The 57,671-nt window shown below is 73.3% G+C and carries 45 protein-coding genes, 1 tRNA gene and 1 pseudogene (1 of these 47 cut by a window edge); 20 read left to right on the forward strand and 27 right to left on the reverse strand.

What is annotated here, in order from left to right; translation table 11 throughout:
- From IE096_RS03975 to IE096_RS03985, 3 genes are all read left to right on the forward strand, one after another.
- Positions 1–350, forward strand: the 3' end of a protein-coding gene (locus IE096_RS03975; protein WP_189448413.1) for an acyl-CoA dehydrogenase family protein. The gene continues 793 nt to the left of window position 1, outside the view; the window shows 350 of its 1,143 coding nt (coding positions 794–1,143); its start codon lies beyond the left edge, outside the window; it ends in the stop codon at positions 348–350.
- Between the two features lie 48 nt (positions 351–398).
- Positions 399–1,613, forward strand: coding sequence for an acetyl-CoA C-acetyltransferase (locus tag IE096_RS03980; RefSeq protein WP_189448415.1), 1,215 nt, complete (start codon positions 399–401; stop codon positions 1,611–1,613).
- A 184-nt stretch (positions 1,614–1,797) separates the two neighbouring features.
- A complete protein-coding gene (locus tag IE096_RS03985) occupies positions 1,798–3,966 on the forward strand; it encodes a 3-hydroxyacyl-CoA dehydrogenase NAD-binding domain-containing protein (RefSeq protein WP_189448416.1) in 2,169 nt (722 codons plus the stop codon).
- A 36-nt stretch (positions 3,967–4,002) separates the two neighbouring features.
- On the opposite strand, the gene IE096_RS03990 is transcribed toward IE096_RS03985, so the two are convergent.
- Both IE096_RS03990 and IE096_RS03995 read right to left on the reverse strand, forming a co-directional pair.
- A complete protein-coding gene (locus IE096_RS03990; protein WP_189448419.1) occupies positions 4,003–4,728 on the reverse strand; it encodes a MerR family transcriptional regulator in 726 nt (241 codons plus the stop codon).
- 155 nt (positions 4,729–4,883) lie between these two features.
- Positions 4,884–6,428 carry a M1 family metallopeptidase gene (locus IE096_RS03995; protein ID WP_189448421.1) on the reverse strand — a complete coding sequence of 515 codons (1,545 nt, stop codon included), beginning with the start codon at positions 6,426–6,428 and terminating at the stop codon, positions 4,884–4,886.
- A gap of 168 nt (positions 6,429–6,596) precedes the next feature.
- Between IE096_RS03995 and IE096_RS04000 the strand changes: the two genes are divergently transcribed.
- Positions 6,597–8,588: a Xaa-Pro dipeptidyl-peptidase gene (locus IE096_RS04000; RefSeq protein WP_189448423.1), complete on the forward strand. Its 1,992-nt coding sequence runs from the start codon at positions 6,597–6,599 to the stop codon at positions 8,586–8,588.
- Positions 8,589–8,710: 122 nt separating this feature from the next.
- Complete coding sequence (locus IE096_RS04005) at positions 8,711–10,258, forward strand: carboxylesterase/lipase family protein (RefSeq protein ID WP_189448425.1); 1,548 nt, start codon at positions 8,711–8,713, stop codon at positions 10,256–10,258.
- Between the two features lie 10 nt (positions 10,259–10,268).
- Here IE096_RS04005 and IE096_RS04010 read toward each other — a convergent pair whose 3' ends face one another.
- Both IE096_RS04010 and IE096_RS04015 read right to left on the reverse strand, forming a co-directional pair.
- Positions 10,269–11,162, reverse strand: coding sequence for a dihydrodipicolinate synthase family protein (locus tag IE096_RS04010; RefSeq protein ID WP_189448427.1), 894 nt, complete (start codon positions 11,160–11,162; stop codon positions 10,269–10,271).
- A complete protein-coding gene (locus tag IE096_RS04015) occupies positions 11,162–11,962 on the reverse strand; it encodes an aldolase (protein ID WP_189448429.1) in 801 nt (266 codons plus the stop codon). Before IE096_RS04015 ends, IE096_RS04010 begins: the two co-directional genes overlap by 1 nt.
- Before the next feature lie 98 nt (positions 11,963–12,060).
- Here IE096_RS04015 and IE096_RS04020 point away from each other — a divergent pair, with 98 nt between their 5' ends.
- Positions 12,061–12,642 carry a helix-turn-helix domain-containing protein gene (locus IE096_RS04020; protein WP_189448431.1) on the forward strand — a complete coding sequence of 194 codons (582 nt, stop codon included), beginning with the start codon at positions 12,061–12,063 and terminating at the stop codon, positions 12,640–12,642.
- A 42-nt stretch (positions 12,643–12,684) separates the two neighbouring features.
- Here the strand turns inward: IE096_RS04020 and IE096_RS31955 are convergent.
- A pseudogene (locus IE096_RS31955) lies at positions 12,685–12,804 on the reverse strand (DUF397 domain-containing protein); the annotation flags it as partial.
- Entirely contained in the window at positions 12,767–13,705 is a 939-nt protein-coding gene (locus tag IE096_RS04025; RefSeq protein WP_308430312.1) for a helix-turn-helix domain-containing protein, read from the reverse strand. The pseudogene IE096_RS31955 and the gene IE096_RS04025, both read right to left, overlap by 38 nt.
- Before the next feature lie 119 nt (positions 13,706–13,824).
- Between IE096_RS04025 and IE096_RS04030 the strand changes: the two genes are divergently transcribed.
- The 3 genes from IE096_RS04030 (at position 13,825) to IE096_RS04040 (ending at position 16,388) form a co-directional block, all read left to right on the forward strand.
- Positions 13,825–14,031, forward strand: a complete 207-nt coding sequence (locus IE096_RS04030) for a hypothetical protein (protein ID WP_229819898.1) — start codon at positions 13,825–13,827, stop codon at positions 14,029–14,031.
- A 59-nt stretch (positions 14,032–14,090) separates the two neighbouring features.
- Positions 14,091–14,219, forward strand: coding sequence for a hypothetical protein (locus IE096_RS31760; RefSeq protein WP_268248276.1), 129 nt, complete (start codon positions 14,091–14,093; stop codon positions 14,217–14,219).
- 114 nt (positions 14,220–14,333) lie between these two features.
- Positions 14,334–16,388 carry an alkyl/aryl-sulfatase gene (locus tag IE096_RS04040; protein ID WP_189448435.1) on the forward strand — a complete coding sequence of 685 codons (2,055 nt, stop codon included), beginning with the start codon at positions 14,334–14,336 and terminating at the stop codon, positions 16,386–16,388.
- Between the two features lie 7 nt (positions 16,389–16,395).
- Here IE096_RS04040 and IE096_RS04045 read toward each other — a convergent pair whose 3' ends face one another.
- A complete protein-coding gene (locus IE096_RS04045; protein ID WP_189448437.1) occupies positions 16,396–17,094 on the reverse strand; it encodes an endonuclease V in 699 nt (232 codons plus the stop codon).
- Between the two features lie 80 nt (positions 17,095–17,174).
- Between IE096_RS04045 and IE096_RS04050 the strand changes: the two genes are divergently transcribed.
- A complete protein-coding gene (locus IE096_RS04050) occupies positions 17,175–17,474 on the forward strand; it encodes a YciI family protein (RefSeq protein ID WP_189448439.1) in 300 nt (99 codons plus the stop codon).
- 160 nt (positions 17,475–17,634) lie between these two features.
- On the opposite strand, the gene IE096_RS04055 is transcribed toward IE096_RS04050, so the two are convergent.
- The gene (locus tag IE096_RS04055; RefSeq protein WP_189449572.1) at positions 17,635–18,732 is read right to left on the reverse strand and encodes a beta propeller repeat protein; all 1,098 of its coding nucleotides are present in this window, start codon (positions 18,730–18,732) and stop codon (positions 17,635–17,637) included.
- A 153-nt stretch (positions 18,733–18,885) separates the two neighbouring features.
- On the opposite strand from IE096_RS04055, the gene IE096_RS04060 reads away from it, so the two are divergent.
- Positions 18,886–19,665: a sensor histidine kinase gene (locus IE096_RS04060; RefSeq protein WP_189448441.1), complete on the forward strand. Its 780-nt coding sequence runs from the start codon at positions 18,886–18,888 to the stop codon at positions 19,663–19,665.
- Between the two features lie 215 nt (positions 19,666–19,880).
- On the forward strand, positions 19,881–20,288 hold the full coding sequence (gene ssgD / locus IE096_RS04065) for a spore wall synthesis regulator SsgD (protein ID WP_189448443.1): 408 nt from the start codon (positions 19,881–19,883) through the stop codon (positions 20,286–20,288).
- A gap of 30 nt (positions 20,289–20,318) precedes the next feature.
- On the opposite strand, the gene IE096_RS04070 is transcribed toward ssgD, so the two are convergent.
- The gene (locus IE096_RS04070) at positions 20,319–21,881 is read right to left on the reverse strand and encodes a hypothetical protein (protein WP_229819899.1); all 1,563 of its coding nucleotides are present in this window, start codon (positions 21,879–21,881) and stop codon (positions 20,319–20,321) included.
- Positions 21,882–21,946: 65 nt separating this feature from the next.
- Positions 21,947–22,447 (reverse strand): inorganic diphosphatase, encoded by a 501-nt coding sequence (locus IE096_RS04075; RefSeq protein ID WP_189448445.1) that lies wholly within the window; start codon positions 22,445–22,447, stop codon positions 21,947–21,949.
- Between the two features lie 302 nt (positions 22,448–22,749).
- Here IE096_RS04075 and IE096_RS04080 point away from each other — a divergent pair, with 302 nt between their 5' ends.
- Positions 22,750–23,289: a hypothetical protein gene (locus IE096_RS04080; RefSeq protein ID WP_189448447.1), complete on the forward strand. Its 540-nt coding sequence runs from the start codon at positions 22,750–22,752 to the stop codon at positions 23,287–23,289.
- Positions 23,290–23,301: 12 nt separating this feature from the next.
- Here IE096_RS04080 and IE096_RS04085 read toward each other — a convergent pair whose 3' ends face one another.
- On the reverse strand, positions 23,302–24,231 hold the full coding sequence (locus IE096_RS04085) for a DMT family transporter (protein WP_189448449.1): 930 nt from the start codon (positions 24,229–24,231) through the stop codon (positions 23,302–23,304).
- A 391-nt stretch (positions 24,232–24,622) separates the two neighbouring features.
- On the opposite strand from IE096_RS04085, the gene IE096_RS04090 reads away from it, so the two are divergent.
- The 3 genes from IE096_RS04090 to IE096_RS04100 are packed head-to-tail and all read left to right on the forward strand — an operon-like array spanning position 24,623 to position 30,668.
- Entirely contained in the window at positions 24,623–26,146 is a 1,524-nt protein-coding gene (locus IE096_RS04090; protein ID WP_189448451.1) for a flavin monoamine oxidase family protein, read from the forward strand.
- Positions 26,146–29,475: a ferritin-like domain-containing protein gene (locus tag IE096_RS04095; RefSeq protein WP_189448453.1), complete on the forward strand. Its 3,330-nt coding sequence runs from the start codon at positions 26,146–26,148 to the stop codon at positions 29,473–29,475. The genes IE096_RS04090 and IE096_RS04095 overlap by 1 nt, the downstream gene beginning before the upstream one ends.
- Complete coding sequence (locus IE096_RS04100) at positions 29,472–30,668, forward strand: cytochrome P450 (RefSeq protein WP_189448455.1); 1,197 nt, start codon at positions 29,472–29,474, stop codon at positions 30,666–30,668. The genes IE096_RS04095 and IE096_RS04100 overlap by 4 nt, the downstream gene beginning before the upstream one ends.
- A 56-nt stretch (positions 30,669–30,724) precedes the next feature.
- Here IE096_RS04100 and IE096_RS04105 read toward each other — a convergent pair whose 3' ends face one another.
- Complete coding sequence (locus tag IE096_RS04105; protein ID WP_189448457.1) at positions 30,725–32,311, reverse strand: FAD-dependent oxidoreductase; 1,587 nt, start codon at positions 32,309–32,311, stop codon at positions 30,725–30,727.
- Positions 32,312–32,451: 140 nt separating this feature from the next.
- Positions 32,452–33,900, reverse strand: coding sequence for a uridine transporter UriT (uriT, locus tag IE096_RS04110; protein WP_189448458.1), 1,449 nt, complete (start codon positions 33,898–33,900; stop codon positions 32,452–32,454).
- 290 nt (positions 33,901–34,190) lie between these two features.
- Here uriT and IE096_RS04115 point away from each other — a divergent pair, with 290 nt between their 5' ends.
- Both IE096_RS04115 and IE096_RS04120 read left to right on the forward strand, forming a co-directional pair.
- Positions 34,191–35,645 (forward strand): AbeC-like domain-containing protein, encoded by a 1,455-nt coding sequence (locus IE096_RS04115; protein WP_189448460.1) that lies wholly within the window; start codon positions 34,191–34,193, stop codon positions 35,643–35,645.
- Between the two features lie 11 nt (positions 35,646–35,656).
- Positions 35,657–35,980 (forward strand): hypothetical protein, encoded by a 324-nt coding sequence (locus IE096_RS04120; protein ID WP_189448462.1) that lies wholly within the window; start codon positions 35,657–35,659, stop codon positions 35,978–35,980.
- Positions 35,981–36,031: 51 nt separating this feature from the next.
- Here IE096_RS04120 and IE096_RS04125 read toward each other — a convergent pair whose 3' ends face one another.
- The 12 genes from IE096_RS04125 to IE096_RS04180 all read right to left on the reverse strand — a co-directional run bounded on the left by IE096_RS04125 (position 36,032) and on the right by IE096_RS04180 (position 51,992).
- The gene (locus IE096_RS04125) at positions 36,032–37,363 is read right to left on the reverse strand and encodes a protein kinase domain-containing protein (protein ID WP_189448464.1); all 1,332 of its coding nucleotides are present in this window, start codon (positions 37,361–37,363) and stop codon (positions 36,032–36,034) included.
- Positions 37,363–38,247 (reverse strand): PP2C family serine/threonine-protein phosphatase, encoded by an 885-nt coding sequence (locus IE096_RS04130; protein WP_189448466.1) that lies wholly within the window; start codon positions 38,245–38,247, stop codon positions 37,363–37,365. Before IE096_RS04130 ends, IE096_RS04125 begins: the two co-directional genes overlap by 1 nt.
- Positions 38,244–38,909, reverse strand: a complete 666-nt coding sequence (locus IE096_RS04135) for a vWA domain-containing protein (protein WP_189449576.1) — start codon at positions 38,907–38,909, stop codon at positions 38,244–38,246. Before IE096_RS04135 ends, IE096_RS04130 begins: the two co-directional genes overlap by 4 nt.
- Positions 38,910–38,940: 31 nt before the next feature.
- Positions 38,941–39,096 (reverse strand): hypothetical protein, encoded by a 156-nt coding sequence (locus IE096_RS04140; protein WP_189448468.1) that lies wholly within the window; start codon positions 39,094–39,096, stop codon positions 38,941–38,943.
- Between the two features lie 77 nt (positions 39,097–39,173).
- Positions 39,174–40,778, reverse strand: coding sequence for a TRAFAC clade GTPase domain-containing protein (locus IE096_RS04145; RefSeq protein WP_189448470.1), 1,605 nt, complete (start codon positions 40,776–40,778; stop codon positions 39,174–39,176).
- The gene (locus tag IE096_RS04150) at positions 40,775–43,144 is read right to left on the reverse strand and encodes a GTPase-associated protein 1-related protein (RefSeq protein WP_189448472.1); all 2,370 of its coding nucleotides are present in this window, start codon (positions 43,142–43,144) and stop codon (positions 40,775–40,777) included. Before IE096_RS04150 ends, IE096_RS04145 begins: the two co-directional genes overlap by 4 nt.
- Positions 43,141–44,484 carry a hypothetical protein gene (locus IE096_RS04155; RefSeq protein WP_229819901.1) on the reverse strand — a complete coding sequence of 448 codons (1,344 nt, stop codon included), beginning with the start codon at positions 44,482–44,484 and terminating at the stop codon, positions 43,141–43,143. Before IE096_RS04155 ends, IE096_RS04150 begins: the two co-directional genes overlap by 4 nt.
- 1 nt (position 44,485) lies before the next feature.
- Entirely contained in the window at positions 44,486–46,717 is a 2,232-nt protein-coding gene (locus tag IE096_RS04160) for a hypothetical protein (protein ID WP_189448475.1), read from the reverse strand.
- 162 nt (positions 46,718–46,879) lie between these two features.
- The gene (locus IE096_RS04165; RefSeq protein WP_229819902.1) at positions 46,880–48,502 is read right to left on the reverse strand and encodes an FAD-dependent monooxygenase; all 1,623 of its coding nucleotides are present in this window, start codon (positions 48,500–48,502) and stop codon (positions 46,880–46,882) included.
- 72 nt (positions 48,503–48,574) lie between these two features.
- Entirely contained in the window at positions 48,575–50,941 is a 2,367-nt protein-coding gene (locus IE096_RS04170; RefSeq protein ID WP_189448477.1) for an ATP-binding cassette domain-containing protein, read from the reverse strand.
- A 59-nt stretch (positions 50,942–51,000) separates the two neighbouring features.
- Positions 51,001–51,819, reverse strand: coding sequence for a maleylpyruvate isomerase family mycothiol-dependent enzyme (locus IE096_RS04175; protein ID WP_189448479.1), 819 nt, complete (start codon positions 51,817–51,819; stop codon positions 51,001–51,003).
- Between the two features lie 88 nt (positions 51,820–51,907).
- A tRNA-Leu gene (locus IE096_RS04180) sits at positions 51,908–51,992 on the reverse strand.
- 106 nt (positions 51,993–52,098) lie between these two features.
- On the opposite strand from IE096_RS04180, the gene IE096_RS04185 reads away from it, so the two are divergent.
- Both IE096_RS04185 and fdhD read left to right on the forward strand, forming a co-directional pair.
- Positions 52,099–53,460, forward strand: coding sequence for a DUF2254 domain-containing protein (locus IE096_RS04185; RefSeq protein ID WP_189448480.1), 1,362 nt, complete (start codon positions 52,099–52,101; stop codon positions 53,458–53,460).
- A 64-nt stretch (positions 53,461–53,524) separates the two neighbouring features.
- Positions 53,525–54,355 (forward strand): formate dehydrogenase accessory sulfurtransferase FdhD, encoded by an 831-nt coding sequence (gene fdhD, locus IE096_RS04190; RefSeq protein ID WP_189448482.1) that lies wholly within the window; start codon positions 53,525–53,527, stop codon positions 54,353–54,355.
- A 72-nt stretch (positions 54,356–54,427) separates the two neighbouring features.
- Here the strand turns inward: fdhD and IE096_RS04195 are convergent, their stop codons facing one another.
- Together IE096_RS04195 and IE096_RS04200 are read right to left on the reverse strand one after the other, a co-directional pair.
- On the reverse strand, positions 54,428–56,929 hold the full coding sequence (locus IE096_RS04195; RefSeq protein WP_189448484.1) for a GTPase-associated protein 1-related protein: 2,502 nt from the start codon (positions 56,927–56,929) through the stop codon (positions 54,428–54,430).
- 180 nt (positions 56,930–57,109) lie between these two features.
- Positions 57,110–57,613 carry a MarR family winged helix-turn-helix transcriptional regulator gene (locus tag IE096_RS04200; RefSeq protein WP_189448486.1) on the reverse strand — a complete coding sequence of 168 codons (504 nt, stop codon included), beginning with the start codon at positions 57,611–57,613 and terminating at the stop codon, positions 57,110–57,112.
- Between the last annotated feature and the right edge of the window lie 58 nt (positions 57,614–57,671).

Here is a 57,671-nt window from a genome sequence, read left to right on the forward strand (position 1 = left end):
ATGTCAAGGAGCGCGAGGCGTTCGGCCGGCCGCTGGCCAGGCTCCAGCACATCCGCTTCGAGATCGCCGAGATGGCCACCGAGTGCGCGGTCACCCGCGCCTTCCTCGACCGCTGCGTCACCGACCACGACCGGGGCGAGCTCGACGCCGTCCACGCCTCCATGGCCAAGTGGTGGGCGACCGAGCTCCAGAAGCGCGTCGCCGACCGGTGCCTGCAGCTCCACGGCGGGTACGGCTACATGGCCGAGTTCCCGGTGGCGAAGGCGTTCACCGACGGACGGATCCAGACGATCTACGGGGGTACGACCGAGATCATGAAGGAGATCATCGGCCGCTCCCTGCTCTCCTGACCCCTCTCCCTCTGCCTCCTCCTGCCGACTTCCGAAAGGCCCACGCCCTTGAGCACCGAAGCGTACGTATACGAGGCGATCCGCACCCCGCGCGGCCGTGGCAAGGCCAACGGCGCCCTCCACGGCACCAAGCCCATCGACCTGGTCGTCGGGCTGATCCACGAGCTCCGGCGGCGCCTGCCGGACCTCGACCCCGCCGCGATCGACGACATCGTGCTCGGCGTCGTCAGCCCCATCGGCGACCAGGGCTCCGACATCGCCCGCATCGCCGCCATCGCCGCCGGGCTGCCCGATACCGTGGCGGGCGTCCAGGAGAACCGCTTCTGTGCGTCGGGCCTGGAGGCCGTCAACCTCGCCGCCGCCAAGGTCCGCTCCGGCTGGGAGGACCTGGTCCTCGCGGGCGGCGTGGAGTCCATGTCGCGGGTGCCCATCGCCTCCGACGGCGGCGCGTGGTTCGCGGACCCGATGACGAACATGGACGTCAACTTCGTGCCCCAGGGCATCGGCGCCGACCTGATCGCCACGCTCGGCGGCTTCTCCCGCCGCGACGTGGACGCCTTCGCGGCGCGGTCGCAGGAGCTGGCCGCCGCCGCGTGGAAGGACGGCCGCTTCGACCGCTCGGTGGTGCCCGTGCTCGACCGCAACGGCCTCGTCGTCCTCGACCGCGACGAGCACCTGCGCCCCGGGACCACGGTCGACACCCTCGCCGCCCTCAAGCCCTCCTTCGCGGCCCTGGGCGAGCAGGGCGGCTTCGACGCGGTGGCGCTGCAGAAGTACCACTGGGTGGAGAAGATCGACCACGTCCACCACGCGGGCAACTCCTCGGGCATCGTCGACGGCGCGTCGCTCGTGGCCATCGGCAGCCGCGAGGTCGGCGAGCGCTACGGGCTGCGGCCCCGGGCCCGTATCGTCTCGGCCGCCGTCTCCGGCTCCGAGCCGACCATCATGCTCACCGGCCCGGCCCCGGCCACGCGCAAGGCGCTGGCCAAGGCGGGGCTGACCATCGACGACATGGACCTGATCGAGGTCAACGAGGCGTTCGCGGCGGTCGTGCTGCGGTTCGTCGAGGAAATGGGCGCGGACCTGGAGAAGGTCAACGTCAACGGCGGCGCCATCGCCCTGGGACACCCCCTGGGCGCGACGGGCGCGATGCTGCTGGGCACGGTCGTGGACGAACTGGAACGGCGCGACGGCCGCTACGGGCTGATCACGCTCTGCGTCGGGGGCGGGATGGGCATCGCGACGGTGGTGGAACGGGTGTGAACGCGCGCGGTTGGTAATCCCCGGTCCCGCCCCTTCCCGTAACCGGGGCTCCGCCCCGGCCCCCGGTCGCGCGGAGCGCGGCACGGGGGTGCGAGGGGGCGGAGCCCCTTCGGAAACGGTGAAAGGGCGGGACCGGGGCCTCAAACCCGTCGGCCACCCACAGACTCGCAGGAGACTTCGAACAATGACCGCATCCACCATCCGCTACGACCGCGACGCGACCGGCATCGTCACCCTCACCCTCGACGACCCCGCCCAGTCCGCCAACACCATGAACGACGCCTTCAAGTCCTCCCTCGCGGCGGTCGCCGACCGCCTGGAGGCCGAGAAGGAACAGATCCGCGGCGTGATCGTCACCTCCGCGAAGAAGACCTTCTTCGCGGGCGGCGACCTCCGCGAGCTCATCAAGGCCACCCCCGCCGACGCCCGGCGCGTCTTCGACGCCGGCATGGCCGTCAAGCGCGACCTGCGCCGCATCGAGACCCTCGGCGTCCCCGTCGTCGCCGCGATCAACGGCGCCGCGCTCGGCGGCGGTTACGAGATCGCGCTCGCCTGCCACCACCGCGTCGCCCTCGACGCGCCCGGCTCGAAGATCGGCCTGCCCGAGGTCACCCTCGGCCTGCTGCCGGGAGGCGGCGGCGTCACCCGCGCCGTACGCCTCCTCGGCATCACCGACGCCCTCCTCAAGCTCCTGCTCCAGGGCACCCAGTACAGCCCCCGCCGCGCTCTGGAGGCGGGCCTCGTCCACGAGCTCGCCGCCGACCCCGAGGACCTCCTCGCCAAGGCCCGCGCCTTCGTCGACGCCCACCCCGACTCCCGCCAGCCCTGGGACGAGAAGGGCTACAAGATCCCCGGCGGCACCCCCGCCAGCCCCCGCTTCGCCGCGAACCTCCCCGCCTTCCCCGCCACCCTGCGCAAGCAGACCGGCGGCGCCCCCTACCCCGCGCCCCGCAACATCCTCGCGGCGGCCGTGGAGGGCTCGCAGGTGGACTTCGAGACCGCGCAGGTCATCGAGGCCCGCTACTTCACCGAGCTGGTCACCGGGCAGACCGCCAAGAACATGATCCAGGCGTTCTTCTTCGACCTCCAGGCCGTCAACTCCGGCCGCAGCCGCCCCCGGGACATCGCCCCGCGCACCGTCTCGAAGGTCGCCGTCCTCGGCGCGGGCATGATGGGCGCGGGCATCGCCTACGCCTGCGCCAGGGCCGGGCTGGAGGTCGTCCTCAAGGACGTCTCCGCCGAGAACGCCGCCAAGGGCAAGGCGTACTCGGAGCGCCTCCTCGACAAGGCCGTGGCCAGGGGCCGCACCACCGAGGCCGAGCGGGACGCGCTGCTCGCCCGGATCACCCCCACCGCCGGCGTCGCCGACCTCGCGGGCTGCGACGTCGTCATCGAGGCCGTCTTCGAGGACCCGGCGCTCAAGCACAAGGTCTTCCAGGAGGTCCAGCAGGTCGTCGCCCCCGACGCGCTGCTGTGCTCCAACACCTCCACGCTGCCCATCACGCTCCTCGCCGAGGGCGTCGAGCGGCCCGCCGACTTCGTCGGGCTGCACTTCTTCTCGCCCGTCGACAAGATGCCGCTGGTGGAGATCATCAAGGGCGAGCGCACCGGCGACGAGGCCCTGGCCCGCGCCTTCGATCTCGTCCGGCGGATCCGCAAGACGCCCATCGTCGTCAACGACTCGCGGGGCTTCTTCACCTCGCGCGTCATCGGCCGGTTCATCAACGAGGGCGTGGCGATGATCGGCGAGGGCCTCCCCGCCGCCTCCGTCGAGCAGGCGGCGGCCCAGGCGGGCTACCCGGCGAAGGTCCTCTCCCTGATGGACGAGCTGACCCTCACTCTGCCCCGCAAAATCCGCGAGGAGACCCGGCGCGCCATCGAGGAAACCGGTGGCACGTGGGCGCCGCACCCGGCCGACGCGGTCATCGACCGGATGGTGGACGAGTTCGGGCGCACGGGCCGGAGCGGTGGCGCCGGGTTCTACGACTACGTGGACGGCCGGCGCGCCGGCCTGTGGCCGGGGCTGGCGGAGCACTTCGGCCGGCCGGACGCCGCCCCGGTCCCCTTCACCGACATGATGGAGCGCATGCTCTTCTCCGAGGCGCTGGACACCGTCCGCTGCCTGGAGGAGGGCGTGCTGACGTCGGTCGCCGACGCCAACATCGGCTCGGTGATGGGCATCGGCTTCCCCGGCTGGACCGGTGGGGCGCTGCAGTACGTCAACGGCTACGAGGGCGGGCTGCCCGGCTTCCTGGCCCGCGCCCGCGAGCTCCAGGAGGCGTACGGCGAGCGGTTCGCGCCGCCCGCGCTGCTGGTGGAAAAGGCGGAGAAGGGCGAGACGTTCACGGACTGACGCTCCCCGGGAAGGTACGGGGGCGGGGCCGCGCGCTCAGCCCCCGTACGTCTCCCGCAGCTCCTGCTTGAGCGACCGCTGGAAGGCGGTCACCAGCGCCTGCACCACCATCGGCTGCATGTGCGCCGACAGCGACTTCATCGCCTCGACCTGCTCCGGGTCGTCCTCCCGCTCCCGGTAGGGGCCCCAGACCTCCTCGTGGAAGAGCCGGGTGAGCTCGCGCGCCGTCGCCCGGGCGTGCTCCAGCAGGACCGTGCGGGCCGCGAGGATCGTCTCCAGCGCGATGGGCACGTCCAGGAGCGCCAGGCCCAGCCCCAGCAGCCCGGGGTCGACGCGCAGGGCGTCGCCGGATTCGGGGCGTTCCAGGACGTTCATGGCGGCGAGCCGGTCGAGATCGGTGTCGGTGAGGGGGCGCCCCGCGCGCCGCTCCAGCGCCTCGCGCGTGGTCTCCTCGGCCTTGTCCGGGGTCCAGGAGGCCACCAGGGCTCGGTGGATGGCCAGGTCGTGGGCGCTCAGGTCGGCCGGGAGGCCGCCCAGATAGCGTTCGATGGCGGCCAGGGTGAGGCCCTGGTGCTGCAGCTCCTCGATCAGCGCGAGCCGGGAGAGGTGGGCGGAGCCGTAGCGACCGACGCGGCGGGGGCCTATCTCGGGCGGCGGCAGCAGCCCCCGCGTGCTGTAGAAGCGCACGGTACGGACGGTGACGCCGGCGCGGGCCGCCAACTCGTCGACGGTGAGGGAGGGTTCCTCGGTCCCCGTGGTCATCTGCGAATCGCCTCGCTCTCCTGTCGCGCCCTGCGTGTTCAACAGTATTGCTGTGTCACCAGCGCTGTGAAACCCGGAAACGGAAAGGGGCCCGTCGCCGTGGCGACGGGCCCCTTCGAGCAGGACCGGTTCGAGCGGGACCGGAGGGAACCGGGTCAGTGCTGGTGGCCGTGGCCGTCCTGCGCGGCCTGGATCTTCTTCCAGGACTTGGGCTCGACGGGCTTGGCCGGCGCCGCGAGCGCCTTGCCGGACGTGGCGGCCTTGGGGGCGGCCTTGGCGGCCTTGCCGATGCCGTCCTTCGCGGCGACGGCGGCGCTCGGCTTGGTGTCCGTGAAGAGCCAGGTGTCGAAGAGGCTCTTCAGCTGCTTGCCGGAGACCTTCTCGGCGTACGCCACGAAGTCCTGCACGGAGCCGTTGCCGAACTTGTTGTCCGTCTGCCAGCCCTTGAGGATGGCGAAGAAGGTCTTGTCGCCGACCCGGTTGCGGAGCGCCTGGAGGGCGACCGCGCCGCGCTGGTACACGGCGCCGTGGAACTGGTTCTCGGCGCCCGGGTCGCCCGGCTTGACCTTCCAGAAGGCGTTGTCGGCCGGGATGCCGTCGTAGACGTAGTCGGCGAGCTCCTGCGTGGTGCCCTCGCCCTCCTTGTCCGACCACAGCCACTGGGCGTAGGTGGCGAAGCCCTCGTTGACCCAGATGTCGCGCCAGTTCTTCACCGAGACGTTGTCGCCGAACCACTGGTGGGCGAGCTCGTGCACGACGAGGGAGGTGTTGGCGCCGTTCGCGAAGCCGGAGGGGCTGTAGTACGGGCGGGTCTGGGTCTCCAGCGCGTAGCCCGTCTTGACGTTCGGGACGTAGCCCCCGATCGCGTTGAACGGGTACGGGCCGAAGATCTTGCTCTCCCACTCGATGATCTCGGCGGAGCGCTCGACGCTCGCCTTGGCCGAGTCGAGGTTGTCGCCCAGGTCCTTGCTGTAGGCGTTGAGGACCGGCAGGCCGTCCGACGTCTTGTCGGTGGTGATGTCGAACTTGCCGATGGCCAGCGTCGTCAGGTACGACGCCTGCGGCTTGGTGGACCGCCAGTTGTAGCGCGTCCAGCCCAGCTTGGAGGTCTGGGACTTGAGCTCGCCGTTGCTGACGGTCTGCAGGCCGTCCGGCACCGCGATGGAGATGTCGTAGGTGGCCTTGTCGCGCGGGTGGTCGTTGCTCGGGAACCACCAGGCCGCCGACTCCGGCTCGTTGGCCACGACCGCGCCGTCCGGGGTGCGCTGCCAGGCCGAGTACCCGCCGATCTTCACCTGCGAGGGGGTACCGCTGTAGCGGACCACGACGGTGATCTGCTTGCCCTCGGGCAGGGGCGCGGAGGGCGTGATCTCCAGCTCGTGGTCGCCCGACTTGGCGAAGAAGGTCGGCTTGCCGTTGACCGTCACCTCGCTGACGTCCAGGGCGAAGTCGAGGTTGAACCGCGACAGCGCCTGCGTGGTGGTGGCGGTGAGGGTCGCCGTGCCCTCCAGCTTGTCCGTCTGCGGCTGGTACTTCAGCCGGAGGTCGTAATGGGATACGTGATAACCGCCGTTCCCGGCCGTCGGGTAGTACGAGTCGCCGACGCCCGGAGCGCCCGGCGTGGGCTCGGCCGCCGACGCCGGGATCGCCAGCAGCAGGGAGGCGGCGGCCGCGGCCGGAACGATCAGTCTGTGACGCACGAGGCACTCCAACTCGTAGGGGGCGAGTGATCAATCGCAGCCTATGTACTCATTGGGGGACCGGGTATGTCCATGGTGGTTTCTGTCATGTGATCGACACACCGGTGACACCGCGGCCCCCGCCAACCCCCTTCTGCACAGGGGTTTTCCCGCGCTACCGTCCGCCCCATGCCCATATCCTCGCGGAGATCCCGCATACCCTGGACGAAATCCCTCCCCACGGCGCTGACGGCCCTGACGGCCCTGCTGGCCGTCCTCCTGCCGACCCCCGCGCTCGCCGCTCCGACGGCGAACGGCGGGAAACCACCGGGCGAGAGCAGACCCGTCTACTCCTACGACCGGGCCGTCCGCGAGTCCGTGTGGGTCGACACCCGCGTCGACGGCGACCGCGACGGCCGCGCCGACCGCGTGGCCGTCGACATCATCCGCCCCCGCGAGGCCGCCGAGCAGGGCCGCAAGGTGCCCGTCATCATGGACGCCAGCCCGTACTACTCCTGCTGCGGGCGCGGCAACGAGAGCCAGAAGAAGACCTACGACGGGCAGGGCCGCCCGGTCCAGTTCCCCCTCTACTACGACAACTACTTCGTCCCGCGCGGCTACGCCGTCGTCCTGGTCGACCTCACCGGAACCAACCGTTCCGACGGCTGCGTCGACATCGGCGGCCGCTCCGACGTCCAGTCCGCCAAGGCCGTCGTCGACTGGCTGAACGGCCGCGCCCGCGGCTACTCCTCCCGCACCGGGACCACCGCCGTCGCGGCCGACTGGACCACCGGCTCGGTCGGCATGATCGGCAAGAGCTACGACGGCACGATCGCCAACGCCGTCGCCGCCACCGGCGTCGAGGGCCTGAGGACGATCGTCCCCATCGGCGCCATCAGCTCCTGGTACGACTACTACTTCGCCAAGGGCGCCGCCCTCTACAACGGCGGCCCCGACGGCCTGGCCAACGGCATCGAGAGCCCGGAGGCGCGCGGCCGCTGCCAGGCCGTCCAGCGCGAACTGGTCGAGGGCGCGCCCCGCACCGGCGACTGGACGCGGCTGTGGAGCGAGCGCGACTACGTCAAGGACGCCGGCAAGGTGCGTGCCAGCGTCTTCGCCGTCCACGGCATGCAGGACCTCAACGTCCGCACCAAGCACTTCGGCCAGTGGTGGGACGCGCTCGCCGCGCACGGCGTCGAGCGCAAGGTCTGGCTGTCCTCGGCGGGCCACGTCGACCCGTTCGACTTCCGGCGCGACGCGTGGGTGTCCACGCTCCACCGCTGGTTCGACCACTACCTCCTCGGCTACGACAACGGCGTCGAGCGCGAGCCGATGGCCGACGTCGAGCGGGCCCCCGACCAGTGGTCCACCGACCGCGTCTGGCCGCCGACCGGCACGCGCACGGCCGTCCTGCGGCCGGACACCGGCGAGGTGCCCGGCGTCGGCACGCTCGGCACGGAGCCGGCGCCGCGCGGGGCGACGGCGGAGTTCACGGACGACCCGAGCCTCGGCGAGGCCGACTGGGCGACGCGCATCGACGAACCGACGGAGAGCAAGGCGGGCTTCGTCACCGGTCCTCTCAGCGAGGACCTGCGTCTCGCGGGCTCGTCGACGGTGCGATTGGCTGTCACGCCGTCGACGACCTCGGCGCATCTCTCGGCCGTCCTCGTCGACCTCGGCCCCGCCACGATCCGCAACTACGCGGGGGACGGCGAGGGCATCCTCACCCTCGCGGACAGGGACTGCCTCGGCGCCGGCACGGCGGGCGACACCGGCTGCTTCAAGCGCACGGCGGCCGACCGTGCCGACGTCGACCACACGGTCTTCAGCCGCGGCTGGGCCGACCTCGGCCACTACGCCGGGCTCGCCCACGGCGTCCCCCTGACGCCCGGCAAGCCGTACACCATCACGCTGGACCTGGCCGCGACCGACCACGTCGTCCCGGCGGGCCACCGCCTGGCCCTCATCGTGGCGGGGACGGACTCGGGCCTGATCGTCCCGGCGAGCACGACGCCGCGCGTGACGGTGGACCTCCACGGGACGTCCGCCCGGCTGCCGCTGGTCGGCGGCGTGGCGGCGTTCGCGAGGGCGACGCGGGGTGCGGCCCTGTCCGGGGGCGTCACCACCCCCGTCGCGCCCCCGCGCGGGCTGCGGCTGCCGGAGCTGACGCACCGGCCGTAGCGGTCCGGTCGCCGACGCCCGGTCCGTAATCCGCTGGCCCTCGTCCCGGCCCGGGCGGGATGATGACGTGCTGCCGACACGGTATTCGTGACAGCGTTCTCCCTGCCCGGGAAGGGGCTGCGATGACGATTCCCGCTTCCGGAACGCCGACGGGCTCCGAGCCCGGGCCCGAGGTCCGCACGACGGCCGGGGTGCTGCGCGGCCGTACGGAAGGGGGCGTGGCGGTCTTCCGTGGCGTCCCTTTCGCCGAACCGCCGGTGGAGGCGCTCCGGTTCGCCGCGCCACGGCCGGTGAAGGGCTGGGACGGGGTGCGCCCGGCCGTGTCGTACGGGCCGCCGCCTCCACAGGCCGGTTTCTTCGGCATGGACGCGCTGGCGCGCGACGCGTCCGGCACCGATTGGCTGACGGCCGACGTCTGGTCGCCCGAGCCGTACCCGGGAGCGGGACTCCCGGTGATGGTGTGGATCCACGGCGGCGGCTACAGCTTCGGCACCGCCGCCCTCCCCGAGTACGACGGGGCCCGCCTCGCCCGCGACGGCGGCGTCGTCGTGGTGACGTTCAACTACCGGGTGGGCATCGAGGGTTTCGCGTCGATCGAGGGCGCCCCCGCCAACCGGGGCCTGCTCGATCAGGTCGCCGCGCTGGAGTGGGTGCGCGACGGCATCCGGGCGTTCGGCGGCGACCCGGACCGCGTCACGGTCTTCGGCCAGTCGGCGGGGGCGGGATCGGTCGCCGCGCTCCTGGCGATGCCGAGTGCGGCCGGGCTCTTCGGCCGGGCGGTCGCGCAGAGCGCCCAGGGGACGTTCTTCTCCCCGGCGCTCGCCGCCGACATCGCCGCCGCCTGCGCCGCCGGGCTGGGGCTGCGGCCCACGGCGGCCGACCTGGCGGCCGTGGCCCCGGACCGCCTGGCCGCCGCCGGTGACGCGGTCGCCGCCAAGTCCACCTCGTTCGCCGGACGCTGGGGCCGGGCCGCGCTGAGGACGATCCCGTTCTCGCCCGTCGTCGACGGCGACGTCCTGCCCGTCACTCCCTGGCAGGCCCTCGCCAACGGCGCGGGCCGGGACGTCGACGTCCTCACCGGCCACACCCGCGACGAGCACCGGCTGTTCAGCGCGCTCGACGGCACGCTCGGCCGGGTGACGGACGAGCTGGCGGCGACCGTCCTCCGGGACTTCGCCCCCGGCCCGGACGGCCCGCGCCGGTACGCCGACGGTTTCCCGGCCGCGGGCCCGGAGGAGCTGTACGAACTGGTCCACTCCGACTGGCTGTTCCGCATGCCGAGCCTCCGCCTCGCCGAGGCGCAGATCACCGGCGGCGGACGCGCCCATGTGTACGAGCTGACCTGGCCCGCGCCGGGAATGGGCGGCGCCCTCGGGGCGTGCCACGGCCTCGACGTCCCTCTCGTCTTCGGCAATCTGGCCGCCGGTCAGCCCGCCGCGCTCTTCGGCGAGAGCCCCTCCCCCGCCGGGGAGGAGCTCTCCGCGTCCATGCGCACCGCGTGGACGGCCTTCGCCACCCACGGCGACCCCGGCTGGCCCGCGTACGACGCCGGGCGGCGCCTCACCCGGATCTTCGACACGCGACCGGCTGTCACGGCCTACCCGGAGGAGGCGTCCCGCCTCATCTGGCAGGACCACGCCTTTGCGGCACTGCCGCTGCTCGGCGAGTAGCCGTCTCCGCTCAGGCGGCCGGCGCGTCCAGCAGCGCGCGCAGCTCCTCCCGGTCCCCGGCGGGCAGCGGCAGCAGGGGCGGTCGGGGCGGGCCCGCCGGACGGCCCTGGAGGTCCAGGCCGGCCTTGACCGCGCGGGGCAGACCGTGACCGACGATGAACTTCAGCAGGGGCAGCAGCTCGGCCAGCAGCGCGTCCGCCCGCGACGCCTCGCCGGCCCGGAACGCCTCGTAGAGTTCCAGGCACCGGCGGGGCACCAGGCAGGGCGCCGCCGTGCACCAGCCGACGGCTCCGGAGCGGAACGCGTCGAGGGCGACGGGATTGCTGCCGTTGTAGACGGACAGGGTGCCCTCGGAGCGCTCCAGGAGCTCGCGGAAGCGTGCGACCTGGCCCGAACTCTCCTTCACCATCGTCAGATTCGGAATCTTCCCGGCAAGCGAGACGATCACCTCGGGCGACAGGTCGACACCGCTGGTGCCCGGGTTGTTGTAGAGCATCACGGGAAGGTCCGTGGCCGCCGCGACGGTGGTGAAGTGGTGGTGGAGCTCGTCCGGGGTCAGCTTCCAGTACGTCTGGGCCAGCACCATGATCGCGCTCGCACCATGGCGAGCAGCCGTCCGGGCCCGGCGCACGGTCGTCTCCGTGCTCCAGTGCGAGACCCCGACCAGCGTCGGGACCCGGGCGGCCACGGTCTCCAGGGTGGTCGCGCAGACGGCCTCCCACTCGGCGTCCGTCAGGTAGGCGCTCTCTCCGGTGCTGCCCAGCGGCGCGACCGCGTGGCTGCCCGCGTCCACCAGGTCGGCGACCAGCCGGCGCAGGGCGTCGAGGTCCAGCTCCCCGGTGTCCGGGGAGAACGGGGTGACGGGGTACGCGACGATCCCGGCGAGCGGCGGCGGTACGGACATCACAGGGCCGTCCCTTCAGTCGTGAGGCAGTCGGGGTGGTTGCGCAGGGCGCGGCGCGCGTAGTACGCGAAGTTGGCCTGGCTGCGCCGGTCGGTGGAGGTCCAGTCGTGCGCCTCCTTGGCGAGGTCGTGCGGCAGGGGCCGGATCGTGCCGGCGGCCATGGCCAGCAGCTGGAGCCGGGCGGCGCGCTCGATGAGCATCCCGAGGTTGCACGCCTCCTCCACGGTGGCGCCCGTGACGAGCTGCCCGTGGTGGGCGAGGAGGACGGCCCGCTTCTCCCCGAGCGCGGCAGTGATGATCTCGCCCTCCTCGTTGCCGACGGGCACCCCCGGCCAGTCCTTCAGGAAGGCGCAGTCGTCGTAGAGGGGCGTGGTGTCCATCTGGGAGATGACGAGCGGGACCTCGAGCATGGCGAGGGCCGAGGTGTGCAGGGAGTGGGTGTGGACGATGCAGTTCACGTCCTCACGGGCCCGGTAGATCCAGGAGTGGAAACGGTTGGCCGGGTTGGCCATGCCGTCGCCCTCCAGGACGTTGAGGTCCTCGTCCACCAGCAGGAGGTTGTCCTCGGTGATCTCGTCGAATCCGAGCCCGAGCCGCTGGGTGTAGTACGTGCCCGGGGCCTCGGCGCGGGCGGTGATCTGCCCGGCGAGCCCCGAATCGTGGCCGCCGTCGAACAGGATGCGGCAGGTGAGGGCCAGTTTCTGGCGGGTGGTCAGCGCGGATTCGCCGAAGTGCTCGCGCATCTGCCGCTGGGCGCGGTCGACGAGGGATCCCTTCGCCTCACGCAGGGTCGTTGCCATGTGCGGTGCTCCAATCTCAGGAAACCTCGACCACGATATGACACAAGGTGTCATGGAGGAAGGGGGCCGTACTAGGATTCCCCCCGATCGAGAGGGAGATGAGCACGGTGATCAATCGGGTGCGGCAACTGCGGAAGGAACGGCTGATGACCCTGGAGGTCCTCGCCGAGCGCGCCGGTGTCACCAAGAGCTACCTGTCCAAGGTCGAACGCGGCCAGAGCACACCCTCCATCGCCGTCGCCGCCGCCCTCGCCCGCGCCCTGGACGTCCACCTCGACAGCCTCTTCACGGAGGCCGAGCAGCTCACCGACGTCACGGTGACCCGGGCCGGGGAACGCAGCCCCCTGACCCCCGAGCAGGAGCCCGGCTCCCGCTACGAGGGCATCGCGCTCCAGGCCAGCACGAAGCGGATGACACCGTTCATGCTGTACCCGCCGCACGACGCCGACGGGGTGCCCTTCCGGGACCACCCGGGCGAGGAGTTCCTCTTCGTCCACACGGGCCGGGCGGAGCTTCTCTTCCCCTCACGCTCCGTCGAACTCGGCCCGGGCGACTCCGTCTACTTCAAGGCCACGGTCCCGCACAAGGCACGCTCGCTGAGCCCGGAGCGGGCAGCGCTCCTGCTGATGGTCTGCGACGACCACGACGCGCCGGACACGGCGCATCCGCACCTGCCCTGACGCGGCCCTCGGCCCCGCCAGGGCGGTGCGGTACGGCTACGGCTACGCCGTCGCCTTGACGCCCGCCACGAAGGCGGACCAGGAGGTGGTGGTTACGGCGAGGACGGGCCCGTCAGGGCCCCGCTTACTGTCCCGGACGGGGACGACGCCGGTAGGGGCGTGTTCGGGGGCCCATTCGACGCACGTCCCGCCGTTCGCGTCGCTGTAGCTGGATTTCACCCATATCGAGTGGGTGAGGTCGGGGGTGGCGCTCATGAACGTATGCCTCCATTACGTGCCGGATGAGACGGAGAGAATCCGGCAGGGACAGAGCGTTGGCGCGTAGCCGCTCATAGGTCGCCCGCGCTTCGCCGACAACTCCCGGCGCGTCATGCACTTGCCCCTGCACATAGCTCTCCGCGTACAGGACTTCGGTCCCGTCCTTCTGCCTGAGCAAGATAAACGGTGCGCCTCGCACTGGCGTGCCCCCGAAGGGGAGCACCTGAACCGTGATGTGCGGGTGCTCGGACACCGCTGCCAGGTGCTGGAGTTGTCCCCGCATGACGTCGGCGCCGCCCAGGCCGGACCACAGCACAGCCTCGTGCAAGATGACCCAGAACGACGGGGGATTAGGTCCGTCGAAGACTTCCCGGCGTCGCATGCGGTCGTCCACACGTTGCTTGATGCGCGGTCGGGAATCATCGGCCGGGGACGCCCGATAGACGGCTTCGGCGTACTCGGGCGTCTGCAAGATCCCCGCCACCAACACGGGCGAGTAATCGCAGACGGCAGCCGCCTGGCGCTCCAGTTGGAGATATGGCAGCAGCCATACTGGATTCCCGGCATCCGCCGCCCTCTGCCGCATCCGGGCGTAAACACCCGGCGTGCCGAACACCCGGTCGCACATCTCCGCGAACTGCGGCGACGCGAGTTGCTGACCGCTCTCGACCTTGCTGACGTACGGTTGGCGGCACCACAGCTTGTCGGCCAGCTGGGCCTGCGTCCACCCGCGCGCTTCGCGGGCGAGCTTGATCTCCTTGCCGAACATCTCTGCGGGCGTCTCGACTGCCGCGTCCTCGCTCACGTGCTCAACTCCCTGCATTCCAGAGGTTTCTGGAATGACAAACCGTCTGGTCAGCCACATGTCACGGGTGGAGTCTTGATTCCCGTTCAGACAGCGCGGAACACACGGAGTTCGAACAAATGACGAAGCAAACCGCTGCCACAATGACCTACCGCCCCGGCGCATGGCTCGTGGACACCCACCTCAACCGCCTCGGCTGCCTCATGGCCACCGAAGGCGGCAGGGCGCAGCTCCGGCCACCGGGTGGCGGGCGGGAGTGGGACGCGCGGCCCGAGGCCCTCCGGCTGGCGACCGCCGTCGAGAAGCGCGCGGCAGGCGTCCGGTGACGATCCCACTCCCCCACACCAGCGGCGGAACGCCGACCACGCCGCCCTGCTCACAGTGCGTGCTCTTCGCCCGAGCGAAGGCCGGGGCCGTCGAGCGGTCGGACCCGATGGCCCTCTCCCAGTACCAGGCGGCCGAGAAGGTCCACTGGGCCCGGGCCCACCCGGACCACCCGGTGAATGACCTGTGACGTGATCCCGCCCCCGTACCGGGGGCGGGCCTCTGTCCGGTTCCGTTCCTTGCGGGGCATTTTCCGCTGCGAATAGCGTCGATGGCGTTCCCGTGTGCCCGAGGAGGCGTTCGCATGCCCGAGTTCGCTGAGCAGATCGAGGTCGACCCGGCCGTCGCCGAGGCCAACCGGCAGATCGTCAATACCATCCCGCCGAACTCCGAGGACTTCGAGGACGCCCGGCGCGGGCTCATCGCACTCCCCGGGATCCCGGCGATCCCGGACCGCCACAAGGGCGACCGGATCGTGTGGAACTTCGTCAGCTACGACTTCCTGAGCCAGGACTCAGGGAGCGACGCCCCGCCCTCCGTCAACGCGAGCCTGTGGCGTCAGGGCCTGCTCACCGCCCAGGCCGGCCTCTTCATGGTCGCGTCCTACGAACGCGGTGCGATCTACCAGGTCCGTGGTTACGACCTGTCCAACATGACCATCATCGAGGGTGATTCGGGCATCCTCATCATCGACCCGCTCGCCTCTTACGAGACAGCCCAGTGGGCGCTGAAGCTCTACCGGGACGCGACCGAGAGCAAGCGGCCGATCGTCGGCATCATCTACACCCACAGCCACGTGGACCACTTCGGCGGCGTCCGGGGTCTCTTCCACGAGAAGAACGGTGAGGTCGACGCCAACATCCCGGTCATCGCCCCCGACGGCTTCCTGGAACACGCCGTCAGCGAGAACGTCTACGCGGGTCCGGCCATGTCCCGCCGCTCGGAGTACATGTACGCGGCCAAGCTGGACAAGGGCCCGCACGGGCAGGTCGGGGCCGGGCTCGGGCTGACCGTCTCCACGGGTGAGGTCACGCTCGTCCCGCCGAACGTGAACATCGGCGGCAGCGGTACCGCTCCCGTCCCGCGCGACCAGTGGTCGTCGAAGGACGTCATCCCCTGGCGGCCCGGTCTCTACCGGGAGCTCGTCGACGGGATCCGGATGGTCTTCCAGCTCACGCCGGGCACCGAGGCCCCGGCGGAGATGAACATCTACTTCCCGCAGGCCCGTGCCCTGTGCGCGGCGGAGAACGCGACCCACACCCTCCACAACATCCTGACCCTGCGCGGCGCCCAGGTCCGGGACGCCCACGCGTGGTCGAAGTACCTCACCGAGACGATCCAGACCTTCGGCGAGCACACGGAGGTCGAGTTCGCCTCCCACCACTGGCCCCGCTGGGGCAAGGAGAAGATCGTCGAGTACCTGAGCAACCAGCGGGACGTCTACGGCTTCCTCAACGACCAGACGCTGCGGCTGATCAACACCGGCAAGACGGGCATCGAGATCGCCGAAGAACTGGAACTGCCCGAGTCCCTCGCCTCCCACTGGTACGCCCGTGGCTACTACGGCTCCCTCAGCCACGACCTGAAGGCCGTCTACCAGCGCTACATGGGCTGGTTCGACGGCAACCCGGCGCATCTGTGGAACCTCCCGCCGGCCAAGGCGGGCGCCCACTACGTGAACGCGATGGGCGGCGTCGAGGCCGTCGTGGCGACGGCGCAGGCGGCCTACGACCGCCAGGAGTACCGCTGGGTCGTCGAGCTCCTCAACCACGTCATCTTCGGCCACCCCGAGGACAGCGCGGCGGCCAAGGAGTTGCAGCGCAAGGCCATGACCCAGCTCGGCTACGGCTCCGAGAACGGCACCTGGCGCAACTTCTACCTCACCGGTGCCCACGAGCTGGCCCACGGCGTCGAGAGGCCGTACAACCAGGAACCCGGCGACATCATCGTCAGCACGAGCCTGGAGCAGTACTTCTCCACGCTCGCCCGTGCCGTCGACGGCCCCAGGGCCGCCCGCGAGCAGCGCGACCCGATCGTCCTGCAGTGGGTGATCAGCAACGGCGACGAGCAGACCTGCACGACGACGCTGCGCAACGGCGTCCTCGTCTACGTCGCCGGCAAGGACCGCTTCGCCGGTGCGCCGCAGACGGTGATCAAGCTGACGCGTGACGTCCTCAACGGCCTGATGTACGGCGCCCAGGGTGACTACCGGGCCGCCTTCGACAAGGCCGTCCGCGACGGCCTCGTCCAGATCCCCGAAGGCAAGCCGGAGTACGCCGACACGGTCTTCGGCTATCTGACCAGGCCCGACGCCTCGTTCCCGATCGTCGCCCCGGCCACGCCGGTCACCCCTCAGTAGCCGGGCCTCAGCCGGTTCCCTCCGCCAGCGCGCGCCGGCAGAGGGAGTCGGCCGCGCGGGTGGTCTCGGGGAGCCGGTAGCGGGGGGCCAGCGCCAGCGTCCACGCGGAGGCGTGGTCGAGGCTCACGCGGTGGCCGACCGAGACGAAGACGGGCTTGACGCCCTTCTGGGTGCGCAGGGCCCGGCCGACCTCCTCCACGCCGTCCAGCAGCGGGGACGTGTCGCCGCGTTCCGGGCCCGGCGCGTCGTACGTGAAGGTGAAGGGGTTCTTGGCGACGCCGATCGTGGGCAGGCCCGTGAGGACGCCGAGGTGGCTGGCGAGCCCGAAGCGGCGGGGGTGGGCCAGGCCGTAGCCGTCGCAGACGACGAGGCCGGGGGTGACGGTGAGGCGGTCGAGGACGGCGAGGACGGTGGGGATCTCGCGGAAGGCGAGCAGCCCTGGTACGTAGGGGAAGGCGACGCGGCCCACGGCCGTCGCCTCCTCGACCACCTCCAGGGTGGTCCCGTCGAGGGCGACGGCCGCCGCGACGACCACGTCGCGCTCGTCGTCGTAGGCGACGTCCACGCCCACCGCGAACAGTGGCGCGCCCGGCGTCGGGCCGGGCTCGTCGAGGATCACCCGGCCGCGCAACTCGTCCTGCACGGCGGTCGCTTCCGCCTCGGTCGTCGGCCAGCCGGGCGGCAGGGGGCGGGGTGCGTCGATCATGGTGGCCCACGGTACCGGGCGGGTGCCCGGCCGCCGGGGCGGGGGTGCCGTCCCGGGCGACCGGGCGTAGCCTGTCGATCATGTTCGTACTGGAACTGACCTACATCGCCCCCATCGAGCGCATCGACGCCGCGCTGCCGGAGCACGTGGCCTGGCTGGAGGCCCACTACGAGACGGGCGTCTTCATCGCCTCCGGCCGCAAGGTGCCGCGTGACGGCGGGATCATCCTCGCGGTGGGCGAGGACCGGGCGAAGATCGAGGAGATCACGCGCAGCGACCCGTTCACGGTGGCGGGGGTGGCCGAGTACACCATCACCGAGTTCATCCCGACGAAGACGTCCAAGGCCATGGAGCCGTACCGGCAGGAGCTGCCCTCCTAGGCCGCGCCCCCCTAGGGGCGCGGGGAACTGCGCGATCGGCCGACGACGGCCCGCAGCCGACACGCCACCCCGGGGCCCGGGCAATCTGCGGCCACGTCGTGGCTTGTCGCGCAGTTCCCCGCGCCCCTTACGGGGCACCGCGTGGCCCGCCGGACAGGGCCTAGGCCCTCCGGGGTGCCAGTCGGGCGATGCGTCCCTTCTCCCCCGCCGCCCAGCAGCCCGCGCCCGGCGCGGCGGCGGGGGCGCAGTCGACCGTGTCGTACGAGCCGGTGTCGAACGTCCGCCAGGTGCGGCCGCCGTCGGTGGTGAGCTCGCTGCCGGTGGGGCCGACGGCGAGGGCCGTGGCGCGGGTGTGCGGGAGCCAGGCGACGCCGGAGCGGTAGGCGGCCGGGGGCAGGGCGGCGGTGCGCCAGGCCCTGCCGCCGTCGCCGGTGGCGGCGGCCGCGCGGGGCGACGGCTGTCCGGCGCGGTAGTCGCCGCCGACGGCGAGGCCGTGGGCGCGGTCGCGGAAGGCGAGGCCGAAGACGCCCCGGGCGGGGTCGCCCGCCGGCAGGGGCGCCTCGGTGGCGGTCCAGGTGCGGCCCCGGTCGGTGGAGTGCAGCACGCGGGAGACGGCCGCGCCGCCGGTGGCGATCCAGGCGTCGCGGGGGCCGGAGCTCACGACGCACTGGCCGCTCGCGGCGAAGGCCGCCTCGCCGCTCAGCGCGGCGGGCAGTCCGGCGGTGGGCAGGGGGCGCCAGGCGCGGCCGCCGTCGTGGGTCTCCAGGAGCCGGAACCTGCCGTCGACGGGGTCGCCGAGGGCGATGCCGTGGCGGCGGTCGAAGAAGGTCACGCAGTCGTAGAAGCCCTTGGGATCGGGGTTCCGGAAGGCTTCCGTCCAGGTGGTGCCGCCGTCTTCCGTCCGCAGGATTCTCGACGCGTCGCCTTCGCCGATGGCGAGGACGACGGCGTTCCGCGCGTCGAATGCCTCGACGTCCCGGAACTCCAGCCCGCGCGCCCCGGGAGGGGAGACATCGCTCCAGGTGGTGCCGCCGTCGCGGGTGAGCAGGACGGTGCCCTTCGTGCCCGCCGCCCAGGCGGTGGCGCGGCTCACGGCGGCGAGGCCCCGGAAGCGGGCGTCGCTGCCGGTGTTCTTGACTTCCCACGCCATGTGGCGGTCCGGGCCGGCGGTCTGCGCGGACGTCGTCGCTGCCGGGCCCGCCAGGGCCAGGGCGGCCCCGCACGCCCCGGTGAGCAGGGTTCGTAAGGTCTTTCCCATGCGTCTCATGGGGCCGGAAGCTAGTGGAGGCCAGGCGGAACCGTCCATGGCAGCTCCATGACGACGAGGCCGTTAAAAATTCATCCTTTCGGCCGGTGAACCATGGCCGCACGGACGAACCGGCGCGGGGACGCCATGCCTAGCGTGGTGGTCATGGCCCAGCTCCCCCTGCCGTCCTCCGGCTCACTCCACGTCCACACCGCCGTCCTGCTCGCGCTGGTCGCGGCCGGGGTGACGGCGCTGGGCCTCTGGCTCCGCCACCGGGACGCCGAGCGCGCCCGGGCGGTGGCCGCCGCGCGCGAGGCCGAGCGGCTGAAGCTGGCGGGCGAGCTGCACGACTTCGTCGCCCATCACGTGGCCGCGATGACCCTGCTGGCCAAGGCCACTGGGTCGCTGGCGGCCGACGAGCGCGTCGCCGCGTCGCTCCGCGACATCCATCAGGCGGGTGACGAGGCCATGGCGACGGCCCGGCGGCTGCTGAAGGTGCTCCAGCAGGACGAGGCGCGCCGCGCGCCGCTGCCAGGGCCGGCCCGTACGGCCGAGCTGGTGGCGGCGTTCCGCGAGGTGCGTCCGGACGCGCGGGTCACGCTGAGCGTCGACCCCCGCTTCGACGAGGGGCTGGCTCCCGGACTGGGGGCCTCCGTCCACCGCATCGTCGGCGAGGGCCTGGCCAATGTGGCGAAGCACAGCCCGGACGCCTCCGACGTGGGGGTGTCTTTGCGGCGTTCCGGGGAACGGTTGATCGTGTCCGTGCGCGACGACGGCGGGCGGCCGGGACGCACACCGGCCGTCCGCCGCCCGCCGGAGGGCGGCGGGGGGCTCGGGCTCGTGGGCGTCGGCGAGCGCGCGGACGCCGTCGGTGGATCGCTGACGGCCGGGCCGGTGCCGGAGGGAGGCTGGGAGCTGCTGGCGGTGCTGCCGGCGCGGCTCTGAGGGGCGTGCGGTCCGGGTCCGCCCATCCTTGGCCGTATTCCTTGAAGTTCATTGCCATCAATGACAAATGTCTTCTTTTTCAAGGGCCGTGATGCAGCTCACGCTGGATTCATGTGCACGACCACGATCGTTCGGCCGTCTCACTGTGTAAAGCAGAGGAAGTCACATCGGCACGGAAGCGCACCACCGGGAAACCGACCGCAAGGGAGCCGGCATTGTCCACTGTTATCGAACAGGCTGTCCAGGCACGCATCATCGCGTCGGCTCCGCCGTCCCGGACGGTTCCCGCGCTCCTGCGCTACGAGAGCGCCGATCCGTTCGCGGTGCGGGTCGTCTTCCCGCCCGCGGCCTCCCTCGACGGCGACGAGGTCGAGTGGACCTTCGCCCGGGAGCTGCTGGCCCGGGGCCTGCTCCGCTCGGCGGGCGGCGGGGACGTACGGGTGTGGCCGTGCGGCCCGCACCGCACGGTACTGGAGTTCCACGCGCTGGAGGGGGTGGCCATGGTGCAGATCGACACCCCTGAGCTGCGGGCCTTCCTGGCGCACACCTACGCGCAGGTGCCGGCGGGCGCCGAGGCCGGGCACCTCGACGTGGACAGCGACCTGGCCGCCCTCCTGGCCTGAACGGGTCCGGCCTGAACGGGTCGGGGACCGTCAGGGGAGGTAGGCGAGCCAGTCGGTGCCCGGCAGCGGGTGGGAGTGCCACCCGCGCGCGTAGGGCGGGAGGTAGGGGTGGCCCGGGTCGTACAGCAGCGCCGTGGGGATCCGGGCGGCGGCGCGGACGATGTCGTCGGTGGTGTGGGAGCGGTTGTTGCCGGCGGTCTGGGCGGAGACGCAGCCCGCCTCGTAGGCGATGGGCTGGGCCCGGGGGCCGATGACGAGGCAAGGGGCGATGACGCCGAGGCGGCCGAGTTCGTTGGCGGCCCTGCGGTAGCGGACGGTGGTGTCGCGCGCGTCGGCGGTGTTGAACCGGAGTTCCTCGACCTGCACGGCGAGGTGGGCGGTGAGGACGGCACCCAGCAGGGCGACGGCGGCGAACCGGCCCCGCCGGCCGGCCGCCGCCCCGGCGGCCCGCACCGCGTGCGTGGCGAGACCGGCGACGGGGAGGGCGAGCAGGGCGTAGACGGGCAGCAGGAAGCGGGGGGCCGCGTAGTCGAGCAGGAGCAGGTAGGGCGCGGCGAGTGCCAGGGCGCAGGCGACGGGCAGGAGAGTGACGGCGGCCCCCTCACGCTCCCGGGGCTCACGGGACTCACGGGGCTCACGGGCCTTGCTGGGCTCCTGGGGCTCCTGTCGGCGGGCGCGCAGGGCGAGGGCGCAGGCGGTCGCGATGAGGACGGGGAGCAGCAGCCACCAGAGGGAGTGGGTGATGGAGGGGCCGGCGATGCGACAGGGGCGGCAGAGCTGGGGGCCGTTGAGGGCGCGGTAGGAGGCGCGGAGTCCGGCGCCGAGGTGGGCGCCCATGCCGCCCTCGGTGTCGCTGGAGAGCGCGAGCCGCCGGCCGATGCCGCCGAAGCGCGCGTACGCCTCGACCGCCCACTGCGCGCCGCCCGCCGCGAGCCCGCCGAGGACGGCGACCGCGGTGGCGCGCGTGCGCCAGGCCCGTACGCCGGCGCAGGCGGCCAGCAGGGGCAGGGCGAGCCAGACGGCGTCGGGGGCGCGCAACAGCGCCGCGGCGGCGAGGGCGACGGCGAGCCCCGTACGGGCCCGGCGCCGGCCGGGGGCGTCGCGGCGGGCGCGCAGGAACCAGCCGACGGCGGCGACGGCGGACAGCGCGAGCCAGAGGTTGGGCATGACCTCCGGGCCGCTGAGCACGGTGATCCACAGCCCGGTGAACAGCAGCGCGGCGAGCGCGACGCGCCCCTTGCCCAGCAGCGGCTCCCACACGCGGAACGCGGCGAACAGCGCGAGCGAGGAGAGCAGTACCAGCGCGACCCTCAGCACGGGGACGGAGGGAGTGAGGGAAACGACGGGCGCGACGAGGAAGCTGATGCCTCGTGAGCGCGGGGCGCTGAAGAAGGCCGCGGGATTGCGGGGGTCCACCTGGGAGAGGTAGACGCTCTCGTCCCAGCCGAGGTCCATGTGGGCGACGGAGTAGCACAGTTGCAGTACGGCGAAGGCGACGGCGACCGCAGCCAGGCGTACGTCGTGGTGCGGCGTAGCATCCCGGTCCGGGGTGGCGGAAGCGGGACCGGCGGCGCGCCGGTCGGTGGTGGCCATGCCCTCTTCTACCGTATCGCCGCCACCCTCATCGCTCACCGTCGCTCACCGTCGCTCGCCATCGCTCACCAGGGGGAGCTCGCCCCGGCGGCCTTGGCCCGGGCACGGGCGGCGCTGATCTCGGCCTCGGCGGCCACCCGGCCCGCCCAGCAGGCGGCCTCGGCGGACTTGCCCGGCTCGAGCTCCTTGTAGACCTCGAAGAAGTGCTGGATCTCCAGCCGGTCGAACTCGGGCAGGTGCCGGAGGTCGCGCACGTGCTCGTGCCGGGGGTCGCCGGCGGGCACGCACAACACCTTGTCGTCCTCGCCCTGTTCGTCCCGCATCCGGAACATCCCGATCGCACGGCATCGGACGACTATGCCGGGGAACGTGGGGTCCCCGGCGAGCACGAGCGCGTCGAGGGGTTCCCCGTCGGCGCCGAGGGTCTCGTCGATGTAGCCGTAGTCGGCGGGGTAGCGGGTGGAGGTGAACAGCATCCGGTCGAGGCGGATGCGGCCGGTCTCGTGGTCCATCTCGTACTTGTTGCGGCTGCCTTGCGGGATCTCCACGACGACATCGAAATCCACGGGGGCTCCTCCGGAGGGGTTCGGCAGGGTCACCATGGTGGCGCGATCCGCGCTCTGCGCGCCACGGGGCGTTCACCCTGCGGGGCGTTTGTCCGGTGCGGGCCGGTGGGTGGTTTGTGCCCACCCTCCCCCAGCTACCGCTGGGAGGTGCCCCCAGCCCTGCGGAACGCCTGCCCACAAACCACCAGGGGGCGTGAGTGCCATCCTCCGCGCCCCGCGCCCGGTGAATGCCATCGTCCCTTCCGCTTTGCCGACCGGCATGATGCGGTCCTCTTGGCCGTTCTCGTGGTGGAGGAGTGCCGGTGAAGCGTTCTCGGCGGAAGGTGTTGTTGACGTGGGTGGTGCTGGTGCCGGCTCTCGTGGCGGGGCCCGGCGCGCTTCCCGCGCGGGCTCACGAGCGGGACGCCTCCCGTCCCGCCCTGGTGTGCGCCGGCGACGCGACCGTCCGCTTCTCTCCCGGCCTGACGCTGCGCACGCGTCCCTCCCACATTACCGGTAGCGCCCGGTACACCTGTACGGGCACGGATCCGGGCATCACCGGGGCCGAATCCGTGATCGAGGGCGGCGGGGAGACGGGGTGCCTCTCGATCGACAGCACGGCGGTGGAGCGGGTCACGTGGAACACCGGTGAGCACAGCAAGGTGCTCTACCGGCGGCACAACCTCGTCCAGCCGGCCGTCGGCGAAACCGTGTCGCTGGTCGACGGCACCGTGGTGGAGGGGAAGTTCAAGGGCAGGTCGGTGGGGTCCCCCGGGGCCCAGCTCAGCCTCGACCCCCTCGCCTGCCTCACGCACCGGGGCGTCGAGGTGATCGACGGCCCCACCACCCTCGTGTTCCTCTGACGACGGGAGTCGTCACGGCGCATGCCCGGGGTCCCCTGCGCGTCGCGCGGCGGCCGGGACCAGGTCGCGGTCGGGCTGCCGCGCATGGGGCAAGGGGAGGGCATCCGCCGGACGCTTCGCGTCCTGGACGGTCAGCGTCACCACTCCCGCCGCGGCCACCGCGCCCGCCACGGCCGCGAGGAGCGCGCCCGTCGCGCCGTAGCGGAAGACCTCGCCGAGTTCGGCGACGCCGATCGCCGCGGCCACCACGGGGTTGACGACCGTGACGGTGGCCAGCGGCGCGGCGAGGCCCGCGCCCCGGTAGGAGGACTGGGACAGCAGCATCCCGGCCAGGGCGAGGGCCGCGATCGCGCCGAGGCCCGGCAGGAGGGCCGGGATGTCGGCGCCGCGCCTCGTCCAGTCCTCGGCGACGGCCTTGGTGAAGACCGACGCCATGCCGAAGGCACCGCCCGCCGCGGCTGCCAGCAGGACGCCCCGGGCGCCCGGGTGGCGCAGCTGGCGGGCGGCGAGGGCGGCCAGGGCCACGGCGGCGAGGGCCACGGCCGCGAGCAGGGGGCGTTCGGCGCGGGCGAGGGTGTCGCCGTGCGGGGTCCCGGTGAGGCTCAGCAGCCCCGCCAGTCCCACCGTGGCGAGGAGCGCGCCGCGCCGGCCCGCCGCGCCGACGGGGCGGCGGGCGCACAGCGCGGCCATCGGCAGGGCGAAGACGATCGTCAGCGCGCCCAGTGGCTGAACGAGGCTCAGCGGGCCGTAGGCCAGGGCCACCACGTGCAGCCCGGCGCCGAGGCAGGTGAGGGCCACCGCGCCCCACCAGCCGGGGCGCCGCAGCGGCGCGTACCCTCCGCCGGGGCTGGTGGCGGCGACGCGTTCCTGGGCGATGGCCGCTCCGGCGTAGCAGACGGCGGACACCAGGCACAGCAACACCGCCACGGCGAGCGCGCTCACGCGCCACCCCCGCTCCAGGTTCTCCGCTCCGTCAGGTCGTGCTCGTGGTCCATCCCTCCACGATGCCCGGCGAAGGCGCCCGCGTCGTCGTACTTGAGTACGGGCTTTTCGGTACTCCGCCAGGAGTACGGGCGGACGATCCGAGGGGTTGCCGGGCGGCGTGGGGCCCGCGTCGATCACGGTCGGCGGAGGGAGCGCATTGCCCATGGGATGTCCGGACGATCCCCCGCCGTATTTCGCCGTACCGCGTCTACGATTTCGTCGACGCCGGGGAAAAATCCGCTGCCAGATTTCGAGCGTCCTCAAATACCATTGCGTTCTGACGGCCCCGTATGAAATTTGTACGGGTGCTCGAACGGGGAAAGCACGGCATTAACGGGGGGAACCACCAATGTCCGCGAACTCCACAGTTTGGCATGCCCACGCATTCGATAAATTCGAACGTCGGGGGCGTCACGTCACCGTCATCGGCGCCGGTGTCGCCGGCCTGGTGACCGCCTACGAACTGGAGCGCCTCGGCTATCGCGTCGAGGTGCTGGAAGGCAACAGCCGTATCGGTGGCCGCATTCTCACCCACCGGTTCGGTCCTGGCCCCGGCGCACCCTCCGTGGAGCTCGGCGCCATGCGCATTCCGGCCCACCACCACCACACTCTCGAATACATTCGGAAGATGGGGCTGGCCGGCGAACTCCGCACGTTCGCCACGCTCCTCTCCGAGGAGAACGCCTATCTCCACACCCGGAACGGCTTCATTCGCATCCGGGACGCGGCCGGCCCGCTGCGCGAGCACTTCCGCGCCGAGCTCGCGCGACAGCGCCCGGACCACCGGTACACGACGGGCACCATCGTCTTCGGCACGTGGCTGACGGCCATCGTCGACGCCATCGCGCCCCCGGACCTGCGGGAGGCGCTCCGCGCCGACCTCCACCGCCAGCTGCTCGACATGGTCGACCACCTCGACATCACCGAGCACATACGCGGGGCGGCGCGGGACCGCGTCGACCTCCACACGTTCTTCGCCGCCTACCCGGGCATCCGCGCCGGGTGCAGCGGCCGGCTCAACAGCTTCCTCGACGACATCCTCACCGAGACCAGCCCCGACCTGCTGCGGCTGCACGGCGGCATGGACCAGCTGACCTGCCGTCTGGCGGGCCGGCTGCGGGGCCCGGTGGCCCTCGGCCACCGGGTCACCGGCGTCGACGTCCGCGACGACGGCGTCCTGCTCCAGGTCAAGGCGGGCGGCCGGACGGTCGTCAAGCGCTCGGACCTCGTCGTGTGCACCGCGCCGTTCCCCGCCGTCCGGCGGATGCGGCTGAGCGGCCTGGACACCGACAAGCTGGCCGTGCTGCGCGACGTGCAGTACTGCCCGGCCACCAAGGTCGCCTTCCTCTGCCGGACGCCGTTCTGGCGGGAGGGCGGCATCGAGGGCGGCGCCTCCTTCACCGGGGGGCGCATCCGCCAGACCTACTACCCGCCCGTCGACGGCGAACCGGGGCGCGGCGCCGCCCTGCTGGCCAGCTACACCATCGGGGACGAGGCCCGGAAGCTGGGCCGGATGTCGGCCTGCCGCCGCCATCGCCTGGTGCTGGACGAGCTCAGCGTGGCCCACCCCGAGCTGCTCTCGCCCGGCATGGTGCTGGAGGCCGTGAGCGTGGCCTGGGGGGACTCGCGCTGGCAGGCCGGCTGCGCCGTGCGCTGGGGCAAGAGCCCCGGCGAGGTCGAGGAGGAGCTGCTGCGCGCGGGCCGCCCGGCGCACCGGCTGTTCTTCGCGGGCGAGCACTGCTCGACGTCACCCGCCTGGATCGACGGATCGATCGAGTCCGCGCTCCGGGCCGTCGAACAGGTGGCGGACTTCGCCACCGACCGCCGCCGCACGGCCGTCTCCGGCCGGGCCAACCCCGCGGGAGCCCTGTGATGAGCGTCTTCGATCTGCCCCGGCTGCACTTCGCCGGCACCGCGACGACGAAACTGCCCACCGGCCCGCGCAGCGGGCTCGTGGACCTGGCCGCCAACCGCGCCCTGACCGGTGACGGGCGGCCGTTCCCGGCCGACCGGCCCGCCGACGAGTACCACGACCACCTCCAGCGGCTCGGGCCGCACTTCGACGCCGCCGGGCGCTCCTGCCCGGCGGCGGAGGGGGGCGTCTTCAGCGCGGCCAAGGGGCGGCACTTCGACGGCAACGGCCACTTCCTCATGGACGCCCGGGTCGTCTCCGTCGAGGGCCCGGACATGCCGGCCGGCGCCCCGCCGTCCACCGACGACCCGGTCGTCGGCCGCAGCGTCGACGTGTGGGGCCACTACAACGAGTACCTGCGCACGACCGTCAACCGGGCCCGGGTCTTCGACCTGGACCCGGCCTCCCGGTGGACGACCACCCTGATGATCGGCCGGTTCGGGCTGGGGCGCCTGGGCCGTTCGCACGACGACGGCTACATGCTCAGCAACGCGGTCGAGGGCTTCCAGCCGCCGCGCTGGGTGGACTTCCGCCGGATCCTGGGGGTGGGCGAGCACGCGCTCGCCCGGGAGCTGGGCTATTGCGCCGTCCACCAGTTCGTCGTCACGCCCGAGGAGGGCGCGGACGGGCTGGGCTGGCTGCCGGACGCCCGGCTCTCCCCCGCCGTGCGCGCGCTGCGCGAGGCGGTGGAGGGCGGGGCGGACGGCCTGGTCGTCCAGTTCGCGCTGGACGACGTGACCTCGCCGCTCGCCCCGGACACCCCCGCCCTGTGGCGGGTGCGGGGAACGATCGCGCCCTGGCACGCCGACGAACTGCGCAGCTATCCCGCCGGCCGGCTGCTCGCCCCCCTTCCGGGGGCGGGCGGCCCGCTCCACCACATGACGGTGGAGGTCGGGCACGGCCGGGCCGCGTTCAACATGGTCTCCGCCGTGCCGCTCACGGGCCGGGCGGCGGAGGCGGGCCCGGGCCCGCTGCACCGGCTCGGGCCGCCGCTGGACGCCGGTGATCTGGAGCTGCGGTCGGCCGGCTCCGGCCGGCTCCTCGCCCGGCTGCCCGCCGGGTCGTACACCGGGCCGGACGCCGGGTCGAACGTCGTGGAGCTCACCTCCGGCATCGTCACCGTGCCCGCCGAGGCGGGCTGGGAGGCCGCCCCGGACGAGCCCCTGTGCCTGGTGCGGGCCGCCACCGGCACCGGGGACCCGGAGGTGCTGCTCGCCGAACGGGAGATCAACGTCCAGAGCGACGAGGCCGTGGTGACCCTCCATCACCGCGACGCGGCGCACGGGCGCGACCACGCCGTCGAAGTGCCGCTGCGCGTGTTCGTGCGCGGCCGCCCGGCGAGCGCCGGGACCGTCCACGCGAGCCAGTACTCCAACCCGCGCGCCCTGCCCGCCGACCCCGTCGCGGGCGGCGCGGGGGCGCGCTGCGGGGACGCCGTCCACCTGGGGATGCGCGGCGGGGACGGCGGCTTCACCGCCGAGTGCGCCGTCGCGACCGACGAGACGGGCCGGGGCCTGCTCACCCTGCGCGGCGAGCGGGCGGGCACCTGCCGCGTCCTGCTGACCACCGACCCCGCCGACCGGCCCGCCGCAGACCCCACGGCGGCGGGCTCCGCCTGGACGGCCTACGACGACGAGGACGCCCTCGGCTACTGGGCGGGGGCGGGCGCCCTGTCCGTCCGCGTCCTGCCCGACGACTGGCACCTGGACGACGTCCCCCGCGAGGACGTCGACTTCACCCTGCTGCACCGCGAGGTCTTCGCGTTCTACGAGCACATCTCCACCTTCATGCGCTCCGACGTCTTCAGCCTCGCCGACCGCTGCAAGGTGGAGACCTACGCCGAGCTGGCGTGGCAGATGTGCGACCCGCGCAACAAGGCGAGGACGTACTACATGCCGCCCACCCGCGACCTGACCGACCCCAAGGCCCGCCTCCTGCTGGCCTATCTGCGCAACCAGCAGGAACGGCCCCGCCCGCCGCTGACCGCCCCGGCGATCCCCCTGACCGAGCCCGCGATCACCACGCGCGGCGAGCTGTGGACCGCCCTCAAGCAGGCCGCCGCACTGGAGCTCGCGGTGATGCTCCAGTACCTCTACGCCGCTTTCTCCGTGCCCACGCACGGCGCCGGGCGGGAGTACGTACGGCGCGGCCGGTGGACGGCGGAGCAGCTGAAGCTCGCGTGCGGGCAGGGCGGCGCCACCGTCGACGACGGGATCCGGGGCACCCTGCTGAACGTCGCCCGCGAGGAGATGATCCACTTCCTGCTGGTCAACAACATCATCACGGCCATGGGCGAGCCCTTCCACGTCCCCGTGCTCGACTTCGGCACGCTCAACGCCGAGCTGCCCGTCCCGCTGGACTTCGCCCTGGAGGGGCTGAGCGTCGGCAGCGTGCAGCGCTACATCGCCATCGAGCAGCCCGCCGGACTCACGCCGGAGGTGCGCCGCGAGAGCGGCGCCCGGCCCACCGCCGTCCGGCCGCTCGGCTTCACCTGGAGCTCGGTGAGCGAGCTGTACGCGGGCATCCGGGAGGGGCTGCGGCGCGTCCCCGACCTCTTCCTCGTCGAGAAGGGGCGCGGCGGCGGCGAACACCACGTGTTCATGCGCGAATCGGTCAACGCCACCCATCCCGACTACCAGTTGGAGGTCGACGACCTCGCCAGCGCCCTGTTCGCCGTGGACTTCATCACCGAGCAGGGCGAGGGCGGCACCCTCGGCGAGGCCGGGCCGTCGGACTCCTCGCACTTCCAGAGCTTCCTGCGGATCGGCGAGGCCCTGACCACCGAACGCGTCCCCGGGCCCTACGGGCGGCTGCTGCCCTGGAGCCCGGCCTACCCGGTGCTGCGCAACCCCACGGTGGGCGTCGGGGACGCGGCGAAGGACTCGATCACCGACGACGAGGCACGGGCGGTGGCACGGCTGTTCAACCGCTCGTACCACGTGATGCTCCAGCTGATGGCCCAGCACTTCGGCGAGAGCCCGGACGGCAGCCTGCGCCGCTCGAAGCTGATGAACGCCTCCATCGACGTGATGACCGGCATGATGCGCCCGCTGGCGGAGCTGCTGGTGACGATGGAGTCCGGCCGCCGCGGCCGGACCGCCGGCCCGACGTTCGAACTCGACACCCCGCCCGCGTTCGTCCCCCGGCCCGACGTGGCGCGCCGCGCGCTGGCGCTGCGCCTGGACCACCTCGCGGCGGCGGCCCGCAAGTGCGAGCCGGTGCCGTCCCAGGTCGCCGAGATGGCGGCCTTCCACGCCGACTTCTTCCGCCGCCAGGGAGACACCCCATGAGCACATCGATACCCCCCTTCCGCCCGGAGGACGTCGACCCGGCGGACCCCTACGCGTCCTACCGCCCCTACCGGGAACTCGACCCCGTCCACCGCTCCGGCGACACCTGGTACCTCTTCCGCCACGCCGACGTGGCCCGGGTGCTCACCAGCCGCCGCTACGGCCGGGGCGCCCTGCCCGCCGCGCTGCCCGAGCAGTGCCCGCACCTGCGGCGGACCGTCACCAACTGGCTGGTGTTCATGGACCCGCCGGAGCACACCCGGGTGCGGGCGCTGGTCGCGAAGAGCTTCACGCCCCGCATCGTGGAGGCGCTGCGCCCCCGCATCCGGCGGCTGGCGGCGGAGCTCACCGCCGAGCTCACGGCGGCGGACCCGGCCGATCTGGTGGGCGGCTTCGCCGCGCCCTTCCCGATCCTGGTGATCAGCGAACTGCTGGGGGTGCCGAGGGCGGACCGCCCCTGGTTCCGGGAGCGGGCCGTGGACCTCCAGCAGGCCACGAGCTCCCGGGCGGCCCGCCGCTCCGACGGGTTCGCGGTGGCCGAGGCGGCCGCGCGGGAACTCGCCGAGTACTTCCGGGCCGAACTGGCGGGGCGCCGGGCGGGGCACGGCCCCGACGCGGCGGACCTGATCGCGGCGATGCTGGCGGCCGAGGAGAGCGTTCCGCTGGGTGACGACGTCCTGGTGGGCACCTGCATCCATCTGCTGACGGCGGGCCACGAGACGACCACCAACCTGCTGGCCAAGGGCCTGCTGGCCCTCTTCGCCCACCCGGAGCAGCTCGCGGAGCTGCGGGCGGAGCCGAAGCTGCTGCCGGCCGCGGTGGAGGAGCTGGTGCGCTACGACCCACCCGTGCAGATGATCAGCCGCTGGGCCAAGGAGGACGACGAGATAGCGGGGCACGCCGTGCGCCGGGGCGAGAAGGTCGTCCTGGTGCTGGGCTCCGCCAACCGGGACGCCGGACGCTTCCCCGACGCGGACCGCCTCGACATCCACCGCGACGCGCTCCGGCACACCGGCTTCGGCATGGGCATCCACTACTGCGTGGGCGCCCCCCTGGCACGGGCGGAGGCGGAGATCGGCCTGACGGAACTCCTCCGCCTGCCGGGCCTGTCCCGAGCGGCCGACCCGATACGGTACGCGGACGACCTGATCTTCCACGGACCAGCACGCATGATGATCCGAACAGCCCCGTAAGGGGCGCGGGGAACTGCGCGACAAGCCCCCACCGGCCCGCGGTGAACCGAACACGCTCAGCCCCTACGGACGAACCAAGAGCCAAGGTACGCGTCGAGCGCCCGGCCATCCCCCGCCCGGGCGCGCAGCCCGATGTGCCCGTCCGGCCGGACGAGCAACAGCGTCCCCGGCGCGGGCCCCTCGGCCACCCCCTTCCCGGCCCGGATGCCGAAAACCTCCGCCCGCACGGCGTACCGGTCAAGAACCCGCCGCACCTCGGCCGTGTCGATCGTCCCCGGCACCGTACCGGTGGTCAGCGTGCCGCTCGCCGCACCCACCAGCAGCGTCCAGCGCTCGTACGACAGCAGATCGTGGAGCCTGCGCTGCCGCCCGCTCTCGGTGACGGGCAGGTCGGGCAGCCGGTCGCCCGCGCGAAGGGCGCCGCGCCCGCCCCGGTCGGCGGCGAGCGGCCCGCCGCGGTAGTGGCGGAAGAGCTCGCTGAGAAGGTTGCGCCCCTGCCGGTTGAACGTCTCGCTGCGGAGGAGCGAGGGGCCGAGGAGCCGCATCGCGCCGAGAGTGGCGGCGGAGGGCGGCAGCTCCAGGACGTTGCGCCGCATCTGCCGCATCACCTCCTGGGCGATGGCGCGCTGCTCGGCGGTGTAGGTGTCGAGCAGCGCGTCGCGGGCGTGCCCCTGGTGGACGGCGGCGAGCTTCCAGGCGAGGTTGTGGACGCCGCGCAGCCCGGTGTTGAGCCCGCGCCCGCCGACGGGGGCCCACAGGTGGGCGCTGTCCCCGGCGAGGAGGGCCGGGCCCACGCGGAAGGTTGCCGCGACGCGGTCGTGGAAGCGGGCCCGGTTGAACCACTGGGGCTCGGTGGGCATCAGGCGGACGTCCGGGTCGTGGGTGACCCGGGCGACCAGCTCGCGCATCTCCTCGACGTCGGGCGGCGCGACGTGCCCGGGGTCGGGGTCGTCGCGGAAGCAGAAGAAGCGGTACCCGCCGCCCGGGCGCGGCGAGACGATGAGGCTGGCGCGCCGTTCGAGGAAGAAGTACGTGGTGTCGGGGGCGTAGGGGTAGGGCCACCGGGGCCGGGCGTTGATCTGCACGGCCTGGAGGCCGGTGCGGCGCTCGCCGTCGAAGAGGAGGCCGAGCGTTCTGCGGACGACGCTGTGGGCGCCCTCGCAGCCCACGACCCAGCGGCAGTCGAGGGTCTCCACCGTGCCGTCGGGTCCGCGCACGTCCACTTGGGCGGCGCGTTCACCGGGGCGGACGGCGACGGCCTCGCTGTTCCAGCGGACCTCGGTGCCGAGTTCGCCGAGGCGCTCGGCCAGCAGCGCCTCGATGGCGATCTGCTCGATGGACAGCGGCTGGGGGAAGGCCGTGCCGGGGACGGTCATGGCGTGCCGGCCGATCTCCCGTCCCCGGACGTGGAAGACGGCCTGGCGCAGGGGCAGTCCCTGGTCGAGGAAGCGCTCCTCGCAGCCGAGGTCGCGCAGGATCTCCAGGGCGCGCTGCCAGAGGACGCTGGCCCGCACCTGCCGCTTGGTGCCGGGCTCCTTCTCCAGGACGGTCACGCCCAGCCCGTACTGGCGCAGGGCCACGGCCAGGGCCAGGCCGGTGGGCCCGGCCCCGATGATCACGACGTCCCGGCAGAAGCGGCTCATGGGCCTCCCCATCGCTCGCCCTTATGGTCGGGCATGCGGGGGGAGGCTTCAATGGGACGGCCGGGGGGCATTCGGGGGGCGCCCACGGGGCATTGACCCGTTCGGGCGCCCGTTCGACGGCGGACGGGCGCCGGCGCGCCTCAGTGCGCCTCCGCCTCCACGGGCTTGGGGATCAGGAAGGACGTGCCGAGGGCGGCGGCCATGATGACCACGCCGGCGATCATGCTGGTGACATAGCCGCCCGCCGAGGACGGGTCACTGGGCATCGTCGCGGTCTTGACCGCGTAGAGCAGCGCGAAGCTCAGGCCCGCGCCGAGGTTGAAGGCGCCGGCGTTGAGGCCGGGCAGGAAGCCCGGGTTCTCCTTGGGCGACAGCACGATGCCCAGGCCGTTGAGGACGATGTTGGCCACGCCCGCGTAGGTGATGCCCACGAGGATCGAGGTCACCAGCAGCATCACGCGCGAGTGGGCCGGGATGGTGAAGATCATCAGGATGACGGAGGCGGCGGCGCCGACCAGGCCCAGGCGCAGGATCCGCCCGTAGCCGTAGGTGGCGGCCAGCCGGCCCGCGATCGGGCCCATGGCCAGGCCGGCCAGCGCGTAGGGCGTGAGCGTCCACCAGGCGGAGGCCTCGGCACTCATGCCGAGGCCGGCCTTGGCGTCCTGGGCGAACGCGGGGATCAGGCCGTTCATGACGGCGAACACGCCGGTCATGGTGAGCACGGTGGTCAGCAGGATCGCCCAGGTGGCGCGCTGCTTGAGGTGGCGCGTGGCGACCAGCGGGTGGTGGGTGCGGTCCTCGGTCCGCCAGAACAGGGCGAAGGCGATCGCGGAGAGCACGACGAGCCCGCCGACCAGGCCCCAGTTCGCCGCGTCGAGCTTGCCCGCCTCGTTGAGGGCGACGAGCAGCGCGCCGACGGAGACGACGAGGAAGGCGACGCCCGGCCAGTCCATCGAGTGGGCGGAGGGGACCTTGGTCTCGCGGGTCAGGGTGGCGACGAGGACGGCCGCGATGACGGCCACGACGGCCATGGCCCAGAAGACGGACTGGAAGCCGTGGTTGTCGGCGAGGTAGCCGCCGGCCAGGGAGTCGACGCCGGCGATGCCGCCGTTGACGGCGGTGATCGCGCCCAGGAGGGTGCCGTAGCGCTTGGGCTCGGTGACCTCCATCCGCAGCATGATCAGGCACAGCGGCACGGTCGGCCCGGACGCGCCCTGGATGAGCCGGCCGACGAACAGCATGGGAACGCTCTCGGCCAGCGCGGCGACCACACAGCCGACGGCCATCAGCGCCAGCATCCCCGCCAGCACCTTGCGGCGTCCGATGACGTCGCCGAGGCGGGGCAGGAACAGCGAGAACAGCGCGGCGGAGGTGAAGAAGGCCGTCTGGGTGAGGCCGATCTCGGCGGAGCTGGCGTGGAGGCTGTCCTCGATGCTCTTCAGCGCGGGGCTGAGCATGCTCGCGTTGAGCTGGAAGGCCACGCAGGCCGCCAGCAGCGCCGTGACCAGCACGCCCACGCGCACGGGACGGTGGCCGTCCCAGGTGGCGGGCTGGTCACCGGCGGGGTGATCAGTGTGAGAAACGTTCATGCTTCGACGTACCAATTCGTTCAAGGCTCGACCGCGACCAGTCTGTGGCAGACGGCGGGGACGGGCGACCCCGGCCCGGCCGGGCCGATCTGCCGCAAAGTGTCCCCAAAAATAGAAAAACCCCAGCGGAGCTGGGGTTTCCTCGGGTCTGGCGAGGTTTGGCCTCCCCTTTAGGGTACATGGACCCTTGTTGATCGTTTCCGGGCTCACCGGAGTGCTGCCCGGTGGGAGCCCCTTCCCATAGGGTGAGTGCGGCCCGGCGACCGGGCCGGCGCAGGGGAGGGAATCGCATGGCGCCGAGACAGCTGCCCCCGTTACCCCAGTACCGGGGGGACGCCGTCACCCGACGGCTGTGCGCGACGACGCACCTGGACGAGGGCTTCACGCACAAGGTGCGACGGGAGTTCCTGGACGACGGGCTCAGGGCCAACGGCCTGCCGCTCGGCGTCAACCTCATCGCGCTGGTACGGCACGCCGAGGCCGCCTGGCGGCGCCGGGAGCGGCGCGACCGGCTGCTCTCGACCGTCCTGCTCGGTGTGATCGGCTCGCTGCTGGGGCTCCTGGCGAGCCTCGGCGCCGGCGCGTCCACGGGCCTGTGGCTCTGCCTCCTGGCGCTCGTCGCCCTCTTCGCGGGCGGCGGAGTGCTGGTCTACCGGTCCGAGCACGACGCCCGGCAGGCGGCCCTCGACGCGTACCGGGACCCGCGCAAGCCGCAGGAGCTGGCGCCGGCCGTGGCGCCGGAGGTGGAGAACCGGCTGGCGGATCTGCGCCGGCCGAACGTCCTGCCGTACGACGTGCGCGCCGAGTCGACCAATCCCTTCGTCGGCAGCGGCAGGAAGATCAAGGAAGTCGTCTGGGAGTCCATCGACGTCAGCCGCCCCGCCGACTCCCCCACCGGCGGGAAGCTGGCCCTCGAACCCTTCGACGCGGTCGACCTCCACACCTACGTGGCGAAGAACATCAAGCACATCATCGGCCTGCCGGAGCTCAGGGCGCAGAACCGCCTCTACGTCCTCGGCACGAGCGCCCCCTATCTGCCCGCCCTGCTGCCCGATCCGCTGCGGCGGCCCGCCGCGCGCATCCCCCAGCAGTCCGTCCAGTCCGCGGCGGTGCGCTCGGGCGCGGGCATGCGCACGTATCTGAGCCTGGAGATGGTCGGCGAGGGCGGCAACGTCGTCGTCTCCATGCATCTGCGGGCCCGGCTCCTGCATCCCCGGCTGTCCTGGGAGGTGGCCGCCTATGTGGTGCCCCCGCTCCACGGCCGGTTCAGCGTGGTCCGCTACCTGCCCGTCGAGGGCTTCGAGTACTGGTGGAGCCTGCTGCGCTTCGGCATGTCGCACACCTGGCGGGGCGTGTGGGGCGCGCCCGGCCGCGCCGCCCGGCGGCGCGGGGAGCGGAAGCGGTACGCCCGCGAGCTGGAGCGGACGCGCCGGGCGATCTCCAAGCAGCACGCGGCATTCGACTACGGCGCCGACGACAGCCTGCGCAACTGGTGCTCCGACTGGAACGCCATGGGCCACACGGAACGCACCGACTCCCGGGACACCTTCCTCCGGCTCCAGCAGGGCGTACTGATCGCCACGGAACGGTTCCTGCAGGACCACAACGTCGACACCAGTGACTTCGACCGCGCCCAGCAGGTGATCGCCACCCAGACCTACAACATCTCCGGCGACATCACCGGCAACACCAACATCGGCGCCAACGGCCAGATCAACAACTACGCCCCCCAGGGCGGAAGCTGAGAGGAGCCCCCTTGAGCACGTACAACTTCCACGGCAGCATCTCGGGCCAGAGCAACTTCGGTGACCACGGCAGGATCGAGGTCCACCACGGCCAGTCCCCGGCCGAGGCGCTGCGGCTGGCCGGGGAGCTCGTCCGGCGGCTGCGCGCCGAGAGCCCCGGGCTCGCCGAGCCCGCCGACCTGGTGCGCGGCGAGCTGGCGCGCGCGGACGCCGAGGGGCGGTCCGTCGACCGGGGGCGGGTCCGGCAGTGGCTGGAGCTGATCACGACGGGGGTGGCGGCGGGCAGCGGTTCGCTGGCCCTGGCCCAGGATCTGGGCCGCGCCCTGGGGATGTGATCCCCGGGGATGTGAGCGTGGCCCGTCGCCCGTCGTTCGTCGGTCCGTCGCTCACTCGGCGCGGACCACGGCCCGCGCCCCGCCCAGGTCGATCTCCAGCCCGGCCCGCAGCGGCACGCTCCGGCCGGGCGGCACGTCCTGGGCGGTGCCGTCCGAGCGGCGGGCGCTCCAGGTCTTCGCGGACCGGTTGGCGAGGCCGAACACCCCCGGCTTCGTGGGGTGCTGGACGAGCTCGGCGACGACCGTGCCGTCCCCGTAGTCGTGGCGGGCGGGCTCGTCCACGACGTGGTGCTCGTGCACCCGGGCGGAGCGGCGCAGCCGCAGGTGGCGCTCGGTCGGCAGCATCGGCGTGGTGATCACCAGGCGGGGCGGCAGGACGAGGGTGCTGCCGCAGGACCAGCATGCGCGGGCCGTGGTGGACAGGGGCTCGGTCATGTTCTGTCTGCCGCAGTTCGCGCAGTCCACGATCGTGTCGCGGACCTGCCGCAGGGCGTCGCGCCACTGCGATTCGCGGACACGCCGGGACGGCTCGCGCAGCCCCTCGGTGAAGTTCTTGACGAACAGGGTGCGCAGCGCGGGCGGGACCACGGCCCAGGTGGCGAGGACGGTGCGCTGTTCCTGCGGATCGGGCGCGTTGCTGTCGTCGTCGGGGTCGAAGACGAAGACGGGGTTCCGGCCGTAGAGGCGTTTCTCGGCGGCCTCGTCGAGGCAGCGGATGGCGAGCTCCGCCCTGCCCTTGAGCGGGTGGTGGTTCATGAGCAGCATGAACAGCAGGACGGACAGCGAGTGGAGGTCGGTCTGGGTGCCGGGGATGGCGCCCGTGTCGCCGCGCACCAGCTCGGGGGCCATGAACTCCATGGTTCCGGAGATCCCGCTGGCCTCGCCCTCGACCACGGCGTTGTCGTTGTCGCAGACGAGGACGTCGCCGTTGGCCGGGTCGAAGAAGATGTTGCCCCAGGAGATGTCGCGGTAGGCGATGCCCCGGGAGTGGAGGGCCTGATAGGCCTCGACCATGTTCAGTCCGGCGGTCACCAGCGCCGTGGGCGTGGTGCGCAGCGTGCGGCGGAAGAGCGCGGGCAGGCCCTTGAACCGCTCGGGGCGGATGTCCATGAGGTAGCCGAACGCGTCCCCGGGCCCGGGGACGAAGGCGTGCGGCCACAGGAAGCGGTCGTCGTCGAAGTCCCGGCTGACCAGCTCTTCGACGATCTTCCGCTGCTCGGGGGTGGCGCAGCTCGGGTAGTACCACTTGAGGGCCTTGTCGCCGAGCGGTGTCGTGACGCGGTGCACCTCGCCCTGGCCGCCGGCTCCCAGCATCCCGGAGACGACGATCTCGTCTCCCGTGTCGGTGGTGAGCCGGGCGCCTTCGTCGAGCATGCCGGACATCAGTCGCTCTCCGTTCCTCGGTCCTGGTCCTGGGGGCCGTCCTCGGACGGGACCGCCTCGGGGCCGCCTTCGGACGGGCCCGCGTCGTCCGGTCGCCGCCACACGGCGACCGCGGTGGTGTCGTCGCCCGAGTACGAGCCGGCGTGGTTCAGCCAGCCGGGCAGCGCCTCGCGGATCGGCTCGGCGCCCTCCGCCGCCAGGCGTTCGTCCACCTCCCGGACGAACTGGACGAAGCCGTCCTGCGCCGCGAAGCTCTTCGACAGCCCGTCCGTGGACAGCGTCAGCAGGCGCGGCAGCCGCGCGGGGTCGGAGACGGGGGCCCAGTGCACGCGCATCAGGTCCCACGCCTGACGGCCGCACAGGGACTCCGTCTCGTCCCCGAGCTCCGGTTCGGCCGGGGCGAGCGGGGCGCGGATCCTGCCGTCCGCCTCGACGAGCATCAGATCGCCGTCGCCCAGCTGCCAGGCGACCAGCAGGCCGGGCACGAGGACCGCGCCGAGGAGCGTCGTGCCGTAGGCGAGGAGTTCGCCGCCCTTCGGCACGCCGTCCAGCGGCTCCTTGCGGACGTGCCGTTCGACCCGGTCCCGCCAGTCGCGCACGATCTCGCGGGGGACGCGGCCGCAGGCGTCGCGGTGGAGCTGCCGCAGGTCCCCGGAGTCACGGGCGCGGGCCGCGAACTCGCGTCCCCGGTGGAGGAAGACGTCGACGGCGTAGCGGGCGCCGAGCCCGCTGCGCGCGTGGGCGGCCGAGCCGTGGCCGTCGGCGACGGCCAGCACGAGCGTGCCGTCGACCGTGTCGTCGACGTCGTACCAGTCCTGGTTGTGGGCCTTGCCCGGCCCCCGGACCGACTCGTGGAGGATCTCCCAGTGCGGCGGCACGCTCACCACACGTCGTCGTCATCGTCCTGGAGCTTGGGCGGCGCGAACGCGGGCCCGAGCTGCTTGGTGCCCGCCGCCCCGCCGGCGACGGGCTGCGACGCGGCCTTGACGGCCGCCGTCGAGGCCCAGCGGATGGCGGCCGCCAGCTGCTTGGGGCTGTTCGCGTCCAGCACCGGGAGCTCGGGGTTGCCGAGGAACTCCTGGAGGACGCTCCGGTCGGCGTCCGCGCCGATGGCGATGGCGACCCGCACCGCCTTCTTGCCCCACGGGGTGGCGTCGATGGCCTTCAGGCCGGCCCGCCACTCGTCCAGGGGCTGGCCGTCCGAGACCAGGGCGAGCACCGGCTTGAGCGCCCGCTGCGGCATGGGCGGCGTCTCCAGTTCTCGGGCCACCAGGGACAGGGCCGCGCCGAGGTTGGTGCCGCCGTCGACCTGGATGTCCTGCCAGGTGAAGTCGTCGATGGGGACGGGCTGCGCCTGGTGCCACCGGGCGGTGCTGGAGAAGGTCAGGACCCGGACCAGCAACTGGGCGGAGGCGTTGTCGTGGGCCACCGACTGCATCTCCGGGATGGCCTCCCGGATCGCGTAGTTGAGCGTGCCTATCTTCTCCCCGAGCATCGAGTACGAGCAGTCGAGGATCCAGATGAAATGCACCGGGCGGCTCTCCATCGGGCCACCGGGAATGTCGCTCACGCGGGCATCACTCCATCAGTCCGTTCAGCGATAACAGGATGAACAACACGGTCGCGCCGACCGGGACGACGGCCGCCGCGACGAACAGGCCCAGCACCACACGGCGTTGCCGCGCCACATGGGCGGGCAGCGCGATGGGCGTACGGGTGGATGTGGATGTCACCGTGCGCGGTCTTCTCTTCCTCACCGTCCGACTCACCGTCCGAGCGCCCCGACCCTATCCGCAGGAACACGCCAACGTCACGCCTTTACCTTCCCGTCCGGCACGCGCACCTCGTCCACGAGCAACTTCCGCACGGGAAGTCCGGTTTGCCCCAGCAGCCACAGCACCGGCTCGGCGGCACGCCGCTGTTCGCCGTCGAGGGCGTCCGCGCCGGTGGCCGCGCGGGCGCTGACCGCCCAGTAGCGGGTGCGGCCGAAGGTGTGGCCGAGACCGCGCACGAGGTTGCCCAGGCCCACGCTCTCCAGCCACGCGTCGGTACGGGGGCCGGGGACGGGCAGCGACACCAGCCGGTCCAGCACGTCCCGTTTGGTGACCACCGTGGCCACCGGGGTGCGCCCCCGACGGCCCGTCAGCGCCTGCATCTCCCCCGCCAGCCGCTCGTACGTGGCCATGGGACCCTCCGGCGAGGGCCGGGCCCCCACGGCCCGGCCGCCGTCGTCGCCGCCGAGCCGCGAGCGCACACCGGGCTCGGCGAGCGCGTCCACGACCAGCACCACCCCGTCGGCGTGCGCGAGGTACTGCTGCTCGCGCACGGCCCCGGCGTCGCGGAGGCTCTCGCCCATCGGGTCGTAGAGGTACAGCAGCCGGCGGCGCCGGCCCTTCGAGACGAGGAGCATGAGGGCGCGGGGCTGCCGGCCGGTCGTGGCGTGGGCCCAGCCGTCGCCGTCCAGCTGCCGGTTGAGGGCGGCCAGTTCGTCCACGTCGGAGCGGGTGGCGCACGCCATGCCGAGCAGGCCGCGCCGCTCCCACGAGGCCAGCCCCGCGACCATGGCGGCCAGCAGCATCGTCTTCCCCGACGACGTGCCCCCGACGACCGGCAGGTGCACGGTCCGCACCGTGCCCAGCTCCTTGGGGAGCCGCTGGTCGCAGTGGGGGCACGCGGCCGCCAGCTCGCCGCGCCCGCCGGGCAGGCTGGTGCGCAGCGCCGTCCCGCACACGCAGATCCGGCGCAGCACCCCGAACCGGCCCGGGCGCAGCCGCTCGTGGCGCGCCCCGCACGTCGGGCAGCGGTGGACGGGCAGCGCGATCCGCCGGTAGCAGCCGGGGTGGGGGCAGGCCATCCGGACCCCTCGCAGCAGCCTCCCCGCGCCCTCCACGGCCCGGACGGCCACGGCCACGAACGCCAGGGCCGCGCAGACCACGGCGACGAACAGCACGAGGAGGGCCACGGCCTGCGCGAAGAGCAGCCCGGCGAAGACCGCCGCGAGGCCCGCGCCCGCGCCGACCCCCACGCCCACGCAGCGCATCACGGTCTGTGTGAAGCCGTTCTCCCCCAGCGGGCCGCTCGGGCGGCGGCCATGGAACAGGTTGCGGGTGGTCCGCCCGAACCATTCGTGGACCAGCGCGTACCGGACGGCGTGGACGCCGCTGAGCGTGGCGGAGCCGATGTCCGTCCACACCTGGCGGTACCAGTACGCGCCGTGGGCCGGTTCGCCCGCGCCGCCCGCCGAGGCCACCCGGGGATCCATGACGCCCGCCTGCCAGGGCCCCAGGCAGCGCCCGGTCGTGTACAGGGCGCGCCACAGGAAGTCGGGGGCGACGCGCAGGAAGACGGCCACCGCGACGAGACCGTTGACGAAGAGGAAGATCTTCGTCGGCCACCAGGTCAGCAGGTCCGTCATGGGCGTTCCTCCGTCGGCGGCTCGATGTCTCCGGGGCCGCGCGCCCCGGCGGTCCCCTGCCCCTTGCCGCCCCGGGCGCGCCAGCGGCCGCTGATCCTGCTGAGGACGCCGGGGCGGTTCCAGTCCTGGAACGCGGACGCCCAGGGCCCGCCCCGCCGCCGCAGGTCGCGCAGGAGCGCGTCGACGTCCTCGGCGGGCATGCGGCGCACCACCGGCCGCAGCACGGACGTGAGCAGCCCGGTGCGGATCTCCTCCCAGAGGGCGTCGGCGCCGGGCGCGGTCTGCCAGGCGGCGAAGCACTCGGCGGCGTATTCGGGCGTGCCGCGCATCCGGTCGGCGACGCCCTCCCTGCGGGCCGCCCGGTCGTAGGCGCGCAGGAAGGGCTCGTCGCCGCCCTGGACGAGGGCGAGGAGCTCGCCCTGGGGCGCGGGGGAACCGAGGAGCCGCTGGGCGAGCGCGGCGCTGACCCGGGTCTCGATGCCGGGTTCCAGGGGGAGGGCCTGGGCGCGCAGGGCAACGGCCCGGCCCGCGTAACCGGTCAGGGTCTCGCCGGCCGTCAGGTCACCGGCCAGTTCGAGCAGCAGGAGCGCGGCCCGCTGTCGGGGGGCGAGGGTGGTGGCGCGGTTCAGGAGCAGGGCCTTGGCGAGCTCGGGCGCTTCGGGGTCGTCGGGGTCGCTGTCGAGGGCGGCCTGGACGAAGGAGTCGTCCAGATCCGCGGCGCGGCACCACGCCTCCGGGAGCGCGGCGAGGAGGATGCCGGCCTCCACGGGCCGGATCGGGGTGTCGCCCCAGACCAGCCGGACGGCCGTGCGCAGCACCGACGGCTCCCCCTGGTGCTCGGCGCCCGCCGCTTTCATGAGGGAGTCGAGGAGCCCGGGACGGTCGGTGTGCGCGGGGTCCCCGGCGGTGTTGACGGCGGCGGCCATGCGCAGGTGGGGGTGGGGCGTGAGGTCGGCGCCCGGGAGTCCGTCCGCGAGGGCGCGGGCGACGGCCGCCGGGTCGCCCGTGGCGGCGGTCCGGTCGAGGGAGCCGAGGACGGCGGCCGCGAGCTCGGGGTGGGAGCCGAGCGCGGCCCGGACGGCGGCGCGGTCCTTCTCCTCGTTGTCGTCGAGGAGGACGGTGCTCATACGGGTCGTGAGGGCGGGCAGAACGGCGCTGCGGTCGAGGCGGAGCGCCTCGGCGAGGCGGTGGAGGGACAGGAGGACGGGCAGGGGCGCGTCGGACGCCCGCCCCAGCTCCGCGCGCAGGTCGCGCGCGAGGGGGTCCGTGATCGCGTGGCCGGCCAGGGGCGCGAACTCGTCGGCGAGCGCGGCCAGGGCCGTCCACTCCTCGGCGGTACGGGCCGTGCCGCCCGCCGCCAGCCCGCTGAGCAGCGCGAACCGGTCGGACGTCCGGGGATGCGTCACGGCCCGGCGGGCGGCCGCCGTGCGGCCTGCCGCGTCGAGGGCGACGCCCTCGCGGGCCGCCAGGGCGGCGAGGCGCCCGGCGTCGTACGGCGCGTCCGGGCCGGTGTCCTCCGGGTTCCGGACCGTCCCGGAGACCAGTTCCGGGAGCCCGGCCAGCCACAGGCGGGCGGCGACCGACGCCCAGGCGTCGGACGCCTCGCGCACGGGGCTGGAGCGGCCGCCCGCGCAGTCGTGGACGCGGAAGCGGCGGCCGGCGTCGGCGGCGTCCGTGTCGGCGTCGGGCGACGTGCCGACGATCTGCTGCCGGGCGAGCCCGGGGCGGCGGGTGTACGTCGTGAAGGTCAGCCGGTCGGCCCGCTCGCGCGGCAGGACGGCGCTGGCGACGGCGATCCAGTGCGCGACGTCGGCGCTGTCGCGCTCGACGACGAGGAGTTGCGGGGCGTCGGGGTCCCGGAAGAGGTTCCGTACGTCCGCGAGGAAGGGTTCGAGCCGCTCGGCGCGGGCGCGGACGAACTCCAGCAGCCGCGCCTTGTCGATGCGCCCGGCCGAGGTGGGCTCCCCCGCCGGGACGCCGTCCCCGGGTGTGCTGTCGGCCCAGAAGGGGGACTCCCACGCCTGGATGGGCAGCATGCCGCCGGGCAGGGCGTCGGCCGGGGACAGCCGGACGGCGTGGGCGTGGAAGTTGCCGTACCGCCCGCTGTAGTCGGTGCCGGTGTAGACCGCGCGGCACAGCAGCCTGCTGCCGTCGGAGAGGAGGTGGTGGCTGAACGCGATGGGGAAGCCGGCGAGTTCGCCGGCGGTGGGGCGGGCGGGGGCGTCGCGCGGCGGCTCGTAGCCCACCAGTTGCTCCACCTCGCCGAGGAGGGCGGCGGGCAGGTCGTCGCTGACGGCGGTGAAGCGGAAGCCGGAGCCGTCCGGGCCGGGGGCGGCGGACGTGTAGTGCAGCTGCTGGAGCGTCACGCCGTGCCCGCCTTCTTCTCCTGGTGGGTGGACGCCTTGTGGGTGGACGCCTTGTGGGTGGACGCCTTGTGGGTGGGCAGCAGGCCGCGGCGGGTCAGCAGCCACAGGAGGGGGTCCTCCACGCGGGTCGGCTGCGGACCGGACTTGGGGGCGTCGGCCGGGGCGTCGGCCGGGGGCGGCGCGCCGAGCGCGGAGAGGCCGAACAGCCCCACGTCCGAGAAGTCGCTCTCCAGCTGCCGGTGCAGCGCGCCGCCGTCCCAGCTCTCCAGCAGGGAGCGCACTTCCTCGTGGACGGCGGTGCGGTCGGCGTCGTCGAAGGCGCCGCCGTGGTGGGAGGCGTTGGTGTGCAGGGGGGAGTGCGGGGAGAGCAGGGGGCGCAGCATGTCGGTCTTGGTGAGGGCCACGGCGACGGGCGTCGACAGCCGGCCGCGCGAGCCGGCGCGGCCATGGCCGCGCAGCTGTGCCGCGATGTCGGCGGCGATCTGCTGGGGCGGCGTCTCCACGGCCGGCAGGGGTGGTCCGTCGCCGCCCGCGAGCTCGTCCCGGACGGACGGCAGCTGCAGGGGGTCGACCAGGAGGATGATGCCGTCGGCGGCGGCCAGGTAGGCGGTGTAGCGGTCCATGGCGGCGGCGTTGCTCAGGTCCTCGCCCGCCGCGTCGAAGAAGACCAGGGCGGTGTGTCTGCTGCCGGTGTGCTTGCCGCTGGTGTACTTGCCGCCGACGCCGAACCGGCCCCGGGAGGGGACGCTCAGCCGGTACAGCAGCGGGTCGTTGAAGCCGAGCGCGGCGGGCCGGGTGGCACCGGGCAGGTGGAGCCGCTCGTAGAGTTCGGCGGCCATGTCGCGGTCGCGGCGCTGGGTGTCCGCGCCCATCGCGGCGAGCGACGCCCGGTACGCGCCGCCGACGCGGTGGCGCAGTTCGTTGACGAGCACGGTGATGTAGGTGCTCTTGCCGGTGGCCTTGGCACCCACGAGGGCGATGATGCGGCTGTCCTGGTCGCAGTAGTCGCTGGGGAGATCGCTGTGACAGCGCCGGCAGACGCGTACGGGCGTGGGGACGCCGCAGTCCGGGCAGGCCGCCCGTCCGCCGGCGCCGCGCAGGGAGCGGAGGTCCCGGGCGCGGAGGTCCAGGGTGCGCAGGACGCCGGGCGCGTCGAAGACCGGGCCGCGCATCCGGGCCTGCGGGGGAACGCTGGGGCCCTTGAAGTCGGCCCAGACGTCGTCGCGTTCGGGGTCGCAGGTCGTACCGCCGCGCACGCCCGTCGCGGACATCAGGCAGCGGTAGCCGAGCCGGGCGGCCGGGCCTCGGGCGAAGCAGTAGGGGCAGATGACGGTCGTCATGTCAGCGCACCACCAGGTCCTTGTGCGGGGGCTCTTCGAGGCGTACGGCGTGGGCGTGCGGGCCGAGCAGGAACGCGCGGAGCGTGTAGGGGCGCCGGATTCCGGCGGCCTCCACGGCCTCCTGGACGTCCCTGCTCACCGGCCCGCCGGTCAGCTCCCCGCCGCTCAGGCGCAGTACGGGCGTGCCGTCGTCGGGCGTGCGGGGCAGGGGCTCGGCGGCGGTGCGGGCGACGAGCAGGAGCTCGGGGAGGCCCGGCGCGGCCTCCCCGACGACTTCGGCCCGTACGGCGACGCGGCGGCGCCGGCCGGGGAACCGTCCGCCGAGGCGCTCGACCGTGTAGGAGATGGCGACGTCGGCCGGGATCTCCGCCTCGGCGGGCGGGGGCGGGAGCAGCACGTCGGCGTCGGTGACGGCGAGCGGTTCGGCCCGGAAGCGCGCCGCCGAACCGGTCACGTCGATGTGCAGCCCTTCGCGGAAGTACGTGCTCCGGCCGATCCTGCGCTCGCCGGCCCGGCCGTCCTGCCACCAGCGGACGAGGACGCGGTCCGCCGCCCCCGGCCAGTCGAACGTCAGCCGGGCGCGGCCGGGTCCGACCCGGCGCACCGTCAGCGCCTCGACGGCCTCGGGGACGTCGACGCGCACGCTCGGGCCGGCCACGGCCCGCTCGCCGAGGACGGTGACGGCGGTGAGGCTGGCGGTGGTGCCACGCGGAGGCTGGAATTCCGCCGATCTGGGGCCGGTGCCGGTTCCGGTTCCGGGGCCGGTGCCGGTTCCGGGGCCGGTGCCGGTTCCGGGGCCGGGCCAAGGGAGTGGCGGTGGGAGCCGGTCGGCGGTGGTGGGCAGGTCCTCCCCGGCCCGGGGTGGCGGCCCCGGCCACTCCAGCAGGCGTACGTCGCCCCGGTCGCCGCCCGTCCAGCCGACGGTCAGGGTGCCCGGGGTGTCGCCCGGGCGTACGGTCAGGGCGGTCACGGCGTCGGGCCACGGGTGGACGGTCCGGCGGAGGACCAGCCCCGGCGAGCGGACCTCGCGACCGGCGGCGGTGCGGTAGACGCAGGCGATCCGGTACTCGTACGTGCCGGGCGCCAGGCCGTCGTCGCCGAAGCCGTGCGGGCTCGCGGCGATCTCGGTGGCGGTCGTCTCCGGACGTGGCCCGGTGCGGACGACGGTGACGCGGTGGGCCCCGGGCGGGGTGCGCCACGCCGCGTCGACGCGAGCCCGGGCGTCCGTCAGGCGCGCGTCCTCGACTTCGGGGGCGACGAGCACGTCCGGGCCGACCAGCGGAAGTCCCGCGATCCGGCCGCCGTCGAGCGGCAGGACGGCGTGGCGGACGCGCTCGCCGAGGGGCGCGGCGGTGTCGGTGAAGGTGCACGTGCCAGTGGACGTGCCGGTGACCTCCCCCAGCGTCACGGGGGCCTGCCCGGCGACGTACCGCAGGACCCGCCAGGCCCGTGCGTCCGGCCTCCAGTCCAAACGGACGCCGTCCGGGGCGGGTTCGGCGACGAGGCCGCCGTCGGGGCGGCAGGTGAGGATGAGGCCGCGCAGGGCGTGGGGATCGTCCTCGGCGGCCCGTGCGGCGCGCAAGTAGCGCTGTCCGGCGGCCGGCGCGTCCCCGGCCCGCTTCAACGCGTCCGCCTCGCGCAGCAGATCGTCCACGTGCCGGGCGCGGGCCTCGACCCGGGCGACGAGCCGGGCGAGCCCCTGGTCGTCCAGGGGCGTGGGCAACTTCCGGGACAGGGCGCGGGCCTGCCGGACCCGGCGCTCGCGCCAGGCGTCCGGCAGGGTCTCGGCGGCGGTGCGCGCGGCGGGGTCGAGGTGTGGCGCGTGCCGGGCGGCGAAGGCGAGGGCCGCGGCCTCCGCCGGGTCGACACCGAGGGCGACGGCGGCTTCGGGGCGGGGGCCTCGGGGGTCGTCCCGCAGCAGACGCAGGAGTTCGTAGAGGACGACGCGGCGCAGTCCCATCGGGTCCTCGGCGAGGACGGCGTCGTAGCGCGTCAGCAGCGCGTCCCACTCGGCCGGGCCGGTAGACGCGGCACGGATCTCCGCGAGGCGGTCGCGGTCGACGTGGCGGGGCCGGCCGCCCCGGCCGGGTACGCGCAGCCCGTCGAGGACGAGGAACCGGACGGCCGCGCGCCCGCCGGGGGGAAACAGCCCGTCGGCGGCGTGCCGCAGCCCCAACGCCGCCTGGCGCTGCCGGAGATCGTCATAAGCGGGCACAAGGGGCGAGACCGGCATGTCCGGAAGTGCCTGCGGCAGCCCCAGGATCCCCCCGAACTCCCGCCCCATCCGCCGCCGCCCCCGCGTTCCGATATACGTACGACATGCCATCTCACCAGATCGGAAGGCTTATTGCCGAGGTTTTCCGCAAGATCGGCGCCGTGTGCCCGGTCACCCGGGTCATCCCGGCGTCGAGCCGGTGACGGTGGCGAGGGCTTGGTGGAGGGTGTCGCCGGCCGGGTGGTCCCGCCAGCGGGCGGCGATGTGGCCGTCGGGGCGGACGAGCAGCGCTCCGTGCGGGCCGAGCCCGCACACGTCGGCGTGCTCGCCGGGCAGGGGCTCGACGCGCAGCGGCCAGGGCGCGGCGGCCGCCTGGCCCTCCCAGCGGGCGGGGTCCGGGGTGAGGAGGGTGAACCACTCGCCGAGGGCGTCGAGCGTGGAGCGGTGGTCCGTGAGCCAGAGGTGGGGCACGCGATGGCCCGGCTCGGCGGTGAGGACGTAGTCCGTTCCGCTGTCCGTTCCACTGTCCGTTCCGCTGTCGGACGGCTGGGGGGCGACGCCATCGGCCAGGACGGCGGTGGAGCGGTACGTGACGCCGAGCAGGAGGCCGAGCTGGGCGAAGAACCGGTCCGTCCAGGGGAGTTCGACCTGCTCCGGCGGCTCTCCACCGGCCCGGAGCTGTTCGCGGCGCCGGTTCTGCACGCGGAGCATGAGCTGGGCGTTGGCCACCGCTTGTTGGAGCGTCCGCTCGGCGACGGGGTGTCGTTCCGCCTCGTAGGTCTCCAACAGGTCCGGACCGGCCCACCCGTTGAGCACCCCGGCCAGCTTCCAGCACAGGTTGTGCACGTCGGAGAGGCCGGTGTTCATGCCCAGGCCGCCCGTGATGGGCATCGCGTGCGCGGCGTCGCCGGCCAGCAGGATCCGGCCGTGGCGGAGGCATTCGGCCACGAACGCGTTCATCACCCAGTGCTGGACCCGCACCACGTCGACCGGTACGTCGGCGCCGGTCCCGAGGGCGCGCGAGACGAGCGCGGGCCAGTCGGCGCTCGCGGCGCCCTCGGGGGTCGGGGCGAACCAGGCCCAGCCGCCCTCGGGGTAGACCGGGGCGAACAGCCCGTGCGTGGTGAAGTAGAGCCCGGCGGGCCGCTCGGCGCACCAGCGGTCGAGGTCGGCGTCGAAGACGACGGTGGTGAAGTCCCCCAGCGCCCCGGTCCCGGTGGTGCCGATGCCCAGGAGTCGCCGGACGGTGGAGTTCGCGCCGTCGGTGGCGAGGACGTAACGGGCGCGGACGCGGGCCTCCGCGCCGGTCCGGTGGTCGACGAGCGAGGCGACGACGCTCTCCGCCCCCTGGTCCTGGTCCAGGGCGACGAGTTCGGTGCCGAAGCGCATCGGTGCGCGCGCGGCGCCGAGCAGGGTGGGTTCGAGCCGGTCCTGGGAGGTGACCACGCCGATCACGGGGCTCTCGGGGACCGGCGCGTCGACGCCGATCATCGCCGCCGTCGCGAAGTCGCGGTCGTGGAGGGTGTCGCGGAAGCGGATGCAGCCGTACCGGGGTGCGAACGCGGCGTCCGCGATCCTGCCGGCGAGGCCGAGCCCGCGGTAGATCTCCATGGAGCGCACGTTGACCAGCCGCGAGCGGGGGAAGGGGGACAGCTCGGCGCGTTTCTCGACGAGCAGGGTCCGTACGCCCCAGCGCTCCAGGAGCGCCCGGGCGGTGAGCCCGACCGGCCCACCGCCGACGATCAGTACGGGCAGTGGGTCGTCGTCATCGCTGCCGCCGTCGGGCATGGGCATGTCCGTCATGGCAGCAATCTTCCGCACGGGGCTGCCGTCCGCAATGCCGATCCGCGCTGTCGGCCGCCGACATTGCCGACGTTACGCGCCGACGTACGCCGCGAGGTGCTCGCCCGTGAGGGTGGAGCGGGCGGCGACGAGGTCGGCGGGGGTGCCCTCGAAGACGATCCGGCCACCGTCGTGACCGGCGCCGGGGCCGAGATCGATGATCCAGTCGGCGTGCGCCATGACCGCCTGGTGGTGCTCGACGACGATGACGGACTTGCCGGAGTCGACGAGCCGGTCGAGCAGGCCGAGCAGCTGCTCGACGTCGGCGAGGTGGAGGCCGGTGGTCGGCTCGTCGAGGACGTAGACGCCGCCCTTGTCGGCCATGTGGGTGGCCAGTTTCAGCCGCTGCCGCTCGCCGCCGGACAGCGTGGTCAGCGGCTGGCCGAGGCTGAGGTAGCCGAGCCCGACGTCCACGAGCCGCTGGAGGATCCGGTGCGCGGCGGGGGTGCGCGCCTCGCCGGAGCCGAAGAACTCCTCGGCCTCGGTCACCGGCATCGCGAGTACCTCGCTGATGTCGCGGCCGCCGAGGTGGTGCTCCAGCACGGATGCCTGGAACCGCTTACCCTCGCAGTCCTCGCAGGTCATGGCGGTGCCCGCCATCATCGCCAGGTCGGTGTAGACGACGCCCGCGCCGTTGCAGGTGGGGCAGGCGCCCTCGGAGTTGGCGCTGAACAGCGCCGGCTTGACGCCGTTGACCTTCGCGAACGCCTTGCGGATCGGGTCGAGCAGCCCGGTGTACGTGGCCGGGTTGCTGCGGCGCGAGCCGCGGATCGGCGTCTGGTCGACGGACACGACACCGTCGTCGGCGGGGATCGACCCGTGCACGAGCGAGCTCTTTCCGGAGCCGGCGACTCCGGTGACGGCGACGAGCACCCCGAGCGGGATGTCGACGTCGACGCCGCGCAGGTTGTGCGCCGTGGCGCCACGGATCGCGAGGACGCCCGTGGGCTCCCGCACGGCCTCCTTGAGAGCGGTCCGGTCGTCGAGGTGCCGGCCGGTGACGGTGCCGCAGGCCCGCAGCCCCTCGACGGTGCCCTCGAAGCAGACGGTGCCGCCCTCCGTACCGGCGCCGGGGCCGAGGTCGACGACGTGGTCGGCGATCGCGATGGTCTCCGGCTCGTGCTCCACGACGAGCACCGTGTTGCCCTTGTCCCGCAGCCGCAGCAACAGGTCGTTCATCCGCCGGATGTCATGGGGGTGGAGGCCGGTGGTCGGCTCGTCGAAGACGTAGGTGACGTCAGTGAGGGAGGAGCCGAGGTGGCGCACCATCTTGACGCGCTGCGCCTCGCCGCCCGACAGGGTGCCGGCGGGCCGGTCGAGCGCGAGGTAGCCGAGGCCGATCTCGGAGAACGAGTCGAGGCTGTGCCGGAGCCTGTCGAGCAGCGGCCCCACCGACGGCTCGTCGAGGCCGCGTACCCATGCGGCCAGGTCGCTGATCTGCATCGCGCACGCGTCGGCGATGCCGACCCCGTCGATCTTCGAGGACCGGGCCCCTTCGCTGAGCCGGGTGCCGTCGCAGTCGGGGCAGGTGGTGAAGGTGACCGCCCGGTCCACGAACTCCCGGACGTGCGGCTGCATGCCCTCCCGGTCCTTGGCGAGCATCGACTTCCGGATGCGCGGGATCAGACCCTCGTAGGTCATGTTGATGCCCGCGATCTTCATTCTGGTCGGCTCGTGGTGGAGGAAGTCGTGCAGCTCCCGCTTGGTGAACTTCCGGATCGGCTTGTCCGGGTCGAAGAGGCCCGACTCGCTGTAGAGCCGGTGGTTCCAGCCGCCCGCCTTGTACCCGGGGACGGTGAGCGCGCCCTCGGAGAGCGACTTGGAGTCGTCGAAGAGCTGGGTGAGGTCCAGATCGGTGACCGCGCCCCGGCCCTCGCAGCGCGGGCACATCCCGCCGGTGCGGCTGAACGTCGCCTTCACCGCCTTCCGGGCCCCGCGCTCCACCGTGATCGCCCCGCTCGCCCGCACCGAGGGCACGTTGAAGGCGAACGCGCTGGGCGGCCCGATGTGCGGCTCGCCGAGCCGGCTGAAGAGGATGCGCAGCATCGCGTTGACGTCGGTCGCCGTGCCGACCGTGGAACGGGGGTCGCCGCCCATCCGCTGCTGGTCGACGCTGATCACGGTCGTCAGCCCGTCGAGGACGTCCACCTCGGGCCGCGCGGTGGTGGGCATGAAGCCCTGGACGAACGAGCTGTAGGTCTCATTGATCAGCCGCTGCGACTCCGCGGCGATCGTGTCGAACACCAGCGAGCTCTTGCCCGAACCGGAGACACCGGTGAACACGGTCAGCCGGCGCTTGGGGATCTCGACGCCGATGTCCTTGAGATTGTTCTCGCGCGCGCCGTACACACGGATCAGATCGTGACTGTCGGCGACGTGCGTCGTCCTGGACCTGACCATCGTGTCTCCATCCGCCGGACGTCCGATCCGCTCCAGGAGAACACAGGATCCAGCGGGATTCAGAAGGCCGAGTGGGCGAACCAGTGGGCGAGCAGGTCACGGTCGCCTTCCGAGTGGAAGGCGCCGCTCTCGCGGTCCAGGCGGCCGTAGAGGAGCAGGAGCAGGTCAGCCGCCGTTCCCCGGACCGTGGCGTCCGCGGTGTCCGGTCCGGTGGTGTCCGGTCCGGTGGTGTCGGTCACCGGACCGAAGCCGTCGGGGCGCAGGCGGATCAGCCAGTCGCCGGAGCCGTCGCCGTCCGTACCACCCGTACCCCCCGTACCGTCCATACCGTCCGTGCAGAGGAAACGGATGGTCCGGTCGGGGGCACGCAGTTCGGCGGTCCGCGGCGCGAAGAGGGACGCGAATGGCAGGTTGGTGAGGAACTCGTCGATGCCGTCCACGGCCAGGTCGCGGTCGATGCGCGGGGAGAGCCCGAGGGCGAGTTCCGCGTCGGCCCGGTGGACGAGGGTCTCGAAGAGCATGCGGCGGACCCAGAACCGGGCGTGCTGGTCGAGCCCCCAGGCCCACATGGGCGCGTCCAGGTCGGTGGTGGCGAAGACCTCGGCGGCCTGCGCGGCGCCGTCGGTCAGCCAGTCCGGGTAGCCGTCGGGGTGCTCCGGCAGGCGCAGGTCCACCTCCCGGCTGGTCGGCGGCTGCTGGACACGCCGGCGCAGCAGCTCGGTGAACCAGCGGTGCACGTGGCCGGTGTGCCGGGTCAGGTCTGCCACCGTCCACCCCGGGCAGGACGGCACCGGGGTGGAGAGGTCCGCTGCCTTGACCGTGGCGACGAATCGGGCCGTCTCGGCCACGACGGCCGCGCCGTGCTGGACGGGGTTCATGCCGATGTCCCTCCGTTGGTGACGCCCCGAGCGGGAAACCCGGGCGAGAAAAACAGAAAAACCCCAGCTCAGCTGGGGTTTTTCGCTGTGTCCGAGGGGGGACTTGAACCCCCACGCCCGATAAAGGGCACTAGCACCTCAAGCTAGCGCGTCTGCCATTCCGCCACCCGGACCAGGTGTCTGTCTCTGCGGGGTGTTCCCCGCGGCGACATGGATAACTCTATCAAGGATTCGGAGTGCCTTTCACCAGGGATTTCTTCCGGAGCATAGGGTCCGCACATGGGCAATACGGGACATCCTCCCCGCTTCCCCGCGCCCGGTGGCGCTCCCCGGCGCTCGCCGCGGCCGTTGTCGCCGCTGCGGGAGCATCTGCGGGACACGTTCTGGTTCGCCCCGACCGCGGGGCTGGTGGGGGCCGTCCTGCTGGCCCTGGGCGTCCTGGAGCTGGACCGGCTGCTCGTCGAGGCGCTGCGCGAGCAGGGGGCGTACGACGGCATCGCGTCGCTGATCGCGGTCGCCGACGACCTGAAGGGGATCATCACGACGGTGGGCTCGGCGATGCTCACCTTCATCGGTGTGGTCTTCTCGATCTCGCTGGTCGCCCTCCAGATGGCCAGTGGCCAGATGACGCCCCGCGTGGTGCGGCTGTACGTGCGCAGCCGGATCACCAAGTGCACGTTCACGGTGTTCCTGGCGACGTTCCTGTTCGCGCTGATGGTGCAGGCGGCGTACGAGTCCGGGGACGATCCCCGGACGATCACCACGGTGCCGGTGATCTCCGCCTCGGTGTGCGGGCTGCTGGTGCTGCTGAGCCTGGCGCTGTTCGTCGCCTATGTGAACTCGACGCTGCGGCTGATGCGGGTGAGCCACGTCATCGACCGGATCACCCGGGAGTCGTTCCGGGTGATCGACAGGCACGCGGTGGCGGAGGCCGGCCCGCCGGAGCTGCCGGCCGTCGGGGGCGAGGTGGTGCACCGTGGGCGGGCGGGGGTGCTGCGGGACGTGCACATCGCCCGGCTGGTGCGGGTGGCGCGGCGGCACGGGGTGGTGCTGCGGCTGATCCCGCGCATCGGGGACTTCGTCGTGCCCGGCACGCCGGTGCTGACCGTGCACGGGGGTCCGCCGCCGCCCGCGCGGGCGCTGCGGTACACGGTGTCGGTCGGGGTGGAGCGCACGTTCCACCAGGACCTGGGGTTCGGGCTGCGGCAGCTGTCGGACATCGCCCAGCGGGCCCTGTCCCCCGCCGTCAACGACCCGACGACCGCCGTCGCCTGCCTGGACCGGATCACCCAGTTCCTGGCGGCCGTCGCCGGGCGGCCGCTGGGGACGCTCCACCACCGCGACCGCCGGGGCCGGGTGCGGCTGGTGCGGGACCTGCCGGGGTGGACCGACCTCGTGGACCTCGGCTTCGCGGAGATCCGCGGCTGCGCCACCCGCAGCCCACAGGTCACCCGCCGCCTCATGGCCGCCCTCGACGACCTGCGGCTGCTCGCCCCCGAGGACCGGCGGACGCCCCTGGAGCGGCACCGTACGCTCTTGGTCCACGCCGTGGAGGGCGCGGTGCGGGAGTCGGCGGACCGGGCGTTCGCCCTGCGGCCCGACCGGCAGGGGGTCGGCAGGTCGGCGCCCGGCGAGGCGTGAGAGCGTTGCCCGGACAGACCGCAGGCATGCCATATCCGACGTCCGACCGTGGGGGCTGATCGATTTGGGACGGGTGACCGCACGCCGCCGCGTGATACGGGTCCGCGACGGGGCCGTGAACGCCCGCCCGGACACCCTGGTGACGGAGGAGCCGCTGGAGATCCGGCTGAACGGCAAACCGCTGGCCATCACCATGCGCACCCCCGGCGACGACTTCGACCTCGCCGCCGGCTTCCTCGTCAGCGAGGGCGTCCTGGGGAGCGCGGACGAGCTGGCGAACATCGTCTACTGCGCCGGTGCGACCGCCGACGGCGGCAACACCTACAACGTCGTCGACGTCCGGCTGGCCCCCGGCGTCCCCGTCCCCGACATCACCCTCGAGCGCAACGTCTACACCACCTCCTCCTGCGGCCTGTGCGGCAAGGCCAGCCTGGACGCGGTGCGCACCACCGCCCGCTGGCCCGTCACCGACGGCCCGGCGCCGCTGCGCCTCGCGCCGGAGCTGCTCTACGCGCTCCCCGACCGGCTGCGCGAGTCGCAGCGCGTCTTCGACCGCACCGGCGGCCTCCACGCGGCGGCCCTCTTCTCACCCGACGGCGAGCTCCTGGACGTCCGCGAGGACGTGGGCCGGCACAACGCCGTCGACAAACTCGTGGGCGCCGCGCTGCGCCAGGGGCGGCTGCCGCTGGCCGGGAGCGTGCTGATGGTCTCCGGGCGCGCCTCGTTCGAGCTGGCGCAGAAGGCCGTCATGGCCGGGATCCCGGTCCTGGCGGCGGTCTCGGCGCCGTCGTCGCTCGCCGTCGACCTGGCGGCGGAGACGGGGATGACGCTGATCGGGTTCCTGCGGGGCTCGTCGATGAACATCTACGCCGGGGAGCAGCGCGTGGCGGTGTGAGATCCGCGCTGTGAGATCCGCGCTGTGCGCTCCCGGCGCGCGGGGCGCTTCCGTCAGGCGCGGGACGTTCCGTCAGGCACGGGGTGGGCGGGCGCGCCAGCGGCCGCTGAGTCTGCCCAGCACCCCGAAGCGGTCCCACTCGTGGAACATCTCCGCCCACGGGCCGCCCACCTGCCGCAGACAGCGGCGGATCTCCTCGACGTCCTCAGTGGACATCCGGCGTACCTCGGGCCGCAGCACCGAGTTGAGCAGTTCGGTGCGGATCTCGTCCCAGACCGGGGTGACGTCGGGGGCGGTGTGCCAGGCGACGAAGCAGACGGCGGCGTAGGTGGGGGTGCGGCGCAGCAGGTCGCGCACCTCGTCGCCCTGCGCCTCGCGGGCGTAGGCCTGGAGCAGGTACTCGTCCTCGGCGAGGACGAGGTCGGGCAGCTCGCCGGGGGCCGGGGGCGGGTCCATGCACAGCAGGTGGCGGGCGAGGGCGTCGCCGAGCCGCTCCTCGATGCCGGCCTCCAGCGGCTCGGCCTGGCGGCGCAGGCTCACCACGCGCGCGGCGCAGCCGGGCAGGGCGGCGCCGGTGGCGAGGTCACCGGCCTGTTCGAGGAGGAGCAGGGCGGCGTGCTCGCGCGGCGGGAGCTCGGTGCCGTCGCCGAGGACGCTCTTGAGGAGGGTCTTGGCCAGGCGGGGCGCCACGGGGTCGTCGGGGGCGCCGGTGAGCGCCGCCCGGACGAAGGGCTCGTCCAGGCCGGCGGCGTGGACGGCGCCCGGCGCGATGCCCTCCAGCAGGACGACGGCCTCCAGAGTGCCGAGCGGTTCGTCGCCCCAGACGAGGCGGTAGGCCGTGCGCAGGACGGACGGGGCGTCCTGGTGCTCGGGCCCGGCGGTCTTCACCAGGGCGTGCAGCAGGGCCGGGCGGTCCTCGTAGTCGGAGTGGACGTCGGCGTAGCCGTCGGTGTGGTCGTCGTCGTGGCCGGCGGTGTGGCCGGTGCCGCTGTCGGCGTCGTGGTGGCCCGCGTTGTGGCCGGCCCTGTCCCTCGCGGCGCTCTCGGACCGGCGCAGGGCGGACATCGGCATGGCGGCGGCCATCCGGAGGTGGGGGCGCCCGGCGAGGTCGGCGCGGGGGAGCTCGGCGGCGAGGAGGCGGGTGATGGGGCGGGGGTCGTCGGTGGCGGCGGTGTGGTCGAGGGAGTCGAGCACGGCGGTGCGCAGCCGGGGGTGGGCGTCGAGGGCGGCCCGTACGACCTTGCGGTCCGGGGAGGCCTCGTCGAGCAGGGCGGCGGTCAGCCGGGCGGTGAGCACGGGCAGGACGGCCTCGTGCTCGACCCGCAGGGCCTCGGCCAGGCGCAGGAGCGTGAGGAAGCGGACGAGCGGGGTGTCGGGCGAGTCGGCCGCCCGGACCAGCTCGGACCGCAGGTCGCGTCTGAGGGGGGCGGCGGCCGAACGGCAGGAGGGCGCGGCGAACTCCTCGGTGAGCGCGGCGAGGACCGTCCACTCCTCGGGGGTGCGGTCGGTGCCGCCGGCGGCGAGGGTGGCGAGCAGCCGGGCCCGCAGGGCGGTGTCGAGGCTGTCGCCGGGCGCGTGACCACGGGCCCAGCGGGCGGCGGCCGTACGGCCGTTCGAGTCGAGGGGGATGCCTTCGCGGGCGGCGAGGGCGGCGAGCCGGTCGGCCTCGTCGCCGGGGCCGCGCCCGCCGCCGAGGCCCAGGGGGACGCCCGTACGGCGCGTCGCCTCGGCGAACAGGGCGGGCTGGCCCGCCAGCCAGATCCGGGCCGCGACGGACGCCCACAGGTCCCGCTCGGCGCGGGCGGGGCTGGAGGGGCCGCCGGTGCAGTCGTGGACCCGGTAGCGGTGCTGGGCGGAGGCGGAGACGTGGTCGAAATCGGCGTCGGGGAAGGCGCCGACGATCTGCTGCCGGGCGAGCATGGGGTGCCGGGTGTACGTGGTGAAGGTGAGCCGGTCGGCGAGGTCGCGCGGCAGGACGGCGCTGGCGACGGCGATCCAGTAGGCGGTGGCGGCGCTGTCCCGCTCGATGACGAGGAGCTGCTGGGCGTCGGGGGTGCGGAAAAGCGTCCGGACGTCGGCGAGGAAGGGTTCGAGGCGCTCGGCACGGGCGCGGACGAACTCGAGCAGCCCCTGTTTGTCGATGCGCCGGGCGGGGACGAACCCGGCCAGCGGCTCGGGGGCGCCGCCCTCGGGCGTGCGGTCGGACCAGGAGGGGGACTCCCAGGCCTCGATGGGCAGCAGGCCGCCGGGCAGCCGGGCGCCCTCGGGCAGGCGCACGGCGTGGGCGTGGAAGTTGCCGTGCCGGCCGGCGCGCCCGGGGCCGGTGCGGACGGTGCGGCACAGCAGTCTGCTGCCGTCGGAGAGGCGGTTGTGGCTGAACGCCACGGGGAAGTCGGCGAGTTCCTCGGTGGAGGGGCAGTCGGGGGCGTCGTGGGGCGGTTCGTAGCCGATGAGCTGCTCCGCCTCCCCCAGCAGGGTGATGGGCAGTTCGGGGCTGGCGGCGGTGAAGCGGAAGCCGGAGCCGTCGGGGGCCGTGGTGGCGGTCGAGGTGTAGTGCAGCTGCTGGAGATTCACCTGACACCTCGTCTCGCCTCGGCCCACTTGTATATGTTCTCCAGCCCTGTGTAACGGGTGGTCGGCCCGGACGGGCCGCCGCCACGCCTCTGACTTGCCACCGTCTTCCCATGGTCGCCCCACTTGCGGGTGACATCCCACCAGATCCTGGGCGTCGGCGCCCGGGCTTTGGCGGGAAGTTCAGCCGCCGTCCCGGGCTCCGCTGCCGTCCCGGTCGTTGCCGCCGTCCCGGTCTCCGCTCGGCGGGTTGTCCGTCACGACGCGGGAGAGGAGGGCCAGGAAGAGCTCGCGCTCGGCGGGGGTGAGCGCGGCGAGGAGGGCCTCGTTCGCCTCGTCGCCGAGTTTGGTGAGGCGGGCGAGCCGGCGGCGGCCGGCGGGGGTGAGCGCGATGGCGTTCTTCCGGCGGTCGGCGGGGTCGGGCGTCCGGGTGACGAGCTCCTGGGCCTGGAGGTCGTTGAGGATGCCGACCATGTCCTTGGGGTCGAAGCCGGTGGTGCGGCCGAGCTCGGCCTGGGCCACGGGGCCGAGGTCGGCGACGGCGGAGAGCACGGCGTGGTGCGGCATCCGCATGCCGTCCTGGGCGAGCGCCTCGGCCACGAGGCGGCGGCCGCGCGCGGAGGCGCGGTTGAGCAGCCAGCTGGGGAGGGCCTGGATGCGGGTGAGGGCGGGCTCGTCGTCTGCCATGGGACGAGCCTAGCCGAAACCGTTGGACTTCCCAATGAAGTCGTGTAGCGTAGGGACT

Source organism: Streptomyces abikoensis (assembly GCF_014648775.1).
In the GTDB taxonomy this organism is placed as follows: domain Bacteria; phylum Actinomycetota; class Actinomycetes; order Streptomycetales; family Streptomycetaceae; genus Streptomyces; species Streptomyces abikoensis.

Bases quoted from the DNA above. Each gene is read 5' to 3' on its own strand.
- IE096_RS04175 (WP_189448479.1), bottom strand. From the start codon at position 51,819: ATGAACCCCGTCCAGCACGGCGCGGCCGTCGTGGCCGAGACGGCCCGA.
- IE096_RS04135 (WP_189449576.1), bottom strand. From the start codon at position 38,909: ATGGAGAGCCGCCCGGTGCATTTCATCTGGATCCTCGACTGCTCGTAC.
- IE096_RS04165 (WP_229819902.1), bottom strand. From the start codon at position 48,502: ATGACGGACATGCCCATGCCCGACGGCGGCAGCGATGACGACGACCCA.
- IE096_RS04125 (WP_189448464.1), bottom strand. From the start codon at position 37,363: ATGTCCGGCATGCTCGACGAAGGCGCCCGGCTCACCACCGACACGGGA.
- IE096_RS04045 (WP_189448437.1), bottom strand. From the start codon at position 17,094: ATGATCGACGCACCCCGCCCCCTGCCGCCCGGCTGGCCGACGACCGAG.
- IE096_RS04105 (WP_189448457.1), bottom strand. From the start codon at position 32,311: ATGAGCCGCTTCTGCCGGGACGTCGTGATCATCGGGGCCGGGCCCACC.
- IE096_RS04030 (WP_229819898.1), top strand. From the start codon at position 13,825: ATGACGAAGCAAACCGCTGCCACAATGACCTACCGCCCCGGCGCATGG.
- IE096_RS04170 (WP_189448477.1), bottom strand. From the start codon at position 50,941: ATGGTCAGGTCCAGGACGACGCACGTCGCCGACAGTCACGATCTGATC.
- IE096_RS03990 (WP_189448419.1), bottom strand. From the start codon at position 4,728: ATGACCACGGGGACCGAGGAACCCTCCCTCACCGTCGACGAGTTGGCG.
- uriT (WP_189448458.1), bottom strand. From the start codon at position 33,900: ATGAACGTTTCTCACACTGATCACCCCGCCGGTGACCAGCCCGCCACC.
- IE096_RS04050 (WP_189448439.1), top strand. From the start codon at position 17,175: ATGTTCGTACTGGAACTGACCTACATCGCCCCCATCGAGCGCATCGAC.
- IE096_RS03985 (WP_189448416.1), top strand. From the start codon at position 1,798: ATGACCGCATCCACCATCCGCTACGACCGCGACGCGACCGGCATCGTC.
- IE096_RS04020 (WP_189448431.1), top strand. From the start codon at position 12,061: ATGAGCACGGTGATCAATCGGGTGCGGCAACTGCGGAAGGAACGGCTG.
- IE096_RS04095 (WP_189448453.1), top strand. From the start codon at position 26,146: ATGAGCGTCTTCGATCTGCCCCGGCTGCACTTCGCCGGCACCGCGACG.
- IE096_RS04070 (WP_229819899.1), bottom strand. From the start codon at position 21,881: ATGGCCACCACCGACCGGCGCGCCGCCGGTCCCGCTTCCGCCACCCCG.
- IE096_RS04115 (WP_189448460.1), top strand. From the start codon at position 34,191: ATGGCGCCGAGACAGCTGCCCCCGTTACCCCAGTACCGGGGGGACGCC.
- IE096_RS04100 (WP_189448455.1), top strand. From the start codon at position 29,472: ATGAGCACATCGATACCCCCCTTCCGCCCGGAGGACGTCGACCCGGCG.
- IE096_RS04000 (WP_189448423.1), top strand. From the start codon at position 6,597: ATGCCCATATCCTCGCGGAGATCCCGCATACCCTGGACGAAATCCCTC.
- IE096_RS04145 (WP_189448470.1), bottom strand. From the start codon at position 40,778: ATGACGGACCTGCTGACCTGGTGGCCGACGAAGATCTTCCTCTTCGTC.
- IE096_RS04040 (WP_189448435.1), top strand. From the start codon at position 14,334: ATGCCCGAGTTCGCTGAGCAGATCGAGGTCGACCCGGCCGTCGCCGAG.
- IE096_RS04185 (WP_189448480.1), top strand. From the start codon at position 52,099: ATGGGCAATACGGGACATCCTCCCCGCTTCCCCGCGCCCGGTGGCGCT.
- IE096_RS04055 (WP_189449572.1), bottom strand. From the start codon at position 18,732: ATGGGAAAGACCTTACGAACCCTGCTCACCGGGGCGTGCGGGGCCGCC.
- IE096_RS04015 (WP_189448429.1), bottom strand. From the start codon at position 11,962: ATGGCAACGACCCTGCGTGAGGCGAAGGGATCCCTCGTCGACCGCGCC.
- IE096_RS04005 (WP_189448425.1), top strand. From the start codon at position 8,711: ATGACGATTCCCGCTTCCGGAACGCCGACGGGCTCCGAGCCCGGGCCC.
- IE096_RS04155 (WP_229819901.1), bottom strand. From the start codon at position 44,484: ATGACGACCGTCATCTGCCCCTACTGCTTCGCCCGAGGCCCGGCCGCC.
- IE096_RS04010 (WP_189448427.1), bottom strand. From the start codon at position 11,162: ATGTCCGTACCGCCGCCGCTCGCCGGGATCGTCGCGTACCCCGTCACC.
- IE096_RS04090 (WP_189448451.1), top strand. From the start codon at position 24,623: ATGTCCGCGAACTCCACAGTTTGGCATGCCCACGCATTCGATAAATTC.
- IE096_RS04060 (WP_189448441.1), top strand. From the start codon at position 18,886: ATGGCCCAGCTCCCCCTGCCGTCCTCCGGCTCACTCCACGTCCACACC.
- IE096_RS04200 (WP_189448486.1), bottom strand. From the start codon at position 57,613: ATGGCAGACGACGAGCCCGCCCTCACCCGCATCCAGGCCCTCCCCAGC.
- IE096_RS04160 (WP_189448475.1), bottom strand. From the start codon at position 46,717: ATGCCGGTCTCGCCCCTTGTGCCCGCTTATGACGATCTCCGGCAGCGC.